The following is a 57,671-nucleotide window of genomic DNA, read 5'->3' as shown; positions in this document are numbered from 1 at the left end:
GCGGCGTGACCGGATCGTTGCCCGGGGCGCCCCTAGTTTCGTCGTGCGTGTCACAGGGCCGGGCTACCTTGGCCCCGTGAGTCGAGCCACCCTCCTTGCCCGCCGGTCCACGGCGCACCGTGGGCTGCTCGCGCTCGTCTGGCTGCTGGTGGCCGTGCTGACCGGCGCCCTGGGCGTGACGGTCGGCTGGACGCAGGCCGCGGCGACGGCGGGAGCACGCGACGGGCTGGCCGCGGCCGAGCCCTCGGGGCGGGCGCTGCAGCTCGCCACCCGTCTCGCGGACGGTGCCGAGGCCGACGCCCAGGACGCGCGCGTGCAGGAGGTGCTCGCGGACCTGCTCGACGGCGTGCCGCACCGGGTCACCTACGACGTGCGGACCGAGGCGCAGTACACGACGGACGCCGACGGGCACGACCTCGGCCGCTGGTCGGTGGCGCTCCTGCCGGCGCCCTCGCGGCAGGAGGCCCTGTCGGGCGCGGGGGCGAGCGGCGTCACCCTGGTCGACGGCGCCTGGCCGGCCGCCGCGGACGAGGCGGCGGTCCAGGCCGACGCCGCGGAGGCCGCCGGGCTGGCGGTCGGCGACCGGGTCCGGATCGGCGTCGACCCCGAGGACCCCGCGGGCACCGGTACGGCGGTCACGATCACCGCGACCTGGCGCGTCACCGCGCCCGACGACGCGGGCTGGCTCGGCGACCCGAGCGTGCTCACCGGGTCGGACGGCGCGTACCCCGGTCCCGTCGTGGTGAGCGAGGAGGTGGTCGCCGGGCTGGACACGGACCCGTTCGCGCGCTGGACGGTGGTGCCCGACGGCGCCGCGCTCACCCCCGAGGACCTGCCCGCCCTGGCGGCGCTGACGTCCGAGGTCGACCGCATCCTCGGCGAGGACACGGACGTCGCGCCCCGCGGGCTGACCGTCACCGGGACGCTCGACGTGATCGCGGCCGACCTGGGGGCCGGGCTGCGTGCCGCGGACGGCGTCGCGCTCGTCCCGTTGTGCCTGCTGGCCCTCGTCGGCCTCGTCGCGCTGGTCCAGGTGGCCCGGCTGCTGGCGGCCACCCGGGAGGGGGAGGTCGCGCTCCTGGTCTCCCGCGGTGCCGCGCCCGGCACCGTGACGGCCGCGGCCGCGGTGGAGGGCGCGCTGCTCGCGCTGACCGCGGCGGCGGCGGGCGGGGTCGCCGCCTGGGCGGCCCTGCGCGCGGTCGTCGGCTCCGAGGCGGGCGCGGCGGTCTCCGTCGGGACGCCCCTGGCCGTGGCCCTCGCGGTAGCGGTGGCGGCGACCGCGACGCTCGTCCTGGTGGCGGCGCTGCAGGTGCAGGCAGCGGTGCGGCGCCAGGTGACCGACCGCTCGGGACGCGTACGTCAGGTCGCGGCGCTCGGCACCGTGGTGCTGACCGTGGCCGCCGCCGCGGTCAGCGTGACCCAGCTGCTGCGCTACGGGTCGCCGCTCGTGTCCACGCCCGGCGGCCTGCGCACCGACCCGGCCGCCGCCGCCGCACCCGCGCTCGCGCTGGCGGCGCTCGCCGTGGCGGCCATGGCGGTGCTCGGCCCGGCCACACGGTTGTGGTCGGGGCTGGCCGGACGGTCGCGCGGCGTCGTCGGGCCGCTGGCCGCGCGGCAGGTGGCGCGCCGGATCGTCGTCTACGTGGTGCCCGTGGTCCTGCTCGTGCTCGCGGGCGGGGCCGCGACCCTGGCCGGCGGCTACACGGGTACCGCGGAGCGCCTGCGCGCCGACGTCGACGTGCTCGCCAACGGCGCCGACGTGCGCGTCACGGCACCCGAGAGCGGGCGCCTCGACCCGGCGCCGTTCCTCCCGGGCATGACGGGTCCGGGCGGCACCGCCCGCGCCGCGGCGCCCGTGCTGTCCGGGACGGCCTACTCCGACGGCCTGCCGGTCGCGATGCTGGCGCTGCCCGCCGCCGCCGTGCCGAACGTGGTGCGCGCGCTGGAGGAGGTGCTCGACACCGCGGCGCTGGCCGACGACCTCGCGAACGACGCCTTCGCCGGCGCCCCCACCCTGGTCGGCGACGCCCGCGACATCGGCGTCACCGTGCGCGGCCGGATCCACGAGACCGTCGAGACGGACCTGGTGGGCTGGGCGCCGCGGCACCAGCTCGATCTGTCGTTCGTGCTCGCCGCCACCGACGGGACCCTGGCCACCGTCGACCTCGGGCGGCTCACGGAGGGTGACGGCGGCGACGGCACCCTCGGCGAGCACGAGGTCGCGCAGGAGCTGAGGGGCGAGGTCCCCGCGCCGCCACCGGGCCAGACGTGGCGGATCGCGGCACTGGACGTGGACACCCGACCCGGGTGGTCGATCGCGGAGGTGACGCTCGCCGTCGACGGCATCACGGCGGGCGGGCTGCGCGTCGACCAGCCGGTGTGGACGCCGTCCGCGACCTTCGACGGCCCGACGGGCCTGGAGCTGACCCAGGGGGAGGCCGCGTTCAGCATGGCCCTCGGCGACGGCGTCTCGGGCGCGAACCGGCTGCGTCTCCTGACCACCCCGGACGCCGGCCCCGTCCCGCTCCTGGCCTCGTCCTCGCTGGTCGAGTCGCTCGGCGTCGCCACGGGCGACGTCTTCGAGCTCACCCTCGGCGCGACGCGCCTCCCCGTGGAGGTCGTGGCGTCGTCCGGCACCGTGCCCGGGGCGCTCGAACCGTACGCCGTCCTGGTGGACCGCGCGGCGCTCGCCGCCGTGCTCGTGCGCGACGTGAACGACCCCGCGCTCACGAACGAGGTGTGGCTCGCGGCCGGGCCGCCCGGCGCCGCCGCGCCGGCAGGGACCGTGGCTTCTCTCGCCCAGCAGGCGACGGACGCCGCGGAGGCCGCCGGCCGCAGCAGCCGGGAACGGCCGACCGTGACGACACCGGGCTACGGCTCCACCGACACGTCGGTGCCGGTGCGCGTCTCGTTCTGGCTCGCCGCGGCCGGGGCGGCCGTGCTCGCGCTGGCGGGCGTGCTGGCCGTCGCGGTGGCCACCCTCCGGGAACGGCGCGGCGAGGTCATCGTCCTGCGCGCCGTGGGGCTCGGCCCGGCGGCACAGGGCCGGACGCGGGCCGCGGAGCTCGTCACCGTCGGGATCGTGGCGCTCGCCGTCGGCGCGGTCGCCGGCTGGGCCGTGGCCCGGCTGGTCGCGGGCGGCCTGGCCGCCGCGACCCTGACCGGGATCGACGCGGCGCCGCCCGCGCGGTTCCTCCTCGCGACCGGGGGCACCGGCCTGGTGCTCGCCGCCACCGTGGCCGGGCTGGTCCTGGTCGCGGTCGGTGTGGGCGGGCGCGTCACCGCGCAGGCCCGCGACACCACCTACCGCGAGGAGGTCCGCTGATGGGCGCACTGTCCGGGCTCGGCCTGCTCGCGCGGCGACAGCTGCGCACCTCCTGGGGTGCGACGGCCGCGCTGGGCGTGGTCGCGTTCCTCGCTGCCGGGGTGCTGTCGACGGCGCCGCGCGCCGTCGCGACCATGCACGCGGACCAGGTCGTCTACGAGACCGCGACGGCCTCGGGCCCGGCCCGGGACGTGATCTCGGTGGCGGGCTCGATCCCCGGCCAGGCGCCGACGGGAGGCTTCTACGACCCGGGCAGCATCGGGAGCGGCGTGCCGGAGGAGCCGGACTGGACGCCGTTCGTCGAGAACCTGGACGCCGTGCGCGCCGAGACCCCCGACCCGCTGCGCTCGGTGATGGGCGCTCCGCTCTTCCACGTGACCTCGACCGAACCCGCGTACACCGCCCCGGAACGCAGCTCCGACCTGGCCGAGGCCAAGGTCTTCCTCCGTACGGCCCCGGACCTGGCCGAGCACGCCGAACTGGTCGAGGGGCGCTGGCCCACCGCGACCGCGGGGCCCGTGTTCGTGGGGGACGAGCAGTCGATCAGCCAGCCCACGGAGCGGGCGCCGGCGTTCGAGGTCGCCGTGTCGCGCGCCGTCGCCGAGACCTACGGGTGGGAGCTCGGCGGCCGGTACGACAACCTGTCCGGCTCCGGCGTGATCGCCCTGGCCGGCCGGTACCCGTCCCTCGTCGTGACCGGGATCTTCGAGACCGGCGACCCCGACGCCGACTACTGGCTGCACCACGCCCTGGGGGCCAGGGCCTCGGTGATCGCCGACCCGAACCGCGGCCTGCTCGGCACCGCGACCGCGTACGTGGACCCGGCCATGATCACGCCGCTGACCCTGGGCGTGGCCGAGACCCGAGTCTGGTACCCGGTGAGCACCGACGGCCTGACCGCCGCCGACGTGCCCGTGCTGCTGGCCCAGATGAACGGCCAGTCGGCGAGGACGTTCCTCGTCCCGGCCGGCCCCGACGACCCCACGCCGCTCCAGCTGCGGCCCACCAGCCGGCTCACCGAGATCCTGGAGAGCCTGCTCGCGCAGCGCACCGGGGTCGACGCGATCGTCGCCGTCCTCGCCGTCGGTCCGCTCGGCGCCACCGTCGCCGTGCTGGCGCTGGGGGCGCGGCTCGTCGTCGACCGGCGGCGGTCCGCGCTCGCCCTGCTGCGCGCGCGTGGCGCGTCCGGCACCCAGGTGCGCCTGCTCATGGGTGGCGAGGGACTCGCCGTCGGGCTCGGCTCGGCGGCCGCCGGGTTCGCGGCGGGTCTCGTGCTCTCGGCCGCCGTCGGCGTCGACGCCCCCGTCACCGTCGCCCAGGTCCTGCTCGCGGTGGCCGCGGGCCTCGCCCCGGCGGTGGCTCTCGCGCTCGCCACGTCTCCCGCCGGCCTGCGTCCCACGCGGGCCGACCTCGCGCCGCGCTCGCGCAGCCGGGTGCGCTGGGTGCTGGAGGTGCTCGTCGTCGCGGGCGCCGCGCTCGCCGCCTGGCTGCTGCTCTCGCGCGGGGTCGTGGCCGGCTCGGGCTCGGGCGCCGGGGCCGGCGTCGACCCGCTCGTCGCCGCGGCGCCCCTGCTGGTCTCCCTGGCGCTCACGCTGCTCGCCGTCCGTGCCTATCCCTGGCTCGCGCTCGCGGCCGAACGGGCGCTCGCACCGCGGCGCGACCTGGTCCCGTTCCTCGGCGCCGCGCGCGCCACGCGCGACCCGGCCGGCGGCCCCGTCCCGGCGGTCGCGCTCGTGCTCGCGGTGGCCGTCGCGGCGACCTCGGCGGTGCTGTACTCCACGGTCTCCGGCGGCGTGGTCCGCGAGGCCTGGCGCGCGACCGGCGCTGACCTGCGTGTTTCCGGGCCGGTCGTCGACGAGCCGGTGGCGGAGCAGCTCGCCGCGTTCGACGGCGTCGCCGCCGTGTCGCCGGTGGGCGACGTCGGCGACGGCCTGCTCCAGGGCGCGGGTTCCTCGCCCCGGGTCGAGGTGTGGACGGTGGACGCGGCGGAGCTGGTGGTGGCGCAGCAGGACGTCGAGGGCGCCCCCGAGACGCTGGACGGGCTGGCCGGGACGGACGGTGCGGACGGCGACGGGGCGCTGCCCGTGCTCCTCACCCCCGGCGCGGCGGGCCCCGGCGTCGGACCGGGCACCACCGGGGTCACCCTCACGACGCAGGAGGGGAACGTGCCCGTCCGGATCGTCGACGTGGTCGACGAGCTGCCGGGCCTGCCGGCGGGCCGCTCGCTCGTGCTGGCGGACGCCGACCGCCTCGCCGAGGCCACGGGCGACGTCAGCTACGCGCGCCTCGCGCTCGTGGGCCTGACCGACGACGCCGACCGCGCCGCCGTGACGGCCGAGATCTCGCGGCTGCTGCCGTCGTCGGTCGTGGAGGACCCGGACCAGGAGGCCGACGCCGTCCTCGCGGCGCCCGTCTCCGGCGGGCTGGCCATCGCGTTCGTGCTGGCCGTGCTCCTCGCGGGGCTGCTCTGCGCGGGGGCCGTGGTGATGACGCTGATGCTCGCCGCCCCCGCGCGGGCCCGGCTGCTGGCCGTGCTGCAGACCCTCGGCCTCTCGCCCCGGCTCGGCCGCGGGCTGGTCGGCTGGGAGATCGGACCCTGGGCGGTGGTAGCGCTCGTGGTGGGCGCCGTGCTCGGCGTGGTGGTGCCGGAGCTGGTGCTGGCCGCCGTGGACGTCACCGCGCTGACCGGCGGCCCCACCCAGCCCGACGCGAGGTACGACCCGCTGCTGCTGGGCGCGGCCGCCGCCGGGTTCGTCGTGGTGGTGCTGGCCGCGGTCGGTGTGGCGGCGGCGCTGAGCCGCCGCGGCGAGGTGGCCGCCCAGCTCCGGATGGGGAGCAACGACTGACATGAGGGAGATCCGATGAGCACGACCATCGAGCTGACGGACGGCGGCGCGCCGCCCGCGGCCGGCCCGGGGGGCGGCGGGGAGATCCGCTGCGCCGACCTGGTGCGCATCTTCGCCACCGACGGCGTGGAGGTGCAGGCGCTGCAGGGCCTCACGCTGACGGTCGAGCCGGGGGAGATCGTCGCCGTCGTGGGCGCGTCCGGGTCGGGCAAGTCCACGCTGCTGACCATCCTGTCGGGCCTGGACACGCCGACCGGCGGGTCCGCGGTGGTGGCGGGCACCGACCTGCTGACGATGAGCCACGCCGAGCGCGTGCGGTACCAGCGCGCCACGGTCGGCTTCGTGTGGCAGCAGACGTCGCGCAACCTGCTGCCCTACCTCACGGCGAGCGAGAACGTGCGCCTCCCGCTCGAGCTGGCCGGCGCGCTCCCGCGGCGGGAGCGCGCGCGTCGCGTCGAGGACCTGCTCGACCTGCTGGAGGTCGGCCACGTGGCCGGGCGGCGGCCCGGCGAGATGTCCGGCGGCGAGCAGCAGCGCACCGCCATCGCGGTGGCCGTGGCGAACAACCCGCGTGTGCTGCTGGCCGACGAGCCCACGGGCGAGCTCGACGAGACCACCTCGGTCGAGGTGCTGGAGGCGCTGCGGGGCGTGAACCGGGAGACGGGGGTGACGACGCTGATCGTGACGCACGACCCGACCGTGTCCGAGCACGTCGCCCGCACCGTCCAGATCCGCGACGGCCGCACGTCGACGGAGACGCTGCGGCGTACGGAGGTCGACGAGCACGGCGCCGAGCGGCACGTCGCGGAGGAGTTCGCCGTGGTCGACCGGGTCGGCCGGCTGCAGCTGCCGCAGGACTTCGTGCACGCGCTCGACCTGCGCGACCGCGTGCGGCTGGCGCTGGAACCGGACCACGTGGGCGTGTGGCCGGCGGCGCCCGGCCAGGCCGCGGAGCCGGGTGGGCCCGGCTCGCCGGCCGACCACGACCCGCTGGCCGAACCCGCCCAGGCCCCCACCGAGGAGGACCGATGACCACCACGACCCCGGCCCGCACCGTGCTGCGCGCCCAGGGCCTCACCCGGGTGTTCGGCACCGGCGCGGGCGAGGTGCACGCGCTGTCGGACGCGACCCTGGAGGTGGCGGCGGGCGAGCTGCTCGTGGTGCGCGGCCCGTCCGGTTCGGGCAAGACGACGCTGCTGAACCTGCTCGGCGGGCTGGACCGGCCGACGTCGGGCAGCGTGTGGCTCGGCGACGCCGAGCTGACCGCGCTGGGGGAGAAGGCCGTGCTCGCGGCCCGGCGCGACCGGATCGGCTACGTGTTCCAGTCGTTCGGCCTGGTGCCCGTGCTGTCCGCGGCCGAGAACGTCGAGGTCCCGCTGCGCCTGCGGCGCACCCCGCAGGGCGAGCGTTCGCGACGGGTGGCGGAGGCGCTGGACGCCGTCGGCCTGACCGGGCACGCGAAGCAGCGGCCGTACGAGCTCTCGGGCGGGCAGCAGCAGCGCGTGGGCATCGCCCGCGCGCTCGTGGCCGACCCGGAGGTGCTGCTCGCGGACGAGCCCACCGGGCAGCTCGACTCGGGCACGGCGGCCGTGGTGATGGACCTGCTGGCCCGGGTGGTGCACGAGCGCGGCGTGGCCGCCGTCGTCTCCACCCACGACCCCGAGCTGATGGCGCGCGCGGACCGCGTGGTGGAGCTGCGTGACGGACAGGTCGCCGCCCAGGCGTCCTAGCGGCCACGTCCGGTCCTCGCCTGGCGGACCAGGTTTCACCCCCTGACACTTGTCGTGCGGTTGCTGGATCCTTTCCACCCACGCAAGGAGAAACGCCATGGCAAGCACTCCTACCGCCCGGCCGAACATGCGACGACACCTGCGAGTGTTCCTGGCGGCAGCCCTCGCGGTGCTCGCCTTCATGGGGGCGGCCCAGCCCGCGTCGGCGGCCTTGGTCGTCCTCAAGAAGGTGGGCAGCCACACGTCGATCTGGACCACCACGAGCTACGTCACGGCCACCGACTACAAGGTGACGGTCTCGGTCATCCCGACCTTCACCCAGCACACGAGGCGCTCGGTGAAGCTGACCACCTTCAAGATCTGCTTCTCGACGACCTACGACCGCGGGCACGCCGGGGCGGCGATCTCCCCGATGATCACCGACAACGGCACGGGCTGGGCCAAGGACTGGCGCTTCCGCTCGTTCCGCAGCGGCGACTGCAGCACCTACACCGTGAACCGCGTGTTCAACAACAACCGCACGGACCACATGTTCCGGATCGAACCGAGGATCAGTCACCCGATCGTGGGCGGCAGCACCACGGCCGGCTACGAGCGCTGACAGACCGAGGCGGTCCTCGGTCGTCTCGCGGACGGCCGAGCACCGCTTCGTCCCGCGTCGGGCCGGTTCGTCCCGTGCCGGCCGCGCGGAGCGCCTCGGGCGCAAGGCCTGGTCGGAGAGGTCATCGCCTCGGGCAACGGGTGAATTTCCTGCTCCGAGCCCTCACGGCACCCGTGTTACGGCCGTGAGAACCACCTGGTCAGAACTGTTACTCGGTGTTACCCGTGTATACCGAGATGGTCACAACTCGGTGGAGTTTCTCGGGTGGTGGTCATCGGCACGTCCAGGGAGCGGTTACGTTATTCCGTGATACCACGGGGCGCAACGAAGCGTCCGCATCGCTCCGGACGGCATCCGCCGTGCCGGGGTGTACTGCTACCCAGGAGGACACGTGACACCTCGTAAGCGACTTGTGGGGCTGGGCGCGTTCGCGCTCGCCTCGTCGCTCGTGCTGACCGCTTGTGGCGGTGGCAACAGCGGCGACGAAGCGACCGGCGACGGCGCCAGCACCGGGATCGTGACGATCAGCAACGGCGAGCCCCAGAACCCGCTCGTCGGGTCGATGACCAACGAGACCGAGGGTGGACTCGTCGTCCAGCAGCTCTACTCGGGCCTCGTCTACTACGACGCCGAGGGCGTCGTGCACAACGAGATCGCCGAGTCGATCGAGTCGGACGACAACCAGACCTGGAACATCACCATCCAGGACGGCTGGGAGTGGTCCGACGGCACGCCGGTCACGGCGGCCAACTTCGTGGACGCGTGGAACTGGGCGGCCTACGGCCCCAACGGCGCCAAGGGCGCCGGGTTCTTCGACCCCATCGAGGGCTTCGCCGAGACGCAGGGCGTTCCTGAGTTCGACGAGGAGGGCAACGTCTCCGGCATGGCCGAGGAGCCGACCGCGGAGACGCTGTCGGGCCTCGAGGTCGTCAGCGACACCGAGTTCACGGTCACGCTGGGCCAGCCGGAGTCCGACTTCCCGATCCGCCTGGGCTACTCGGCGTACTTCCCGCTGCCCGACGCGTACTACGACGACACCGCGGCGTTCGGCGAGAAGCCGGTCACCAACGGTCCGTACGTGCTGGAGAGCTGGGAGCACGAGTCCGAGATCAAGCTGGTCCCGAACGAGGCCTACAACGGCCCGCGCAAGGCCCAGAACGGTGGCCTCGACTTCATCGTCTACACCGACGAGAACACCTCGTACGCCGACCTGCAGGGCGGGAACCTCGACATCCTCGAGAACGTCCCGACCTCGGCGATGAGCACCTTCGAGGAGGACCTGGGTGACGGCGCCATCAGCGAGCCGTCGGCCAGCTTCGCGGCCCTGACCGTGCCCGAGTGGCTCCCCGAGTTCCAGGGCGACGCCGGCCTCAAGCGCCGTCAGGCCCTCTCCATGGCGATCAACCGTGAGCAGATCACGGAGACGATCTTCGCGGGCACCCGCATCCCGGCCACCGACTTCACGTCGCCGGTCATCAACGGCTGGACCGGTGAGATCCCGGGCAACGAGGTCACCACGTACAACGCGGAAGAGGCCAAGAAGCTCTGGGACGAGGCCAACGAGGAAGACCCGCTGCCGGACGACTACGTCCTGACGATCAGCACCAACACGGACTCCGACCACCAGGCGTGGGTCGAGGCCGTGTGCAACGGGTACATCAACGACCTCGACATCAACTGCGAGATGACCGGTTACCCGACGTTCGACGAGGTCCTCAACGAGCGTGACAAGGGCCCGGACGGCAAGGTCGACGGTCTGTTCCGTGCCGGCTGGTCGGCTGACTACCCGTCGCTGCAGAACTACCTCGGCCCGCTCTACAGCAAGGCGGCGCTGGCCGGCTCGAACGACGGCCGGTACGAGAGCGACGAGTTCGACGCGGCGCTCAAGACGGCTGCGGCCGCCACCTCGCTGGACGAGGCCAACGAGCTCTACAACAAGGCGCAGGAGATCCTGTTCAAGGACCTCCCGGGTATCCCGCTGTGGTACTACTCCACGACGGCCGGGCACTCCGAGAACGTGGACAACGTGGAGTTCGGCTGGGACAGCATGCCGCTGCTGTACGAGGTCACCAAGTCGGAGTGACTGTGATCACGTCCGGTCCGCCGGCGTGACTCATCACCCCAGGTGACGGGCGGGGCGCGTGAATCACGCGCCCCGCCCTCCACTGTGCGGAGCCACAACACCGGGTGACGTCCGGGAGAATGTTCCGCAGCCATCAACCAAGGAGACCTACGAATGCTCTGGTACATCGGACGCCGGCTGCTGCAGGTGATCCCCGTGTTCCTCGGCGCCACGCTGTTGCTGTACGGGCTGGTGTTCCTGCGCCCCGGCGATCCCGTGGCCGCGCTGGGCGGCGAACGTGGCCTGTCACCAGCTGCCGAGCTCGCCATCCGCGAGGCGTACCACCTGGATCAGCCGTTCCTCATGCAGTACCTCTACTTCCTCAAGGGTGTCTTCACCTTCGACATGGGCGTCACGTTCACCGGCCGCCCGGTCGTCGAGGTGATCGCCCAGGCCTTCCCGGTGACCTTCCAGCTCGCCCTCATGGCGATCGTCATCGAGACCGTCTTCGGCATCGGCTTCGGGCTCTGGGCCGGCGTCCGCAAGGGCAAGCTGTTCGACTCGACCGTGCTGCTCTGGAGCCTCGTGCTCATCTCGGTGCCGACGTTCGTGATCGGCTTCGTGATGCAGGCCGTCGTGGGCGTGCAGCTCGGCTGGCTGCCGATCACCGCCGGCCGTGACCCTGATTTCATCAGCCTGCTGATGCCCGCGATCGTGCTCGCCACGACATCGTTCGCCTACATCCTGCGACTGACACGGACGTCAGTCGTCGAGAACATCACGGCGGACTTCGTGCGGACCGCTCGGGCCAAGGGCCTGCCGCGCGACAAGGTGATGTCGCGCCACGTGCTGCGCAACTCGCTGATCCCCGTGGTCACGTTCATCGGCATCGACCTGGGCAACCTCATGGCCGGCTCGATCGTGACCGAGGGAATCTTCAACATCAACGGCGTCGGCGGAACCCTCTATCAGGCGATCATCCGCGGCGAGAACGTGACGGTGGTGTCGCTGGCCACGGTGCTCGTCATCGTCTACATCTTCGCCAACCTGCTCGTGGACGTCTTCTACGCCGTCCTGGACCCGAGGATCCGTTATGCCTGAGAACCGCTACGAGAAGACTCCCCGCCCGGGGCAAGAGCACTTCGTCGCGCCTCCGGAAGTAGTCAAGGTCGGCGTGATCGACGCCGTCGACACGTCCGAGACGCCGAGCAGCCTCTGGTCCGACGCCTGGCGTGACATGCGTCACCGGGCGTTGTTCTGGGTGTCCGCGGCGCTGATCGTGTTCGTCATCCTCATGGCGGTGTTCCCGGGGCTGTTCACCTCGACCAGCCCCACGGAGTGCCACCTCGAGGACTCGCTGGGCGGGCCCACCGCGGGCCACATCTTCGGGTTCGACAAGCAGGGCTGTGACATCTATGCCCGAGCGGTCTACGGGGCACGCGCGTCGGTCACGGTGGGCATCCTGTCCACGCTGTTCGTCGTCGTGATCGGTACCCTCATCGGCGCGATCGCCGGCTACTTCGGCGGCCTGCTCGACACGCTCCTGTCCCGGTTCACCGACATCTTCTTCGCCGTGCCGTTCGTGCTCGCCGCGATCGTCATCATGAGCCTGCTGGACGACCGGAACGCGGTCGTCGTCGCTGTCGTGCTGGCGGTGTTCGGGTGGACGTCCATCGCCCGGATCACGCGTGGTGCGGTGCTCGGTGTGAAGAACAACGAGTTCGTCACCGCCGCCAAGGCGCTCGGCATGGGCCGGGGCGCGATCCTCGGCAAGCACGTGCTGCCGAACTCAGCCGCGCCGATCATCGTCTACGCGACGGTCGCGCTCGGTACGTTCATCGTCGCGGAGGCCACGCTGAGCTTCCTCGGCATCGGTCTGCCGACGTCGACCGTCTCGTGGGGCGGCGACCTCGCCAAGGCACAGACGTCGATCCGGGTCGCCCCGGAGATCATGATCTACCCGGCGACCGCGCTCGCGCTGACCGTGCTGAGCTTCATCATGATGGGCGACGTCGTACGCGACGCCCTCGACCCGAAGGCGAGGAAGCGATGACCACCACGATCACCCTCACCGACGGGACCACCGAGGACGCCCCGGTGCCCGTCGAGAAGCACGACGACACCACTCCGCTGCTCGAGATCAAGGACCTGCAGATCTCGTTCACCACGGCGACCGGCACGGTCGAGGCCGTCCGCGGCGTGGACCTCACGGTCTACCCGGGGCAGTCCGTGGCGATCGTGGGCGAGTCGGGTTCCGGCAAGTCCACGACGGCGCACGCGATCATCGACCTGCTGCCGGGTACCGGCAAGGTGACCGGCGGGTCCATCTCGTTCGGCGGGCGCGAGCTCGTCGGACTGGGGCGCAAGCAGTTCGAGGACCTGCGCGGCCGGGAGATCGGCCTGGTGCCCCAGGACCCGATGTCCAACCTGAACCCGGTGTGGCGCATCGGCGCACAGATCGACGAGGCGCTGGTGGCCAACGGCTTCCAGGGCGGCAAGGCGGAGCGCACCGCGCGCGTCGCCGAGCTGCTCAGCGAGGCCGGCCTGCCCGACGCCGACCGGCGTGCCCGCCAGTTCCCGCACGAGTTCTCGGGCGGCATGCGGCAGCGCGCGCTCATCGCGATCGGCCTGGCCTCGCGGCCCAAGCTGCTCATCGCGGACGAGCCGACGTCGGCACTCGACGTGACGGTCCAGAAGAAGATCCTGGACCACCTGGAGGGGCTGACCGCGGAGCTCGGCACGGCCGTCCTGTTCATCACGCACGACCTGGGCCTGGCCGCCGAGCGCGCCGAGCACCTCATCGTGATGTACAAGGGCAGGGTCGTGGAGTCCGGCCCGGCGGCGCAGATCCTCAAGGACCCGCAGCACGAGTACACCAAGCGCCTCGTGTCGTCGGCCCCGTCGCTGGCCTCCCGCCGCATCCAGTCCGCGCACGAGCGCGGGCAGGAGGCGGACGACCTGCTCGCGGAGCACGCCGACGAGGCGGAGACGACGGCGCCCGACGTCGTCGTGGCGAAGGACCTGACCAAGGTGTTCCACATCCGTGGTTCCCGGCCGGGTTCGCACACCGACTTCACCGCGGTGGACGGCATCAACTTCACGCTGCCCAAGGGTCACACCCTGGCGCTCGTGGGCGAGTCGGGCTCCGGCAAGTCCACGGCGGCCAACATGGTGCTGGGACTGCTCGACCCGACGTCGGGCACGGTGATGTACGACGGCAAGGACGTCACGAAGATGTCCGCGAAGGAGCAGTTCTCGCTGCGCCGTCGGGTGCAGCCGGTGTTCCAGAACCCGTACGGGTCGCTCGACCCGACCTATTCGATCTACCGGTCGATCGAGGAGCCGCTCGTCCTGCACAAGGTGGGCGACCGCAGGTCCCGGGAGGCGCGGGTGCGCGAGCTGCTCGACATGGTGTCGCTGCCGCAGGCGACGATGCGCCGGTTCCCGAACGAGCTGTCGGGCGGGCAGCGGCAGCGCATCGCGATCGCGCGTGCGCTGGCGCTCAAGCCCGAGGTGCTCGTGCTCGACGAGGCCGTCTCGGCGCTCGACGTGCTGGTCCAGGCGCAGATCCTGACGCTGCTCAACGACCTGCAGGCCGAGCTCGGGCTGTCCTTCCTCTTCATCACGCACGACCTGGCCGTGGTCCGGCAGATCGCCGACCTCGTGGCCGTGATGAAGGACGGCAGGATCGTGGAGCACGCGACCACCGACGAGGTGTTCGACAACCCGCAGCAGGAGTACACGCGGGACCTCCTGGCCGCGATCCCGGGCGCGAGCCTGGAGATCGGCGGCTGACCCTCCGCGGTCCCGTGAACGCGAAGACCCTCAGGCCGCCCCGGCGACCTGAGGGTCTTTCGCGTCGGGGGTGTTCACCGCACAGTGACACGGTCGACACCTGGGGATTTCGATTCGCGGGTAAGATGGGTGGTGCTGCGAGACCGGTCCCCTTCGGGCCAGAGTCCGCGCCCCTGACCTCCCTTCTGGAAATGAGTGCTTCGTGACCGTGCCTGCAACCGCGCCGACCTCGGCCCGTGCGACCCGTTCCGACCTGCGTAACGTCGCGATCGTGGCCCACGTCGACCACGGCAAGACCACGCTCGTGGACGCCATGCTCAGGCAGGCCGGGGCGTTCGAAGCCCGTCAGCACCTCGAGGACCGGGTGATGGACTCCGGCGACCTCGAGCGCGAGAAGGGCATCACGATCCTCGCCAAGAACACCGCGATCCGGTACTCCGGTCCCGCGGCGGCGGCGAACGGTGAGTCCGAGGGCATCACCATCAACGTCATCGACACCCCGGGCCACGCCGACTTCGGTGGTGAGGTCGAGCGCGGCCTGTCGATGGTCGACGGCGTCGTGCTGCTCGTCGACGCGTCCGAGGGCCCGCTGCCCCAGACCCGCTTCGTGCTGCGCAAGGCCCTGGCGGCCAAGCTGCCCGTCATCGTCGTGGTGAACAAGGTGGACCGCCCGGACGCCCGCATCAGCGAGGTCGTCGCGGAGACCACCGACCTGCTGCTCGGCCTCGCCGGCGACCTGTCTGACGAGGTCGAGGACCTCGACCTGGACGCCATCCTCGACGTGCCCGTCGTCTACGCGTCGGCCAAGGCCGGCCGCGCCTCCACCGACCAGCCCGCCGACGGCGGCCTGCCGGACAACGAGGACCTCGAGCCGCTGTTCGCGACCATCCTCGAGAAGATCCCGGCCCCGACCTACGAGGAGGGCGTGCCGCTGCAGGCGCACGTCACCAACCTCGACGCGTCGCCGTTCCTCGGCCGTCTCGCGCTGCTGCGCATCCACAACGGCACCCTGTCCAAGGGCCAGAGCGTCGCGTGGGCCCGCCACGACGGCACCCTGCAGAGCGTGAAGATCACCGAGCTGCTGGAGACCAAGGCGCTCGACCGCGTGCCGACCGACAAGGCCGGCCCCGGCGAGATCGTCGCCGTCGCGGGCATCGCCGACATCATGATCGGCGAGACCCTCACGGACCTCGACGACCCGCGCCCGCTGCCGCTCATCACGGTGGACGACCCCGCGATCTCGATGACCATCGGTATCAACACCTCCCCGCTCGCGGGCAAGGGCGGCAAGGGCCACAAGGTCACCGCCCGCCAGGTCAAGGACCGCCTCGACTCCGAGCTCATCGGTAACGTCTCCCTGAAGGTCCTCCCGACCGAGCGTCCCGACGCCTGGGAGGTGCAGGGCCGCGGTGAGCTGGCGCTGGCCATCCTGGTGGAGCAGATGCGCCGCGAGGGCTTCGAGCTCACGGTCGGCAAGCCGCAGGTCGTCACCAAGACGATCGACGGCAAGGTCAACGAGCCGATGGAGCGCATGACCATCGACGTGCCCGAGGAGTACCTCGGCTCGGTCACGCAGCTCCTCGCGCAGCGCAAGGGCCGCATGGAGACCATGACGAACCACGGCACCGGCTGGGTCCGCATGGAGTTCATGGTCCCGGCGCGCGGCCTCATCGGCTTCCGCACGCAGTTCCTGACCGACACCCGCGGTACGGGTATCGCGGCGTCGATCTCCGAGGGCTACGAGCCCTGGCACGGCCCGATCGAGTCGCGCAACACCGGCTCGCTCGTCGCCGACCGCTCGGGCAAGGTGACGCCGTTCGCCATGATCAACCTGCAGGAGCGCGGCTCCTTCTTCGTGGACCCCACGCAGGAGGTGTACGAGGGCATGATCGTCGGCGAGAACTCGCGCAACGAGGACATGGACGTCAACATCACCAAGGAGAAGAAGCTGACGAACATGCGGTCCTCGACCGCCGACAACTTCGAGAACCTGATCCCGCCGCGCAAGCTCACGCTCGAGGAGTCGCTGGAGTTCGCGCAGGAGGACGAGTGCGTCGAGGTGACCCCCGAGGTCGTCCGCATCCGCAAGGTGCTCCTGAACGCCACCGACCGCGCCCGCGCGACGGCACGCGCCAAGCGCGGCTGACCTCTCCGCGTCGCTGAGTGCTGGATCTTCGCCCATGAACAGCCGTTCCGGGGGCGAAGATCCAGCACTCAGTGCTTTGCCCGACGTGGCTTTTTCTGCCGGGGCTCTCTCGGGGGGCGTGCTGGCCGTGCACGCCCATCCCGACGACGAGACGCTGTCGACCGGGGGACTGCTGGCGGCCTTCGCGGCCGCCGGGCTGCCTGCCCGCGTGGTGACCTGCACGCGCGGGGAGCGCGGCGAGGTCATCGCCCTCCCCGGGACGACGTCGGAGGGCCGGGCCGGTCTGGAGGGCGACGGTCCCGCGCTGGGCGCCTACCGGGAGACCGAGCTGGCGCGCGCGCTCGTGGCCCTGGGCGGCGGTGCGGACGGCGCGGTCGAGAGGGTCTTCCTCGACTCGCTCTCGCGGGTGGACGCGCAGGTCAGCCGGGTTGTGGGCGTTGGTTCCCGGCCGGACGGCGACGCGGTCCCCGGACTGGTTGCCGGCGCGGTCTCAGAGCCTGCTGACCCGGTGCGGTACGAGGACTCCGGGATGGAGTGGGTGGCGCCCGGTGTCGCCGGTCCGGCGCCGGACTCCCCGCCGACGGCGTTCGCGCGGGTTCCGCTCGACGAGCCGGCGGGACGGCTTGCGGTGCTGATCCGCACGACACGCCCCGCCGTCGTCGCGACGTACGAGCCCGGCGGGGGATACGGGCATCCCGACCACGTGCGGGCCCACGAGGTGACGGTCCGCGCGCTGCGGCTCGCGGCGGACCCGGTCTGGCGGCCGGGCGGCGGTGAGCCGGTGCGGGTGGCCGAGCCAGGCGGCGGCGTCGGACGGCAGGACGAGCCCTGGGCCGGTGCCGAGCTGTGGCAGGCGGTCGCCCCGGCGGACGAGGTGCGTGCGGCGCGGGCGACGCTCGCCGGCCTGCCGGAGGCGACCGCGCTCGCCGCCGCCGAGGGCCTGACCCTGGCGGACCCGCACGAGGACCTCCCGCCGCTCGCGAGGAACGACCTCCCCGGATGGTCGGCAGAACGTCAGGTGATCGGCACCTCGGACCGCCGATCGTCTGACGTTCCACCGATCACGTCGGTGGGCCGCGGGAGCGGCGGGGAGCGGGTCGTGCGGGTGGACGTCGGTGGGGTGCTCGAGCGGGTCGTCGCGGCCATGCGGGCCCACGCCACACAGGTGCAGCACGCGACGGTTCTCGCGCGGCCCGAGGGTTCGGTCGCCGGGTGGTACGCCCTGTCCAACGGGGTGCTGGCGCCGATCCTCACGACCGAGACCTACGTCGTCGTCGATCCCCCCGTCTGACGAGCACGCCATGCGCCCGCCTCGACGGTGATGGCGACGGTGCGGTCGGTTCGCAGCCGCCGCGCGTCCCCGCTCAGCGCTCCTGGAGGGCGTCGAGGCCGATCGCCATGGCGGTCACGAGCCGGCGGTCGAGCCGCGGCTCCTGGATGGTCACGACGTACCGGTCGCGCAGGCCCCACTTCTTCTCCACGGTGAACGCCGGCCGGCCGTCGATCACGAAGTCGAAGTGGTACGGCATCCAGGCGATCTCGACGAGCCGCCGGATCACGGCGACGCCGAGGTTCCGCTCGGTCCCCGTGGCCACACCGAGTCCGGGCTGCTCGACGTGCCAGGTGCTGCGCAGCAGAGACTTGGCGAAGTCCTTGCGGAACGTGCCGATCGGGGTGTCGCCCGCGTCGACGACGTCGTACGTGGCGCCCAGGTCGACCACCTGGCGGGCCTTGAACCCGAGCACCGACTCCTGCTTGGTGTCGTCGGTGTAGAGCGTGACCTGCTCACGGAAGGCCATGCGCTTCTGCTGGGCGAACGCGTAGAGGTCACCCTCGGAGCCGTCCGGCCGGGCTCCGCGTACCTCGTACTGGTTGACCAGCATGCGGATCCGCTGTCGAACGATGAGCTGCGTCTGATCCTGGAGCGTATTCACCCGCGGAGTGTTCCACACATGCAGAGTCCTCCCAGGTGGATGCTGGAGAATGCTCGGGTGAACTCATCCCGACGCCCGCTCGGACGGACGATCGTGCGCACTCTTCTGGCCGTCGCGCTCGGCGTCGTGATGGGCGCTCTCGGGACGGTGGTGCACCGGTACGGGGCCGATTCCCTGTACCTCGGACTGATCCTCGCGTTCGCGCTGACGGCCGCGGCCGGCGTGCTCGCGCGCGCCTGGGCCGGTTATGGCACGCTGCTCGGGTTCGGTGTGGGCTGGGTCGGCATCGTGCAGGCCCTGTCGCTGTCGGGCTCCGGGGGCGACGTGGTGGTCCCGGCCGGCGTGCTCGGCATGGTCTGGTCGTACGCGGGGGTGGCGATCCTCGCCGTCGTCGCGTTCCTGCCGTCCTCGTGGTTCGCCGAGGTTCCGGCCCGCCGGGATCGGTCCGCTGCCTGACCTCTGCGGTTCTTCGCAGGGTGCTTCAGGATGGTGGGCAGGATTGATACGAAACCTCCACCTCGAGGCGTCCGGTACGCGGCCTTGGGCAGGATTCTCGCTGGATAGGATGCCCGGCAGGGCGACTCCGTCCAGCGGAATCGCCGCGGGTCAGGTGCGCCCTGGGGGGACGCGGAGAGCCCGCGTCTCGGGTAGTTGCACGGAGCGTGCCGATGGGTCAGCCGACCGAGCGTGACGAACCGCTCGAGCCGACATCAGACGATAACGCCGGGGCTCAACCTGCCCCGGCCGTACCGCCTCGCTTGTACCAGAAACGCCCTGGCAGCGTGCCGCGACAGTCGTCGCAACCCCCGGCACGTCCGTCGGCCGCCCAGGCCGCGCAGCCCGCAGTACCGGCCGGTCGACCGACCGCTCAGCCGGTTCCCCGATCCGCAGACAAGGTCGAACCTGTGACCGCTCCGGAACAGTCCGAGCCCACCAAGGCCCCGTCCGTCCCCGCCGTACCGCCGGCGGGGGTCCCCGCCGCGCCCGCCGACGCCGCGCCCGACAACGCTCCGGGCGTCGCCTCGGACGTCGAGGCGCGCGCCGTCGGTGCCGCCGAGCCCGCCGGAACGCCGGCCGCGTCGGCCGCGCCGGCGCCGGCCGCATCCGCCGCGGCGAGCGCGTCCGGCGCCGGGAACGCGCAGGCCCCGGCGAGCACGCCGAGCCCTGAGGCAACCGCGGCTGGTCGCCCGGCAGAGGCCGCGGGTGACACCGCGTCCCCGGCGGCCGCCCCGAGCGCGCCCGCGGTCGAGAAGCCCGCCGCGGCCCCGCCCGTGTCCGACGCCGCGAACCGGCCGGCCGCCTCGGCAGCGGCGGTCCCGAGCGCGTCCGCCGCGGGTACGCCCGACGGCGCGGCTCCCGCACCTGCCAGTACGCCGGAAGCGGGGCGCACGCCTGAGGCCTCGCCCGCCTCCGCGGCGGGCCAGTCCGCCGCCGCGCGCCAGCCCGCCACCCCGGGCGCCCCGGGCGCCTCGGACGCCTCGGACGCCGCGACCAAGTCCGCCGCTCCGACGGGCTCTGCCGCAGCAGGCCCGGCCACCGCTCCGACGCAGCCGCCTGCTCAGGCACGGCCGGCTACCCCGACGCAGCCTGCCGCTCAGGCCCAGCCCGCCGCTCAGGCTCAGCCCGCCGCTCAGGCTCAGCCTGCCGCTCAGGGTGCGCCGGACGCTTCCGCCAAGCCCGCGACGCCGGGCACGTCCGACGCCGCGGCCAGGCCCGCCGCTCAGGGCGCACCGGACGCCACGGCCAAGCCCGCACCGGATGCTGCGGCCAAGCCCGCAGCTCCCGGCAACCCCGCCACGGCGGCCGGTGTCGCCGCGGCCAACGCGACTGCGGCCTCGAAGCCCGACGCCACGAAGGCTGGCGCCACGAAGCCCGACGTCGCGACCAAGCCCGACGCACAGACCGAGCCGACCGTCGACGGCGCCGACCAGGTCGCCGTGCTGCAGACCGTCGTCGCGGAGCTCGCGACGCCGCCGACCAAGGCCGCCAAGCCGCGGAGCGGGTACACCCCGCGCGTCTTCGCGTTCGACCGCCCGCCCAAGACCGGCGCCGCTGCTGCGGCCGCCGCGGCGGCGGGCACGGCGGCGGCAGGTACAGCAGCAGCGGGCACGCCGGCCGCCGCACCCGACGCAAGGACGGACGCCACGACCAGCACCGAGTCGGCCACCACGCCGGCGCCCGCGCCGCCGTCGGTCCCGCCGTTCGCCCCGCGCCCCGGCGCGACGCCGTCGGGCCTGGGTGCCGTGCCCACGTCCGACGGCGGCCAGATCCCGTTCCTCAAGCCGCTGACCGGCGCGATCCAGCGCGTGGCGCGCCCCTGGGCGCCCGTGCGCCCCGAGGCGACGCCGCTCGCGGCGTCCGGCCCCGCGGGCCCCGGCGGTCCGGGAGCACCGGGTGGCCCCGGTGGTCCGAACGGTCCGGGTGCCGCGGGCCAGGACGGCTTCTTCGGCCTCGCCGGGGACGGCGCGCCGAGCCGTGGCCCCAAGATCGCCCTGTTCTCGGTGCTCGGCGCCGTCGTGCTGTTCGCGATCTACGCCTTCGCGGCCTGGGGCGTGAGCGACACGGTGCCGAAGGAGACCACGGTGGCCGGCGTGAACGTCGGCGGCATGACGCAGGCGGCGGCGGCGTCCGCGCTCACGGAGCAGCTCGGCCCGCGGCTCAAGGAGCCGATCGACCTCACGGCGGGCGAGGGCAAGGCCCAGCTCTCCCCGGAGCCCAGCGGCCTGGCGATCGACGCCGAGGCGACGACGGCGGAGCTCACGGGCTTCTCGCTGAGCCCGGCGCGCATGTGGGCGCACATGTTCGGCGGCTCCGAGCAGGAGCTGGTCCTGGCCATCGACTCGGAGAAGTTCGACGCCGCGGTCGCGGGCCTGGAGGAGTCGCTCGCCGTGGAGCCCGTGGACGGCACCGTCGGGTTCGTCGACGGGCAGGCGGTCAAGACGGACGCGAAGGACGGCTCGCGCATCGTCGCGAGCGAGACCTCGCGCATCATCAAGGAGCGCTGGCTGCACCAGGACGGGCCGTTCGACCTGCCGGTCGAGCCCGTCGACCCGGTGATCACCCAGGCGCAGACCGACAAGCAGTTCTCGGTCGCGCAGAAGATCGTCTCGGCGCCGGTCACGGTCTCGGTGGGCGGCCAGCAGCCGCAGCTGTCCCCGCAGGTGCTGTCCGGGCTCATCCGCTTCGAGCAGAAGGACGACCAGCTCGTCACCATCGTGGACCGGGAGGCGACCGTCGCGGCGATCGTCGACGCCACCACGAACCTGCTGGAGGTCCCGTCCGACGCCCACTTCGAGTTCGCGGGCGGCAAGCCGACCGTGGTCGCGGGCAAGACCGGCACCACGCTCGACCCGGCCGAGGCGGGCAAGGCGGTGCGGATCGCCGCGACGGGCGACGACCGCGAGACGTCGGTCGAGCTGGTCGAGCAGGACCCCAAGGACACCGTCGAGTCGCTGGAGGCCCTGGGCGTCAAGGAGGTCGTCTCCGAGTTCAGCACGCCGCTGACGAACGAGCCGGTGCGCACCCAGAACCTGGTGCGCGGCGCGCAGATGGTCACGGGCAACCTCATCAAGCCGGGCGAGACGTTCTCCCTGCTGGAGGCGCTGGCCCCGATCACGCTGGAGAACGGGTACTTCGACGCGGGCGTCGTCGAGAACGGCGAGCACGTCGAGGCGGTGGGCGGTGGTCTCTCGCAGATGGCCACGACGTCGTTCAACGCGGGCTTCTTCGCCGGGTTCGAGGACGTCGAGCACCACGCGCACTCCTACTGGTTCCCGCGCTACCCCGCGGGCCGCGAGGCCACGATCTACGTGGGCGCCAAGGACATGAAGTTCACGAACGACACCCCGTACGGCGCGGTCATGCAGGCCTTCGTCTCGGGCAACCAGCTGACGGTCCGGATCTGGAGCACCAAGTACTACACGGTGCAGGAGAACACGAGCGCGAAGCGGAACATCGTCCCCAAGACGACGATCCACGACTCGTCGGCCGACTGCCAGCCCTACCCGGGCGGCGAGGACGGCTTCTCCGTGACCATCTCGCGCAAGGTGCTCCACGACGGCAAGGTCGTCAAGGAGAACTCGTTCAACCACTCCTACAACCCCGACAACCCCGTCGTGTGCGACTGACGGTGCGGCTCTGAGGCCTCCGCGGCGGTAGGTTCGGCACATGCTTGGACGTAGCGAGCGGGAGTCTCCCGCACACGCGGTGCTTGCCGCGCGGATGGCGGGATGGAACGACCCGGTCGAGCTGCTCGACCTCGGGACCACGGCGGACACCCTCGCCACGGTCGCGAGCATCGAGGCCCTGGCGGCCGTGGTGCACCTGGGACACCCGGAGCACCCGGCGCCGGGCCTCGAGCGCGCCCTCCTGGAGGGCGCGTCGTCGCTCATCGTGACGTCGGCGGTGGCCGTGCCCGGCCAGTGGGTCTGGGTCGGGGCGAACGCCACGGTCGGTCAGGTCGTCATCGACGAGGCGGGCATGCGGGACTGCGCGGGCGTGCTGCGCGGCCTCGGCGTGAGCCCGCGGCTGGTGCCGACCCGCACGAGCGTCGAGGAGCGCATCGCCCTCGCCGGGGAGGGCGGGTCCCTGGTGATCGAGCGCTCCCGGGTGCCCTCCGGCTTCGCGGAGCTCCCGGACAGCCCGGCTCTCGCCGAGGGCGGTCCCGTCTGGTACGGGCTGCTGGAGTCCCGCGACGACTGGCCTCCGTTCACCGAGCCGGCCCAGGTGTGGCTCGCGTTCGGCCCGGCCGACGACCACCTCGGCTCGCTGCAGCCCACCCTCGCGGTCATCGCGGACGCCGGGCTCGACCTGGACCACCTGCGCAGCCAGCCGTCGTCGGGCGGGCCGCACGTGTTCTTCGCGTCGTTCTCCTGCCCCACGTCGCGGACGCTGAGCGTGCTGGTCGACTCGCTGACCGAGCGCGGCGTCGCGCACCGCACGCTGGCCGTGCTGCCGGGCGAGGCGTTCGTGCCCGGGCCGGACGCGCTGACCCCCCGATGGGCATGACGGCGCCGGGTGGTCGCCCGGCGGGCGGCACCCGGGTGGCGTACCTGGGCCCGGAGGGCACCTTCACGCACCAGGCGGCCCTGGAGTGGGCCCGCCGGCCCGCGCCCTCGGGCGGCCCGGCGGGGCGTCCCGGCGACGGCGCGCCCGACGACGCCGTGTCTACCGCCGAGCCGCTGGACACCGTCAAGGACGTGCACGACGTCGTGGCGGCGGGCGGTGCGGACGTCGGCGTGGTCGCGATCGAGTCCTCCGTCGAGGGCTACGTGGTGCCGTCGCTGGACGCGCTGCTGTCCAGCGCGGACGTCGTGGCCGTCGACGAGGTGGCGCTCGACGTGTCGTTCGACGCGTTCGTGCGGCCCGGCCACGGCGACCTGACCGAGGTGTCGGCCCACCCACACGGCCTGGCGCAGTGCTCGGGTTTCGTGAACGGCACGGGGCTGGCGACCGCCCCGGCGTCGTCCAACGCGGCGGCCTGCCGCGACGCCGGACCGGGGACGATCGCCCTGGGGCCCACGATCTGCGGCGAGCTGTACGGGCTTCAGACGTACGCGAAGGCGGTCGAGGACTTCCGGGGCGGCCGCACCCGGTTCCTCGTCCTGACCCGGCGCAGCGCGGCCGCCGCGCACCTGGCCCGGTCCCGCGCCGCGGGCGCCACGGACTGGAAGACGATGCTGGCGATCACGCCCTCGGTGACCGGTCCGGGCGTGCTGGCGCGGATCACCGCGGCGTTCGGCGACCGGGGCGTGAACATGTCGAGCCTGATCACCCGGCCGGTCAAGGCCCAGGAGAGCAAGTATGCGTTCGTGGTGACCTTCGACGAGGCGCCGTGGGACCGGGGCGCGCGGGAGATGCTGAGCGACCTGCTGGCCGCCGGCGACTCCCTCAAGACGCTCGGCCTGTTCCCGGCGGGCGCGGGGTTCCGGGCGCTCGACGGCGTGCTCGACCCGGACCACGTGCCGGTCGGCTCCGTGTCGGCGAAGGACTCCGCAGAGGACCGCGAGCGGGGCCTGCTGTGGTGAGCGTCGGCGTCGTCGGCCTGGGTCTGGTCGGGGGCTCGCTCGCCCGCGCCCTGCAGGCGGCGGGCGTGCCCGTGGTCGCGACGGATCCTGTCTCGGGCGGCGAGGCGCGCGCGGCCGGCCTCACGATCGCGGACGACGTCGCGCACCTGGCCGCCAACCGGCCGGACGTCGTGGTGCTCGCCGCGCCCCTGCGCGCGATGCGGTCGGTGGCGGCGGAGCTCGCCGAGGCGCTGGCGGACGAGCCGGGCTGGGACCCGACGGTGACCGACGTGGGGTCGGTCAAAGGCCCGGTCCGGGAGGCGGTCGCCGAGGCGGGGCTGGGGGAGCGGTACGTCGGTGCCCACCCGATGTCGGGGACCGAGCACAGCGGGTTCGCGGCGTCGTCGGCGGAGCTGATGCAGGGTGTCCCGTGGGCGGTGACAGCGACTCCGGCGACCGACCCGGACCGGCTGCTGCAGGTGCTGCGCCTGGTCACGGGACCCCTGGGCGGGACGGCGGCGGTGCTGACCGACGAGCTGCACGACGAGGCCGTCGCGCTCGTGTCCCACGTGCCGCACGTGCTGGCCAACCAGCTCCTCGGCGCCGTGGCCGGCGCGCCCGTGCGCGACGTGGCGCTGCGGCTGGCCGCGGGCTCGTTCCGCGACGGGACCCGGGTCGGGTTCACCGACCCGCGGCGCACCGAGGCGATGGTGACCGAGAACGCCGCGTGGGTGGCCCCCGTGCTGCGGCTGGCGGCCCGGGACCTGGAGCGGCTCGCGGACGAGCTGGACTCCAACGCGCCGACGCACTGGTTCTTCGACCGGCCCGAACCCGTGCGGGACCGGATCGGCCGGGCCGGGACGGCGCGCGTGACGGGCCTGCGCCCGGGCGACGCGACCGGGACCGCCGGGGTTGGGGCCGCCGGGACCGGCCTGGACGTCGAGGCGGTGCCGCTGACGGGCGACTGGCCCGCGGAGCTGCTGTCGCGCTGCACGCGGGGCGCCGTCGTCGTCGCCCTGGAGGACGGGACGGCCCTGCTGCGTTAGCCGGCTGGGGGGTATGTCACCAACCCGCTGACTCGGCCGTCTGAATCTGCCGAGTCAGGAGTGTGGTCGGACCAGCCGGCTGACTCGGCAGGCATGAGCCGCCGAGTCAGCCAGCCGGTCACAACGCCGCCGCCAGGGCGCGGCCCGTCGTGCGGCCCGTGAAGAGACAGCCGCCCAGGAACGTGCCCTCCAGCGCGCGGTGCCCGTGGGCGCCGCCGCCGCCGAAGCCCGCGGCCTCGCCCACGGCCCACAGGCCCTCCAGCACGTCGCCGTCCGGGGTCAGCGCCCGGCCGGTCTCGTCGCACCACAGGCCGCCGAGGGTCTTGCGGGTCATCACCGACAGCCGGACGGCGAGCAGCGGCCCGTCCTGCGGGTCGGTGAGCGCGCGCGGCGGCGACACCCGGATGGCCTTGTCCACGATGAAGTGCCGCGCGGCCGCCGTCGCCACGACCTGCGGGTCCTTCCCGAGACCGGTGGCGACCTGGGCGTCGCGGGCAGCGATCAGCGCGGCCAGGGACTCCCCGTCGACGTGCCCGTGCGACCTGTCGGTGGCCGCCGTCAGCGCGTTCATCTTCGCGGCGAGCTCGGCCGGGGTGTCGGCCCAGAGGAACTCCTCCGACTGCTCCGCGAAGGTGCGCACCGGCACCGACCGGCCGCGCACCCGCTCCAGGAGCAGCGGCACGGACTTGCCGGTCAGGTCGGGGTTCTGCTCGGAGCCCGACAGTGCGAACTCCTTCTCCATGATCGTCTTGTTCAGCACGAACCAGGAGTGGTCGTCGCCGCGGGTGGTCACGTGCTGCAGCGCCCCGAGCGCGTCGAACCCGGGAAAGAGCGGGCCGGGTAGCCGGTTGCCGTCGGCGTCGAGCCACAGCGACGACGGGCCGGGCAGGATGCGGATGCCGTGCCGGGTCCAGACCGGCGAGTGGTTCGCGATGCCCTCCGGGTAGTGCCACATGCGGTCCTCGTGCACCAGCGCCGCGCCGGAGTCGGCGGCGACCCCGAGCATGAGGCCGTCCGTGGAGTCCGGCACGCCCGAGAGCATGCGTTCCGGGAGGCGTCCCGCGTCGGCGGACCAGCGGGCGCGCGCCAGGTCGTGGTTGGCGCCGATGCCGCCGCTCGCGACCACGACGGCCTGGGCGGACAGCTCCACCTCGCCGGTCACCGTGCGGCCGGACGGCTCGCCGCGGCCGGCGTCGTCGTCGGCCAGGATCTCCGCGCGCACCCCGGTGACCCGGCCGTCGGTGACGACCAGGGACGTGACCCGGTGCCGGAAGCGCAGGTCGAGCAGCCCGGCCCGGTTGGCCTCGTGCGCCGCGGCGACGAAGGGCTCGACGACGGCAGGGCCGGTGCCCCACGTGACGTGGAACCTCGGCACCGAGTTGCCGTGCCCGCCGGCGGGGTACCCGCCGCGCTCCGCCCACTGCACCAGCGGGAACCAGCGCACCCCCTTGGCGTGCAGCCAGGGCCGCAGGTCGCCCGCGGCGAACTCGACGAACCCCTTGGCCCAGCGGTACCCGAACCGGTCCGGGCCCTCGCCGCGGTCGGCGCCCGGCGAGAACTGGGCGGAGCCCAGCCAGTCCGCGAACGCGAGGTCGAAGGAGTCCTTCACCTTGAGGCGGCGCTGCTCGGGGGAGTCGACCAGGAACAGCCCGCCGAACGACCACCAGGCCTGCCCGCCCAGCGACGCGGCCGGCTCCTGGTCGAGCAGGACCACCCGCTTGCCCGCGGCGGTCAGCTCGGCGGCGGTGACGAGCCCGGACAGGCCCGCACCGATCACGATGACGTCGGTGTTCCCCGTGGTGGCAACGCCGTTGTTGTGGACGGAGTCAGTCATGTGCGCACCTTAGCCAGGACAGTCCCCCCGCGGTGTCGTCGACCGCGCACAACCCGGGTGAAACAGCCGGTCGGTCAGGTGCCCCGCGACAGCAGCACGTTGATGTTCAGCGCGTCCAGCGTGACCGACGTCCGGGGGCCGGTCTCGTCGTCGGGCACCACGGGTGCGTCCCACGCGGAGTCCCAGACCAGCTCCCACGGCGCGGCGCCGTCGCGGGGCGGCAGGGTCACCTCGACGTCGTCCAGGCCGCCGTTGATCACCAGCAGCACGTCCGCGTCGCCCCCAGCCGGGCCGGGCCGCAGCATCTGCAGCACGCGCCGGCCGGGCTGGTTCCACGTGTCGACCTCCATGACCGCGCCCGTCTCGGAGAACCACAGCAGGTCCGTGTCGGTCTCGTGCGGCCGGGGCGAGCCCAGGAAGAACGAGTCGGCCCGCAGGGCCGGGTGCTCGCGCCGCAGGCGCAACAGGTAACGGGTGGTCTCCAGGAGGTCGGTCGCGGCGTCGTCCAGGGCCCAGCGCAGCCACGACGTCTCGTTGTCCTGGACGTACGCGTTGTTGTTGCCGCCCTGGGTGCGGCCCAGCTCGTCGCCCGCGGTGAGCATGGGCGTGCCGGCGGCCAGGAGCAGGGTGCCCAGCAGGTTGCGCTGCGACTTGCGGCGCGGCGGCACGATCGCCTGCCACGGTTCCGTCGTCGCGTCGTCGCCCGAGGCGGTGTGTCCCTCCAGCCCGTGGTTCCACGACAGGTTGTTGTCCGACCCGTCGCGGTTGTCCTCGCCGTTGGCCTCGTTGTGCTTGTGGTCGTAGGCGACCAGGTCGGCGAGCGTGAAGCCGTCGTGCGCCGTCACGTAGTTGACCGACGCCACCGGGCCGCGCACCAGCGGCGGGTCGCCCGGCCCGAACAGGTCGGCGCTCCCGGCCAGTCGCGTGGCCAGCTCCCGCAGGCCGCGCATCTCCTGCCCGCGCACGCCCTGCTTGGGCGCGTCCAGCCAGAACCCGCGCGCCGCGTCCCGGAAGCGGTCGTTCCACTCCGCCATGGGCGGCGGGAACGAGCCCGTCTGCCAGCCGCCCGGCCCCACGTCCCAGGGCTCCGCCACGAGCTTGAGCCCCGACAGCACGGGGTCCGTCTGCAGCGCCACCAGGAACGGGTGGTCGGGGTCGAACCCCACGGCGCCACGGCCCAGCGTCACCGCGAGGTCGAACCGGTAGCCGTCCACACCCACCGTCTCGGCCCAGTAGCGCAGCGAGTCCAGGGCGAGCTGGATCACGCGCGGCCGCCGGAAGTCCAGCGAGTTGCCCGTGCCCGTGACGTCCGCCAGCGCGGCCGGCGAGGCGCCGTCGTGCAGGTAGTAGACCGGGTTGTCGAGGCCGCGCCAGGCCAGGTGCAGGCTGTCGTCGCCGCCCTCGCCCGTGTGGTTGTAGACCACGTCGAGCAGCACCTCGATGCCCGCCTCGTGCAGCAGGTGCACCATGCCGCGCACCTCGTCGAGCACCGCTTCCGCGCCCTGCTCCTGCGCCGCCCGGGTCGCGTAGGCGGCGTTGGGCGCGAAGAAGCCGAGCGTGTTGTAGCCCCAGTAGTTCGACAGCCCGTGCGCCGCCAGCCGCGGCTCGGCCACGCTCTTGTGGATCGGCAGCAGCTCCAGCGTCGTGACGCCCAGGCTCTTCAGGTGCTCGACGACGGCCGGGTGCGCCGCCCCCGCGTACGTGCCCCGCAGCTCCTGCGGGATGTCCTCGCGCAGCATCGTCAGCCCGCGCACGTGCGCCTCGTAGACCACCGTGTCGGCCCACGGCACCCGGGGCCGGGTCAGCGGCGGGGGCGGCGGCAGCGGCCCGACGACGACGGAGTGCGGCACGTACGCCAGGGAGTCGGTCGCGTCCGGCGGGCCGTACGGGTCGCTGAGCCACCAGCCGTCCTCGCGCTCCGTGCTCACCGCGCCGACCACCTCGGGCCCGTAGCGCAGCCGGCCCGCGAACCCGCGGGCGTACGGGTCGACCAGCAGCTTGGCCGGGTTGTGCCGCAGCCCCGCGCGCGGGTCCCACGAGCCGTACACGCGGAACCCGTAGCGCTGACCGGGCGCGACGTCCGGGACGTGCGTGTGCCACACGCCGTACACCGGCCCCACCATCTCGAACCGGCGCTCGGTGTACCGGCCCGGGTCGTGCTCGTCCAGGGCCGGGTCCGTGACGTCGATGAGGCACAGGTCCACCGCCGTCGCGTGGGACGCCAGCACGGCCGCGTCGATCCCGCCGTCGGGCGTCACGTACACGCCCAGCGGCGGCACGTGGCTGCGGCGGGCCGACGGCCGGATGAGCGGCCGGACGACCGGGCGGGGCACCGGGTCGCCCGGTGCCCGCTGCGGTTCTGCTCGTCGTGACTGCGCCATATGCCCCATCGTCTCAGGCTCGCTCGTGGACCCGATCCGTCCCACGCCGCCCGACGTCGTACGGTTACCCCATGCGCATCGTGGTCACCGCCAAGTACGTCCCGGACATCAACACGGAGCGAGGCTTCTCCGAGGGTCGGGTCGTGCGCACCGCCGGGGAGGGCACCCTCAACGAGCTGGACGAGAACGCGATCGAGGCGGCCCTGCGGATCGTCGAGGCCGAGCGCGCCGCCGGCCGCATCGGGCCGGACGAGGGCGAGGTGGTCGTGGTCACCATGGCCGGGCCCGACGGCGACGTCGCCCTGCGCAAGGCGTTCCAGCTCGGCGTGGACCGCGGCATCCGCGTGTCCGACGACGCCCTGGCCGGCTCCGACTACTTCGGCACCGCCGCGGTGCTCGCGGCCGCCGTCCGCCGGCTCGGCGACGAGGCGCCCGTGGACCTCGTGGTGACCGGCATGGCCGCCCTGGACGGCCTGGGCTCCGTGGTCCCGACGCTGCTCGGCGCCGAGCTCGGCCTGCCCACGCTGAACCTCGCCAAGAAGGTCGAGCTGGCGGAGCCGGCGGACCCGGGGCAGCGCGTGCTGACGATCACCCGCGAGATCGACGACGTCACCGAGTCCCTGACCGCGCCGCTGCCCGCCGTCCTGTCCGTGACGGACGGCGCCAACCAGCCGCGGTTCCCGGGCTTCAAGCTGATCATGGCGGCCCGCAGCAAGGAGATCGAGGTGTGGTCCCCGGCCGACCTCGGCCTCGACCCCGCCGTGGCGGGCAGCGCGGGCGCCCGCACCGAGACGCTGACGGCGGCGCCCCGCCCCGCACGCCCGGAGGTGGAGCTCGTCACCGACAAGGGCGAGGGCGGCGTGGCGCTGGCCGACTTCCTGATCCGCAACGACCTGGTCTGAGCCGGAGGTGAGGCGAAAGGTGGGGGCCGAGGGACGAGGCACGCGCCCGCAGCCGAACCGCAGGCTCGGACCAACAACCACGGAGTCTGAGCCGGAGGTGAGGCGAAGGGTGGGGGCCGAGGGACGAGGCACGCGCCCGCAGCCGAACCGCAGGCGCAGGCCAGCAAAGACAGAGCGTGAGCGCTCCGAGGAGAAATGATGACCAACCGCACCGTCCTGGTCCTGCTCGACCCCGCGACCGAGGTCCGCACCAGCACGCTGGAGCTGCTCACCATCGCCCGCGGCCTCGGCCGGGTCGAGGCAGTCGCCCTGGAGGCGCCCACCGTCGAGGTGCTGGCGCAGCTCGGCGCGTACGGCGTCGAGACCGTGCACCAGGCGGAGCCCGCCCGTGACGGCGCCTGCGTGAGCGGCGACGAGCGGCACCTGCCCGCCGTCGTCGCGGCCGCGCTGGCCGCCGCCGTGCGCCTGACCGACGCCGACGCGGTGCTGCTGCCCACGTCGTTCGCCGCCAAGGAGGCCGCCGCCCTGGCCGCGCACGACCTGGGCGCGGGCCTGGTCATCGACGCCTCCTCGCTGCGCGACGTGCACGGCCGCGTCGTGGCCGGCAAGCGGGTCTTCGCGGGCTCGTGGGACACCGAGTGCGCGGTGACCGCCGACGTCGCCGTGGTGACGGTCCGGGCCAACTCCGCCGTCGCGCAGCCCGTCGAGACCGCCGTCGAGCCCGTGACCGAGGGCTACGCCGTCGAGGTGCCGACGTCGCCGGTGGCGCTGCTGTCCCGCGAGGTCAAGGCCGACACCAGCGGCCGGCCGCCGCTGGACCAGGCGGCCGTGGTGGTCGCCGGGGGCCGCGGCACCGACGGCGACTTCGGCCCGGTGGAGGACCTCGCGGACGCGCTCGGCGCGGCCGTGGGCGCGTCCCGCGACGCCGCGTTCGAGGGCTGGTGGGACTCCTACGTGGGGCAGACCGGCGTGACGATCGCCCCGCGCGTCTACATCGGCGCCGGCATCTCGGGCGCGCCGCACCACCGGGGCGGCATGCAGGCGTCCCAGGTGATCGTCGCCGTGAACAGCGACCCGGAGGCGCCGATCTTCGAGATCTGCGACTTCGCCGTCGTGGGCCGGCTCGCCGACGTGCTCCCGCAGGCCGCGGCGGAGATCCGCAAGCGCAAGAGCTGACGCTCGGCCTGCTCCCCTCGGGGCCCGAACCTCTCCGCTCTCGAGCGTCGCAAGGCGAAGAAACTGACGTCTCGAAGAGGAGTGTGCGCCGAACCCGCCCGAGGTGGTGGAATGACGTGATGGAGCCGTTCGTGAACCCCGCAGGCGGGCTCGGGCCCGCCGAGCGCCGTCGGGCCGCGCGGCACCTCCTGCTCGACGGCTTCGGCCTGGCCGCGCAGGAGCGTCTCGCCGCGTCGCGGGTCGTCGTGGTGGGCGCGGGCGGCCTCGGGTCGCCGGTGCTCCAGTACCTGGCGGCGGCGGGCGTGGGCACGCTCGGCATCATCGACGACGACGTCGTGGAGGCCTCCAACCTGCAGCGCCAGGTGCTGCACTCGGCGGCGGACGTCGGACGCGCCAAGCCGGACTCGGCGGCCGACGCGCTGCGCGGGCTGGCCCCCGAGGTCGAGGTGATCGCGCACCGCGAGCGGCTGACGAGGGCCAACGCCGCCTCGATCCTGGCCGGGTACCACCTGGTGGTCGACGGCTCCGACACGTTCGAGACGCGCTACGCCGTGTCCGACGCCGCGGCGCGCTTGGGGCTGCCGGTCGTCTGGGGCACGGTCCTGGGCTGGGACGGCCAGGTCAGCGTCTTCTGGTCGGCGGCGCCGGACGGGCGCGCGATCACCTACCCGCACGTGTTCGGCCCGCAGCCGCCCGAGGGGGAGTCGTGCGCGACGGTGGGCGTGCTCAGCCCGGCGTGCGGCGTGGTGGGCTCGACCATGGCGGTCGAGGCGGTCAAGGTCCTGACCGGTACGGGCGACCCGGCGCTGGGGCGCCTGCTCGCCTACGACGCGCGCACCTCCGGGTGGGACACGATCGAGCTGGCCGCGCCGGTGACGGGCGAGGCCGACGGCGCGGACGCGGCGGGCGTCGCTGGCACGGCGGACGTCGGGAGCACCGTCGACGGCGTGACGGTTCCCGTGCCGGCGCCGTCCCCGTCGGTGACGCCCGGCGCGGTGGAGGTGCCGCCGTCGTCCGGCCTGCCGAGCGAGCCCGACACGCGGAGCGTCCCCGACGCGCCCGGCGTGCTGCTGCTCGACGTCGGGCTGCGGCCCGGCGGCGTCCCCGGCGCCGTGTTCGCGCGGCTGGAGGACCTGGCCGCCGGGGTCTTCCCGGCCGAGCTGCTGGACCACCCGGTCGACCGTCCGGTGGTCGTCGTGTGCGAGCGGGGACTGCGGTCGCGCGGCGCGGAGCAGCTGCTGCGCGCGGAGGGCTGGCGGGACGTCACCAGCCGCGCGCTCGTCGGCTAGGGCCGGGGCCCACCTGCTGGACACGTCCCGTTCACCTGGGCGTACCGGACCTTTGGTGGCGCAGACATCGCCTGCTCCTAGGTTGACGACGTCCTACCCCCCTTTTCGGACCGGAGAGCCTCCGATGACGATCGCCCCTGAGAACCGCCCGCTGCTGACGGTGCACACGCATGCGCGTGGCAAGCGCAGCCCCGTCACCTGTCGCCTCAAGTGCAATGACGCGTGCCTTCACCCCGCTCCGAACGAGAGCGCCAACGAGTACTTCAAGGACGTCGTGAGCTCGGTGCTGTCGCGCCGCGCGATGCTCGGCACGCTGGCCGCCGCCGCCGGCGCCGTGGTGATCGGCGCGCAGGGCGCGGCCGCGCCGTCGGCTGCCGCCGCCACGCTGCCCGAGGGCCGGTTCCCCGGAGCCGGACACAGCCAGGGTCTCTCCTTCGGCGCCATCGACCCACAGCCCGTCGACGTCGACGCGTTGGTGGTTCCCCAGGGCTACACCTGGGACCCGATCATCCGCTGGGGCGACCCGATCCTGCCGGGCGGCCGCACGTTCGACCCGAACAACCAGTCGCCGGAGCAGCAGGCCAAGCAGTTCGGCTACAACTGCGACTACCTCGACATCCTGCCGATCCGTCCCGGCGAGAAGCACCGCGGGACGCGCGGGATCCTGGTCTCCAACCTGGAGTACACCAACCCCGAGATCATGTTCCCGCCCACCGAGAAGTACTGGGACATCGCCGCGGACGGGAGCCGCACCAAGAACGCCTACTCGCGCGCGATCGAGCGGGCGGCGCACGGCATGGCCGTCGTCGAGGTGCGCCGCCGCGGCACGGGCAAGCCGTGGGACTACCAGCGCATCAGCGTGCTCAACCGCCGCATCCACCTGGACACCGAGTTCGTGCTCGACGGCCCGGCCGCCGGCTCGGACCTGCTCAAGACCGCCGCGGACCGCACGGGCCGGCGCGTGCTGGGCACCATGAACAACTGCGCCGGCGGCACCACGCCGTGGGGCACCGTCCTGTCGGGCGAGGAGAACTTCAACGGCTACTTCGTGGCCGCGGGGGTCAACCCGACCGCCGACGCCCGCTACGGCATCGGTGCCTCCACCAGCTACGGCTGGGAGGCCGACGAGCCGCGCTTCGCGCAGTCCGCGGGCTACGAGAACGAGTCCAACCGCTTCGGCTGGATCGTCGAGCTCGACCCGTACGACCCGACCGCCAAGCCCGTCAAGCACACCGCGATGGGCCGGTTCAAGCACGAGGGCGCCAACGTCACGCTGTCCCGCAAGGGCCACGCCGTCGCGTACATGGGCGACGACCAGGCGTTCGACTACGTCTACAAGTTCGTCTCCAAGGAGCGCGTGGCCAAGGGCGACTCCCGCTGGGCGCGCACCCACAACAAGACGCTCCTGTCGGAGGGCGACCTGTTCGTCGCCAAGTTCACCGGCGACTCGCCGGCCGCCCAGATCGACGGCTCGGGCGCGGTCCCGGCCGACGGCGCGTTCGACGGCACCGGCGAGTGGCTCCCGCTCGTCCAGGACGGCCGCAGCAAGGTTCCGGGCATGTCGGTCGAGGAGGTGCTGATCTACACGCGCCTGGCCGCCGACAAGGTGGGCGCCACCAAGATGGACCGCCCGGAGGACGTCGAGATCAGCCCGGTCACGGGCCGCATCTACGTGGCCTGCACCAACAACTCGGGCCGCACCCCGGGCAACGCGACCGAGGGTGCCACCGAGGCCAACCCGCGCGACCGCAAGGTCGTCAACGGTGTGACCACCAACGGCAACCGCGACGGCCACGTGGTCGAGATCATCCCGTCGGGCGACCAGACCTCGACCCGGTTCACCTGGAACCTGCTGCTCGTGGCCGGCGACCCCGCCGTCGAGGGCACGTACTTCTCGGGCTACCCGAAGGACCGGGTCTCGCCCATCTCGTGCCCCGACAACCTGGCGTTCGACGCCGAGGGCAACCTCTGGATCTCGACGGACGGGCAGCCCAGCTCGTCGGCGATCGCGAAGTGCGACGGCCTGTTCAAGGTGCCGGTCGCCGGTCGCGAGCGCGGACACGTCCAGCAGTTCCTCTCGGTGCCCGCGGGCGCGGAGACCTGCGGGCCGCTGGTCGACTCCCGCGACGGCATGGTCTACGTGAACGTGCAGCACCCGGGCGAGAACGGCAGCTTCGAGGCGCCGGACTCGTTCTTCCCGGACTACGTCGCCGCGGGCGCCACCCCGGAGGCCGGCGACTTCCGCGGCCCGCGCCCCACGGTGGTCCAGGTCTACCGCGACCGCCACTGACCATCCGCTGACCATCCGCTGACCACGACCGCTGAGTGCGGGATGTTTGCCCTTCCGGACCGTCGGAAAGGGCGAATATCCCGCACTCAGCGGTCGGGGGCGCATAACGGTTCGACATCTTGCCGGTCGGTATGTCCCCTGCTCGCGCTAGGTTGCGGTCGTGTCGCACACCGAGCCGTGGCTGAGCATCGTCCAGGACGCCCGCCACTACCCGTCCCCGCACAACTCGCAGCCCATCAAGCTACGGCCCGTCGACGAGGCCACCGCCGAGCTCTACTACGACCTCGACCTCGGGCTGCCCGCCGAGTCGTTCGGCATCCCCTTCGGGCACGTCTGCGCCGGCGTGTTCCTGGAGTCGCTCCGCACGGTGGCCGAGGGGCTCGGGTACGGGGTCGAGGAGACCCTCGACCACGGCGAGATGGACTTCGGCGGCACCGACCGCCTGCACCACCTGGGCACGGTGCGGCTGGTCCCGCGCCCCGTGTCGGACGACGCCCGCGCCCGGCTCGAGCTGTTCCGGTCCCGCCAGACGTCGCGCCGCCCGTACGACGCCCGGCTGGTGCCCGACGACGTCGTGGCTGCCGCGACCGAGGTGGCGAGCGCCGCCGGCCACACGTTCCGCACGACCGCCGACCGCGCCGTCGTGCGGCGGCTGGTGCACATCAACCAGGCCACGCTGTTCTCCGACCTGCGCAACGACGCCGTCTACGAGGAGATCATGACCTGGCTGCGCTTCAGCAAGGACGACGCCCGCGACCGGGCCGACGGCCTGAGCGCCGAGGCCATGCTCATGCCCGGCGGCCTGCTGCGGTTCGCCATGGGCCACCGCGGCCTGTGGGACGCACCGGTCGTCGGCGGGGCGATCCGCGCGATGTACCTGAACACCATGCGCGGGGTGCGGCAGCTCGGCTGGCTGGAGGGCCCGTTCGCGCGGCCGGCCGACCACATCGAGGCGGGCCGCACCTTCATGCGCCTCTGGCTGGAGCTCATCGCGCACGGCGTGCGGCTCCACCCGTTCGGCACGGTGATCACCAACCCCGGCTCGCACGAGGCCTTCGCGCGGGAGGTGGCCGCCGACGAGAGCGGCGACCGGATGGCCTGGATGCTGTTCCGGTTCGGCTACAGCAAGACCCCGCCGGTGGCGCACCGCCGTCCGGCCACCTCGATGCTGATCGGAGCCACCGCATGAGGCGCCTGCTCGCGTTCTCGCTCGTCGGCCTGGTGGACGCCGTCGTGCGCCCGCTCACCTACAGCGTGCACACGCACAAGCTGCTGCTCGGGCCCGGCATCGAGCCGCTGCGCTGGTGGCTCGGCCGGCTGCGCGCCTGGCGCACGTTCGACCTGGCGGCGCGGCAGGTGCCCGCCTACCGCGCGTTCCTCGCGGAGCACGGCCGCGACGGCCGCCTGCGCTTCACGGGCTCGCTGGCCGAGACGTTCCGGGGCATCCCGGAGATGGACAAGGAGTCCTACGTCAAGCGGTGGAGCATCCCCGAGCGGTGCATCGGGGGAGCGCTGCCGCGCCGCCGCGGCGTCGTCGTCGACGAGTCGTCCGGGAGCTCCGGGACGCCCACGAGCTGGGTGCGCGGCAGCGAGGAGCGCGCGGCCACCCGCCAGCTCCTCCAGGTCGGCTTCGCGCGGACGGCGTCGACCCTGCGCAAGAAGCCGTTCGTGCTGAACGCGTTCTCGCTCGGGGCCTGGGCCACGGGCATGAACGTCACGGCCTCGCTCACCGAGGTCACGATGATCAAGTCCTGCGGCCCCGACAAGGACAAGATCATCGCCACGATGCAGGAGTTCGGGACCGACTACACCTACATCATCACCAGCTACCCGCCGTTCCTGAAGTCCCTGTTCGAGGACGACCGGCTGGACTGGGCCGAGTACGACATCGTGGCCGCGTTCGGCGGCGAGGGCATCAGCGAGAACATGCGCTCGCACATCCTGAGGTACGCCCACAGCGTCTTCGGCTCCTACGGGGCGAGCGACCTGGAGATCAACCTCAGCATCGAGACCGACTTCACCGTCGCCCTGCGCCGCGCCATCAGCGCGGACCCCCGCCTGTCCGCGCGGCTGACCAGGACCGGCGAGTACGGCGTGCTCCCGATGATCTTCCAGTTCAACCCGTTCGACTACCTCCTGGAGACCAACGACGACGGCGAGCTCGTCGTCACCATCGCGCGCGACCGCAACATCAACCCCCGCGTCCGGTACAACATCCACGACCGCGGCCACGTCATGCGCGTGCGCGACGTGCTGCCGGTGCTCAAGGAGCTCGGCCACCACGAGGTCGTGGCCGAGAAGTTCCTGGACCTGCCGCTGCTGTTCCACTACGGGCGCTCCGACCTGTCCGTCGACTACAACGGCGCCGTGATCGGGCCGGACGCGCTGCGCGACGTGGTGCACAGCGACCCCGAGCTCCTGGAGGCGGTCGAGAACCACCGCCTGATCAGCTACGAGGACGCCCGCGGCGACCGGCAGCTCCACATCGCGCTCCAGCTCACCGCGAGCGCGACCGAGGCGGCCGCCCTGGACCAGGACCGGCTGCGGGTCTTCGTCGTCGACGAGCTGCGGCGCCGCAACGGGGACTTCCACAACGGCGTCCGCACCGCCCCGGAGGGCACGCTGCCCACCATCGCGTTCTACGCCCACCGCGCCGGACCGTTCGCCACGGACAGCGGCAAGCTCAAGAACGAGTACGTCTGGCAGCTCCCCGCCGGTGCCCTGGAGCGCTGGGAGACGGACCTCTCGCACGTGTTCCCCAGGGAATGAGGCCGGCGTGGGACCCGCGTGAGCCCGGTCCCGCGGGGAGCAGACCCGGCGTGAGCATCGCGCGGCTCACACCCCGGGAAGCGTTCCCGGCCCGGATGCGTTCGTAGACTTGATGATCGTGACCACTCCGCCCCCTGGCCCGGTGCGCACGCCCCTGACGGCGAGCGGCGCCCACGGTGAGCCCACCCGCGAGCCCGACGCGGCGTACCTCGACCATGCCGCGACCACGCCGATGTCGGCCGCGGCGCTCGCGGCGTACGTCGCCGAGGCGCAGCGCACGGGCAACGCGTCGTCGCTGCACTCGGCGGGCCGCACGTCCCGGCGCGCGGTCGAGGAGGCGCGGGAGACGCTGGCGAAGGCCCTGGGCGCGCGGCCCAGCGAGGTCATCTTCACGTCGGGCGGCACCGAGTCGGACAACCTGGCGATCAAGGGCATCTTCTGGGGGCGCCGGGCGCAGGACACGCGCCGCACCCGCGTGCTGGTCTCCGCCGTCGAGCACCACGCCGTGCTCGACCCCGCGTTCTGGCTCGCGGGCCACGCGGGCGCGGAGATCGTGCTGCTGCCCGTCGACGCCGAGGGCCGGCTCGACCTCGACGCCCTGCGCGCCGAGCTCGCCGCCCACGCCGCCGAGACGGCGCTGATCAGCGTCATGTGGGCCAACAACGAGGTGGGCACGCTCCAGCCGGTCCGCGACGTGGTGCGCGCCGCGCGCCCCTACGGCATCCCGGTGCACACCGACGCGGTACAGGCGGTCGGCCAGACGGAGGTGGACTTCGCGGAGTCCGGCGTGGACGCCATGACGGTCTCGGCCCACAAGCTGGGCGGCCCCGTCGGCGTGGGCGCCCTGCTGGCGCGGCGTGACCTCGCGCTCGACGCCGTGCTGCACGGCGGCGGCCAGGAGCGCGGCGTGCGCTCCGGCACGCTCGACGCCGCCTCGATCGCGGCCTTCGGCGTCGCCGCGCGCCACGCCGTCGAGTGCCTGCCCCAGCGTGCCGCGCGCCTGCGCGCGCTGCGGGACGCGCTCGTCGCCCGGGTGAGCGTCGCCGCGCCGTCCGCGGTGCTGCGCGGCCCGGAACCGGCGTCGGGCGACCGGCTGCCCGGGAACGCGCACTTCACGTTCCCCGGCGCGGAGGGCGACTCGCTGCTCTACCTGCTGGACTCCGCGGGCGTGCAGGCGTCCACCGGCTCGGCCTGCCAGGCGGGCGTGCCGCAGCCGTCCCACGTGCTGCTCGCGATGGGCGTGCCCGAGGCCGAGGCCCGCGGCGCGCTGCGCTTCACGCTCGGGGCGACGTCCACCGAGGCCGACGTCGACCGGCTCGTGACCGCGCTGCCGCAGGTCGTCGCCCGGGCGCAGGCCGCGGGCCTGGTGTCGGGCCGCGCGCTGGGCGGCGCGTCGTGAGGGTGCTGGCCGCCATGTCGGGCGGCGTGGACTCCGCGGTCGCTGCCGCGCTCGCCGTCGAGGCGGGGCACGACGTCGTGGGCGTGCACATGGCGCTGTCCCGCAACCGGGACCAGTTCCGCACGGGCTCGCGCGGCTGCTGCTCCATCGAGGACGCGGGCGACGCCCGTCGCGCCGCCGACGTGCTCGGCATCCCGTACTACGTGTGGGACCTGTCCGAGCGGTTCGAGGACACGGTCGTGGCCGACTTCCTCTCGGAGTACGAGGCGGGCCGCACCCCCAACCCGTGCGTGCGCTGCAACGAGCACATCAAGTTCGAGGCCCTCCTGGACAAGGCGACGGCCCTCGGGTTCGACGCCGTCGCCACGGGCCACTACGCGCAGATCGTCACCCAGGAGGTCCCGGGCGCGCACGGCCCGCGCACCGTGCGCGAGCTGCACCGCTCGCCGAACGACGCCAAGGACCAGTCGTACGTGCTGGCCGTCGCCGGCCCCGAGCGGCTGGCGCGGGCCATGTTCCCGCTCGGCGGCTTCGCGTCCAAGGACGAGGTGCGGGCCGAGGCCGCCCGGCGCGGCCTGTCGGTCTCCGCCAAGCCCGACTCCTACGACATCTGCTTCGTGGCCGACGGCGACACCCGCGGCTTCCTGCAGTCCCGCTTGGGGTCGCGCCCGGGCGAGGTGGTGGACGTCGACGGCGAGGTGGTGGGCGAGCACGACGGCGCCTACGCGTTCACGGTGGGCCAGCGCAAGGGTCTCGGGCTGGGCCGTCCGGCGGCCGACGGCAAGGCGCGGTACGTCGTGGACGTGCAGCCCGCGACGAACACCGTGGTCGTGGGTCCGGCGGAGCTGTTGAGCGTGGACCGCATCGCGGGGGAGAAGGCCCTGTGGTTCGACGGCGTGCTGGAGCACGAGCCGGACGGGTGGTTCGACGCCGAGGTGCAGGTCCGCGCCCACGGGGCGCCGGTACCGGCGCGGGTGCGCGCGGCCGGGGACCTGCCGGACGTGCCCGGCCCGGCGCTGGAGATCGAGCTGACCGGCGCCCCGCTGCGCGGGGTCGCGGCGGGGCAGTCGGTGGTGGTGTACCGCGGCTCGCGGGTGCTGGGTCAGGCGACCGTCTCGCGCGCCTGGCGCGCGGCCGCGGCGAGGTAGCAGCCGGGTCTCCGCCCGGGGGCCGCGCCCTGGTGGTACCGCCCACGTCGCCTCGTCCGGGAGAATCAGAACCACGGCGGGACGGCGGCGCGGCGACGCGCCCCCGGCCGCGGCCCGGCGTCGGACGACGCGGGGACCACCCCTGAACGAGGAGAGCCGATGACTGCGGTGAGCGGGCACGGGCCCTGGCCCGGCGGCGAGCGCGATGTGCTCGAGGCGCAGCAGACGGCACTGGGCGAGCTCGCGGAGCTCCCGACGGGCGTCGACGCGGTGCCGTTCCTGACGCAGCTGACGCAGCGCGGACCGGGTGCGGACTCCCTGGGGCGCACGGCGGCGCTGCTGACCGAGATGCCCGTCGAGCTCGGCCCGCACGGGTGGAAGCTCACGGAGCGCCCCGGCGCGGACGCCCGGCGGTCGGAGGCGTTCTGGCGCGAGGACCTCGGCGCGCTCGCGATCGCGGCGCACGGCCACACGGGCGCGCTCACGGTCGAGGTGCTGGGGCCGTGGACCCTGGCGGCCCAGCTCTGGTCGGCCCGCGGGGACCGCGTCCTGGCGGACAGCGGGGCCCGCGCCGACCTGGCTCTCGCCCTCGCCGACGGCGTGCGTGCGCTGGTGGCCGACGTCGTGGCCCAGGTGCCCGGCGCCGAGGTGACCGTGCAGGTCGCGGAACCGCTGCTCGGCCAGGTGCATGCGGGCGTGCTGCCCACGTTCTCCGGGTTCTCCCGGCTGCGGGCGGTGGACGGCCCGGGGATCGTCGGCGGGCTGGAGCCGGTGCTCGCAGCCGTGCGCGACGCCGGCGCGCGCTCCGTGGTGCACCTCGGCAGCACCTGGGTGGGGGTGCCGCCCGTGGTGCTCGCCGGGGCGGACGCGCTGGGGCTCGACCTGGCCGAGGTGGGTCCGGGCGGCTGGAACGAGAAGGCCTGGGAGCTGATCGCCCGTGCCGTGGAGCGCGGCACCGGGCTGTGGGCGGGGCTGCCGCCCGCGCAGGTCTCGCAGTGCGCAGGGCCGGCGCTCGGCGAGCTCGCCGACGTGGTGGGGGTGCCGTGGCGCCGGATCGGGCTGCCCGCCGCGCAGCTCGCCGACGTCACGCTGCTGGCCGCGCCGCGTCGTCAGCTCGGCTCGACGGACGCGCACCGCACGGAGCTGGCCAACCTGGGCCGGGTAGCGGAGGCCCTGGCGGAGAAGGCGGAGGCCTGACCGCCGGCTGTCGACCCCGGCCGACTGACTCGACACCCCGCGGATGCCGAGTCAGCCAGTTGGTCGGACCACCCCGCTGACTCGACACCCCGCGGATGCCGAGTCAGCCAGTTGGTCGGACCACCCCGCTGACTCGGCACCCCGCGGATGCCGAGTCAGTAGTGGGGTAGACCTGTTCGCCGACGTGGTCGAGTGACTGTCCACAGGTTGATGATCGATGATCAGCATTGCTGGTGAAAGCTGGCGATGATGGGCCGGTGAAGCTTTCTGCTGACCTGACCCGCGCCCTGGAGCGCATCGCCGACTGGCAGCGAGCCCAGCGGGACGGGACCGATCCGACCTCGCGGTTGTTCTCGGCGGATCGCGAGAAGGCCCCGGCGGTTCCTGACGCGCTCCTCTACCGACGCGAGGAGCGCAGGGTGCTGGCCGAGGACGCCCGGGCGGGGCGGATCGAGCGGCTCCGACGCGGCGTCTACATGCTTCCGCACGCCCCGACCGGGCTGACCGCCCCTGACCGCGAGGCCAGGGCCCTGCGCCGGGTGCGCGGGGTGGTCGGGGCCTCGGGCACGAACCTGTGCTTCAGCCACACGACGGCTGCGCTGCTGCACGGGTGCTGGCTCTTCGACGTCCCCGACACGGTTCACGTCACCTACGCCGGCAAGCCTCATATCGCTCGTGCGAAGGCCGACGACGTGCGCAAGCACTGGTCCAGGCTGGATCGCCGCTACCGGACCGCCGTCGGGCAGGTACCCGTGACCACGCTGGAGCGGACGGCCGTGGACTGCGCCCGCCTGCTGCGGTTCGACAGCGGGGTCGTGCTGGTGACCTCCGCGTTCCGCCTCGGGGCCGACCCGGCCGTGGTCGGCGAGATCCTCCGCACGTCGGGCGGAGCGCGGGGCATCGTGACGGCGCGAGCCGTCGTCGAGGCCGTCGACCCCGGGTGCGCCTCGCCCGGTGAGGTGCTGGTCCACCAGGCGGCACGGCGCCTCCGGCCCCAGGGGTTGGCGACACAGATCCCTGTCACGACGCGGCGCGGCGTCTGCTGGGTGGACGCCGGCTGGACCGATCTCAAGATCGGCTTCGAGTTCAGTGGTGCGGTGAAGTTCTCCGGCGGGGAGTTCGGCGACCCGGATACCCGCAGGACGGAGCAGTCGGCGCGAACACAGTCGCTCACGGAGGCCGGGTGGTGGATCGTCGACCTCTCGTGGACCGACGTGCTCGACCAGGAGGCACTTGATGTCACCCTGCGTCAGTCGCTGGTCGACCGACGACGACACCCAGCCGGACCACCCCGCTGACTCGACATGGCCGGTCTGCCGAGTCAGCGGGGTGGACCGACCACCACGCTGACTCGGCGAAGGCCGACGGGTGAGTCAGCCGGCCAGGCGGTTCCACAGGAACGTCCAGTGCGTCGCCGCCATGTACGCCGCCTGCGCGTTGTTCGCCGCGCCGCCGTGGCCGCCCTCGATGTTCTCGTAGTACGTCACGTCCTTGCCCGCGGCCAGCATGAGCGCCGCCATCTTGCGGGCGTGGCCCGGGTGCACCCGGTCGTCCTTGGTCGACGTCGTGAACAGCACCGGCGGGTACTCCCGCGCGGCGTCGAACAGGTGGTAGGGCGAGAACGTCCGCACGAACTCCCAGTCGGCGGTGTCCGGGTCGCCGTACTCGGCCATCCAGGAGGCGCCCGCCAGCAGGTGCGAGTACCGCTTCATGTCCAGCAGCGGGACGCCCACGATGATCGCGCCGAACAGCTCCGGGTACTGCGTGAGCATGTTGCCCGCCAGCAGCCCGCCGTTGGAGCGGCCCTCCATGCCCAGTCGCCCCGGCACGGTGACGCCCCGCGCGACGAGGTCGCGCGCCACGGCCGCGAAGTCCTCGTAGGCCCGGTGCCGGTCGGCCTTCAACGCCGCCTGGTGCCAGGCCGGGCCGTACTCGCCGCCGCCGCGGATGTTCGCCACGGCGTACACCCCGCCGCGGTCCAGCCACGCCCGCCCGATCGTGCCCGAGTACCCCGGCAGGATCGCGTGCTCGAACCCGCCGTAGCCCCACAGCAGCGTGGGCGCGGGACCGGCCTGCCCGGACACGAGGTCCGCCCGGCCGACGACGAAGTACGGGACGCGCGTGCCGTCGTCCGACACCGTGAACTCCTGGCGCACCTCCAGGCCCGCCGCCTCGAAGTACGACGGCGCGGACTTCAGCACCTCCGGCGCGTCCTGCGCCGCGCCCACGGTGGTCAGGCCCAGCGTCGACGGCGTCAGGTAGCCCGTGGTCACCACCCAGACGTCGTCGGAGTCGACGACGTCCACCGCGCCGACGCCCACCGTGAGCAGCTCGCCGCCCACGGGCAGGTCGGAGCGCACCCAGGCGGTCCCGGCGGCCGGGTCCTCGGGCGGCGTCAGCACGTGCAGCAGGTTCTTCACGTCGTCGAGCACGTTGACCACGAGGTGGTGGCGCGTCCAGGTGGTCCCGGCGAGCGACGTCGTCGGCGTCGGCTCGAAGAGGACCGTCAGGTCGCGGGACCCGGCCATGAAGGCGTCGAACGGCGCGGCGAGCAGGGAGCCGGCGCGGTACGTCGTGCCGCCCGGCGTCCAGTCGTCGCGCAGCCGCACCAGCATCCACTCACGGTGCAGGCCCACGTTCGCCGAGTCCGGGACGTCGATCTTCGTGAGGGTCTGCTCGTCCGTGCCGACGCCGGTGGCCAGGTACGTCTCGTTGGCGTAGAAGCGCAGCGCGCGGTGCACCAGGTCGCGCTCGAAGCCCGGCGTGTGCGAGCGGGACGCGCTGATGTACATGTCCTGCTCGGTGCCCTCGTACACGAGGGTCGCCTCGGCCAGCGGGGTGCCGCGCCGCCACCGCTTCACCTGCCGCGGGTAGCCCGACGGCGTCATGGTGCCGGCGCCGAAGTCGGTGAACACGTAGACCGTGTCCGCGTCGACCCAGGACAGCCCGCCCTTGGCCTGGTCGCGCACGAACCCGCCCTCGTCCTGCGGCACGAACCGCTTGTCGACCAGGTCGAACTCGCGCGTGACGTCCGAGTCGGAGCCGCCGGGCGACAGGTCGACGAGCGCGTGCCGGCGGGGCTCGCCCGCCGCGAGCTGCTCCGGCGTCGGCCGCAGGACGCTCGCGCCGTGCCAGACCCAGCTCTCGCCCTCCTGCTCGCCGAGCGCGTCGAGGTCGAGCACGACCTCCCACTCCGGGTCGTCGGTGCGGTAGGAGTCGAGGGTGGTGCGGCGCCACAGGCCGCGCTGGTGCTCGGCGTCCTGCCAGAAGTTGTAGTAGTGCTCGCCCACCTTCGAGACGTGTGGGATCTTGTCGTCCGAGTCGAGGACCTCGCGGACCTCGCCCTCGACCGTCGTGAACAGGTCGCCGCCGAGCACGGCGGCGCTGTGCGCGTTGCGCTCGCGGACCCAGTCCAGGGCGGTGTCGCCCTCGACGTCCTCGAGCCAGGCGAACGGGTCGGTCGCGGGGTCGAGGGGGGTCGTCGGGAGAGCGGTTCGGGGGGCGGTCTGGGTGGGCTCGGCGCTCATGGTGAGCACCCTACGCGGCCGGTCGCGGCCGCCGCCGACGTCGGGCCCCCTTGCCGTCCGCCTGAACCCTCCGCGCCCGTTTTTTGCTGATTTGGGGGGCTACCCGGCCACGGGCTCTCCCCATTCCTCACTGGCACATATTTTCGCACTTCGCACCACGGCCGTGCCCTTCCACGGGTGGGACGCCCTGTGGTAGAAACTGCACTCCAGGGGGTTGTTCGCCCCCTTCAGCCGAGTTCGAGGTCCAGGTCGCGGTATCCGCCCTGTCCGGACCACCCGAACTCTGACGACACAACTACTAGGGGGATCGGCTCGGTGAGCTCGATGTCTTCTTCTCCTCCGCCCAGCAGGCTGCGCCAGGTCGCGCCCTGGGTGTGCGTCGCCGGTGTGCTCGCCTACGTCCTCGTGGCACCCGTCCTGTTCACCGCCACCGGCGCCAGCTCCACGTGGCCCGCCTGGCTCGTCGGCATCGCTGCCGTCGGGCTCGCCGTGGCCGCCGCGCTGATCGCCGCGCGGTCCTCCCGTGACGACCTCGCCTCGCACGAGGACCTGCTCCTCGCGTACCGCCGGGCCGAGGAGCGCGCCGACGCCGCCTCCGCGGCCCTCGACGCCCTGGCGAAGGAGCAGCTGCCCGCGTTCCTCGACAGCGAGCCCGCTCCGCCGCTCCCGCACCTCCCGGGCGACGCCCGGGCCCAGGCGCGCCTGGACGAGGCGGCCGGCATGCTCGCCCGCGTCCAGGAGGAGCGGGTCGCCCGCCGCGACGCGGTCCAGGTCGCCGTCGTGGCACTGAGCCGCAAGGTCCAGGCCGCCGCGCACCGCATCCAGGAGGAGGCGGCGCGCATGGTGCAGCGCCACCCCACCGACGCGGACATCCTGCAGACCTCCATGCGCGTCGACCACGCGGCGGCCCAGCAGGCCCGCCAGGCCCAGAGCCTCGCGGCCCTGTGCGGCGAGTGGCCGGGCCAGCAGTGGAGCGAGCCGCTCCCGCTGCCCGACGTTGTCAAGGGTGCTGCCAGCCGCATCACCGCGTTCCATCGGGTCGAGGTGTCGGGCGACCCCGGCGTCGCCGTCTCGGCGCGCATCGTCGAACCGCTCATCCACCTCGTGGCCGAGCTGCTGTCCAACGCCACGCAGTCCTCGCCGCCCACCACGCAGGTGCTCGTCGCCCTGCGCCAGGTGCAGCGCGGCGCGGTCGTCGAGATCGACGACTGCGGTGTGGGCCTCGACCTCAAGCAGCTCGAGCAGGCGCGCGACATCGCCTCCGGCAAGCGCGAGATCAGCATCACCGAGCTGGGCGAGATCCCGCAGACGGGCCTCGCGGTGGTCGGCACCTACGCCCGCCGTCACGGCTTCCGGGTGGACGTCACCGAGTCCGTCTACGGCGGCCTCCGCGCGATCGTCATGATCCCGGCCGAGCTCACCGAGGCCGTGGTGCCGTCGGGCATGCTCACGCCCGCCGCCACGCTGCCGAGCGCCAACGTCCCGTCCACCGGCGTCGCGGCGCTCGCGTCGAGCCGAGCTGCCACCGCCGTCGTGGAGGCACCGCTCCCGCGCGAGCTGCCCACGGCGAAGCCCGCCGAGGACGACGAGTGGCCAGCCCCTGCGGCGCCCGACGCCGCGACCGTGCTACCCGTCGAGCCGCTGAGCGTGCCCGGCGACGTGGTCGAGGACGAGGAGGAGACGCCCGTGGCCGGTGCTCACGTGAAGGCCCCCGGTGAGCTTCCCCTACGCCCTGGGCGAGCCCGCCCTGAGGATGACGAGTTCCCCGAGCCGGCTGCGCTCCCGCAGCGGCGGTCACGCCGTGGAGAGGCTGACGTGCCCACCGACCGGGCCGAGCCCAGGCCGGAGCCTCGTACCGAGGACGCCGGTCCCGCCCAGACGGCCGAGGAGGCCGGTGAGTGGATGGGCGCCTTCTTCAGCTCGAGCGAGGCGCGGTTCGGGGACTCACCAGACAGCAGCGAACCGCCGGCTGGTGCCGGCGGAACTTCGGAGGACCGATGACTACGCAGGCCGACGGCATGACGAGCACCGACGGCAACAGCTGGATGCTCGAGCTCATCAGTGGTGTACGGGGGGTCAAGCATGTAGTGGTGCTCACCTCCGACGGGCTGATGAAGGTTCGGACCGACCAGACCCCGCTCGACGTGGCCGACAAGGTCTCGGCGGCTTGCGCCGGACTGGCGGCGCTGGGTATCGGGATGGCGAGGGAGTTCGGGAACAGCGACACCATTCGCCAGGTGATGGTGGAGTACGACGGCGGCTTCCTGTTCGTCCGGGGGGCCGGCGACGGCTCCCGCCTGGCGGTCGTCACGGACACGGTGATCGACCCGGCGCTGATTGCCCAGCAGATGCAGGCCCAGGTGCTCATGATCGGGGAGCGCACGCTGGGCACGGAGCGGATCAACAGCTGATCCCGCCTCCGGCGTCGTCATGGAAAGCAGTACCCGGGCCCACCGCGGCCCGGTCGTTCCAAGCACCACCAGCTCGACCGATACCTGATCGACCAACAGGGGGCGAGGGGATGGACTCCGAGGAGTACCGCGATCACCCGGTGCGCTCGTACGTGCTCACCTCGGGACGTGCACACCCGTCGCGCAACACGCTGCGACCGGAGACGCTCGTGCGCGCCGTCGAGAGCCGGCCTGTGCTCTCGACGGCGGGCCGGCTGGAGCGTGAGCTGGTGCAGCTGTGCCACGGCACGCTCGCGCTGGCCGAGGTGGCGGCGTACCTGCAGCTACCGGTGAGCCTCGTGGCGGTCATGGTCTCCGACCTGGTCGACGCGGGGAACCTGACGATTCGTTCCAACCATCAAGCGCACGTCCTGCCCGGCAAGGACATCCTGGAGAAGATTCTCGATGGACTCCGCAAGCTCTGACCGCACCGTGCCCGGACAGCACCTTGCGCCGACCGTGGCACGGTCGGTCAAGATCCTTGTCGTGGGTGCCTTCGGGGTGGGCAAGACGACGCTGATCGGTGCGGTCAGCGAGATCGAACCGCTGCGTACCGAGGAACGCATCACGACGGCGAGCGTGGGTATCGACCCGGGGCAGCCGAACAAGGAGACGACGACGGTCGCGATGGACTTCGGTCGCATCACCGTGACCGAGGACATCGCGCTCTACCTGTTCGGCACCCCGGGCCAGCGCCGCTTCTGGGACCTGTGGTCCGGTCTGGCGGACGGCGCCGTCGGCGCCCTCGTCATGATCGACACCCGGCACCTCGAGGACAGCTTCGAGGTCCTGGACCAGCTGGAGCTGCGCACCAAGATCCCGTTCGCGGTGGTCGTCAACCAGTTCCCGGACTCGCCGGACTACCCGCTGGAGCGGGTCCGCGCGGCGCTGGACCTGCTGCCGGAGACGCCCATCGTCGAGTGCGACGCGCGGGACCGGCAGTCGGCCGTGCTGACCCTCATCACCCTGGTCGAGCACGCGATGACCTTCCCGGTCTTCCAGAAGGTCAACGCGTGACGTTGGCCAACAGACTGCATCGGCGGCTGGAAGACATTCCGGACCGGATGCAGCTGTCGGACATCACGACCGCGCGCGACCCGCACAAGCTCTACGAGCGGCTGCGGGACGAATGGGGCCCGGTGGCTCCCATGGACCTGGAACCGGGTGTGCCCGCCTGGCTCGTCCTCGGGTACGACGAGGCGAGCAGCGTGATGCGCAACGAGCTGCTGTTCTCGCGCAACTCGCGCAACTGGCGGTACGTCCAGGAGCGCTCCCTGCCCGCGGACTCGGGCGTGTTCGCCGCGCTCGCCCCCCGCGAGAACGCGTACTTCCTGGACGGGATGCAGCAGCGCCGGCTGCGCGCCCCGCTCGACGACGCCCTCGGCGGCGTCGACGAGAAGCGCCTGGCCCGTACGGTCGCGGTGACGTGCGAGGCGATCATCGACCGCCTCATGCCGCGCGGCGAGGCGGACCTGGTGAAGGACTACGCGGTGGCGGTCCCCGTCATGGTCATGACCGAGATGTTCGGCATGAGCCTGTCCGACGGGAACAAGATGCACGAGCTCACCGAGGCCCTCTACGCCGGCAAGGAGAAGGCGCGGGCCGCGGCGATGGAGCAGGAGTCGCTGCTCGCGGTGCTCGTGGCGACGCACCGGGCCGAGCCCGGCGAGGACCTCACCACGGCCCTGGTGAACCACCCGAACCACGCGAACGACGTCGAGGTCATGGCCTCGATCGGCGTGATGTTCAGCCTGGGCCACGACGCCGAGATCGCCTGGATCGCGAGCACCCTGCACATGATCCTGACCGACCCGGCGTTCGCGGCCCGCGTGCGCCGCGGCCGGCTCGACCTCGACGACGCGCTGGACGAGGTGTCCCGGCGTCATCCGCCGGCGCCGCACGTGCTGCCCCGGTTCGCCCGGCAGGACTGCGAGCTGGGCGGACGCCGGATCGCGCTCGGCGACGCCCTCGTCCCCGCAGTGGCGGCGGCGAACGCCGACCGGGCCATCCGCACGGACGACCCGTGGGAGGAGCTGGGCAGCCGGTTCCACCTCACGTGGGGTGCGGGCGCGCACTCCTGCCCGGCCCACCGCATCGGCCCGCTCATCGGCCGGATCGCCGTGGACACCCTGCTGCGCCGCATCCTCGACATGGAGCTGACGGTGGCGTACGACTCGATCAAGATGTCGGTCTCACCGTGGTCGCGCTACCCGCGCAGCCTGCCGGTGCGGTTCACGTCCCCGCTGACCGTCTGACGGCGCCGGGCCGGGCGTCCGACGCCGCCTGACCACTGCCGGACACACCTCGGGCCCGGCCGGATCTCCCGGCCGGGCCCGCGGTGCGTCCTGACTGTGTCGCAGAAGGACGGCCTGAGGGTGGAGGTGGTCGTCAGCTCACGGACGAGTCCGAGCCGACGCGGTCCTTGGGTGCCTGGGCGCGGATCCGCTCCTTCAGGCGCGGCACCACGTTCTTGTAGACGGACGGGTCGATCGGCAGGAGCCACTGGATCGCCTGGGCGCGCGGGCTGATGTTCACGCCGGCCTCGTCCAGGGTCTCGTCGATCTGGTGCATCGAGAACGGGATGACGTTGGTGCCGCGGGCGTGCTTGCCGCCCGTGCGCTGCTCCATCCACGCCACGCGCTCGGCGACGTGCTTGCGCCGCTCCTCGATCGGGGGCAGGTTCACGACGCCGCCCAGGTACGCGGCGATCCAGATCGCGCCCGCCTCGGCGGACAGGGGCGAGAACAGCGACGAGTTGTAGCCGGCGAAGGTCAGGTTCGGCACGCCGTCGGGCAGGATCTGGCGGTAGAGCTTGTAGTTGCCGTCCTCGTCCAGCAGACGGGCGGCCACGCTGTCGTCCAGGAACGGCACGCGCTGGTGGAAGCCCGTGCCGCAGACGACGAGGTCGGCGGGGATCCGGGAGCCGTCGCTGAGGACCGCGACCGGCCGGTCGCCGTCCGCCTCGAAGCGCTGGATCTCGGTGTCGCGGTGCACCTTGATCGCGCCGCTCGCGACCTGCTCGTAGAACCCGTCCGTGGACAGCGACACGGTGCTGTTGGCGATGTCGGCGAACTCGCCCTTGGGCACGAGCCCGAGCTTCTTGAGCTTGAACTGCCAGGTCGCGACCGACCCGATGCTGGAGAGCATGCTCGCGCGCACCTTGTCGCCGGGGCCGTGCAGGAACCGCTCCATGCCGTTGTCCAGCTCCTGGTACTTGAACAGGGCCTCGCCGAGGCGGGACAGCAGCAGGTACTTCATGTTCAGGGAGTTGGCGATGCGCTTGGGCATCTTCCACAGCAGGCGCCGGGCGACGACGGTGGTGGACTCGGCGACCACCCCGATCTCGGCGGCGACGTCGCACGCCGACTTGCCGTAGCCGACCACCACGACGTTCTTGCCGCGGGCGTCCTCCAGGTTGTTGAGCTGGCTGGACGCCACGAGCTTGCCGCCGGCGCGGACCAGGTCGGCGTAGCCCTCGTACTGCGGGAAGACCGGGTCGGAGAAGATGCCGTTGGCCACGACCAGGTGGTCGAACCGCTCGGGCGCCGAGACGGGGGCGCCGATGCGGCGCGCCGTCACCATCCAGCCGTCCTCGGCGTCGGTGAGCTCGGCGCGCACGACCTCGGTCGCGAGCCGGAGGTAGGGGCGCAGCTCGAACTTCGCGACGTACCGCTCCAGGTAGGCCTGGACCTGCTCGCCGGTGGGCCACTCCGGGTAGTCGCGCGGCATCGGCAGGTCCGAGAACGCGTACGAATCCTTGTTGTTCTGCGTCCGGAGACCGGAGTACCGGCGGGTCGCGCTCCACACCCCGCCGACGTCCGGCGCCTTTTCGAAGACGGTGACCTCGTGGTCGAACTCGCGGAGGGTTTTCGCGGTGGCGAGACCTGCGAACCCGGCACCGACGACGGCGATCTTCAAGGGACCCCTGCTCTCAGTAGATTTGCGGCATTTTGCTCGAATGGTAGCGGGACCCGCTCGTGCGCGATAGGGGGCGGATCCTGGCGAATGGCCAGGTCGGCAGCCTCTTCGGCGCAGGCGCCCACGGGTCACCGCTCGGATGTCAGTGGTTCAAGCCATGATTGTGTCCGTGAGCGATACGACAGGCATCCCGGGACCGGCCGACGCAGGCGACGAGGCGGCGGCGCAGCGCCGATGGGCGGAGCTGGTCGCCCAGATCGAGGAGGACCGGCGGGCATACTTCGAGGACGACGCGCCCGTGTCGTCGGACGCCGAGTACGACGTGCGGATGCGCGAGCTGCAGGCCCTCGAGGCCGCGCACCCCGCGCTGGTGACGCCGGAGTCACCCACGCAGAGCGTCGGCGGCGCCGCGACGGCAGGGTTCGCCACCGTGGAGCACATCGAGCGCATGCTGTCGCTCGACAACGCCTTCAGCACCGAGGAGCTCGGGGTGTGGGCCGACAAGGTGCACCGTGACCTCGGCACGGACACCCCCGGCCTGCTGTGCGAGGTCAAGATCGACGGGCTGGCCATCTCCCTGGTGTACGAGAAGGGGCGGCTGATCCGCGGCGTGACCCGAGGTGACGGCCGCGCGGGCGAGGACGTCACCGCGAACGTGCGCACCATCGCATCGATCCCGCAGCAGCTCGCGGGCGACCCGGCCGACCACCCGGACCTCATCGAGGTGCGCGGCGAGGTCTTCATGGCCACCGCCGACTTCGCGGTGCTCAACGAGAAGCTCGTCGCGGCGGGCCTGGACCCGTACGCCAACCCGCGCAACACGGCCGCCGGCTCGCTGCGTCAGAAGGACCCGTCGGTCACCGCGAGCCGCAACCTGCGCATGTACGCGCACGGGGTGGGCGCCCTGCAGTGGCAGGCCGGTGAGCACACGGAGCTGGAGCGGCAGTCCGACGCGTACACGCTGTTCGACCGGTGGGGCATCGCCGTGTCCCCGCACAACCGGGTGATCCCCGGCCTGGACGGCGCGCTCGAGATGATCGAGTACTTCCGCGAGCACCGGCACGACATCGAGCACGAGCTCGACGGCATCGTCCTCAAGGTCGACGCCCTGGAGCAGCAGCGCAAGCTGGGCTCGACCAGCCGCGCGCCGCGCTGGGCGATCGCCTTCAAGTACCCGCCGGAGGAGGTCAACACCCGGCTGCTCGCCATCCAGATCGGCGTGGGCCGCACCGGCCGCGCCACCCCGTACGCCGTGATGGAGCCGGTCAAGGTCGCCGGTTCCACGGTGCGCCAGGCCACGCTGCACAACCAGGACGTGGTGAAGGCCAAGGGCGTGCGCATCGGCGACGTCGTGGTGCTGCGCAAGGCCGGCGACGTCATCCCCGAGATCCTCGGGCCCGTGACGGCGCTGGCGGGCGACGGCTACCCGCGCGAGGACTTCGTCATGCCGGCGAACTGCCCCGAGTGCGGCACGCCCCTGCGCCCCATGAAGGAGGCCGACGTCGACCTGCGCTGCCCCAACGCGGAGTCCTGCCCCGCACAGGTGCGCGGACGGGTCGAGCACATCGGGTCACGCGGCGGCCTCGACATCGAGGCCCTCGGCGAGGTGACCGCCGCGGCGCTCACCCACCCCGACGTGCCCGAGACGCCGCCGCTGGTCACCGAGGCCGAGCTGTTCTCGCTCACGCTCGACCAGCTCCTGCCCATCGAGGCCGTGGTGCGGGACGCCGAGACGGGCCTGCCCAAGATGGACGACGACGGCGTGGTGCGCCGTCGTGCGCCGTTTCGCCGCCGCCTGTCCTACGGCAAGGCACAGCGCGCCGCGGCCGAGGAGGCGGGCGAGACCCTGCCGGAGTGGGCGCCGTCGGCGAACGCCACCAAGCTCCTCGACGAGCTCGAGCGCGCCAAGACCAAGGACCTGTGGCGCATGCTCGTCTCGCTGAACATCCGGCACGTCGGGCCGGTCGCGGCCCGGGCCCTCGCGGGCTGGTTCGGTTCCGTGGACGCGATCGAGGCGGCCTCGGAGGAGGAGCTCGCGGCCGTCGAGGGCGTGGGCCCCGTCATCGCCGCCGAGATCAAGGCCTGGCTCGCGGTGGACTGGCACCAGGGGATCCTCGCGGCCTGGCGCGCGGCCGGGGTCCAGCTCGCCACCCCGGGCCACCCGGGCCCGGCGGCGATGGCCGAGGCCGACACCGAGCCCACGGGCCCGCTGGCGGGCCTCACGGTCGTGGTGACCGGCTCGCTGCTGGACTTCACGCGCGACGGCGCCAAGGAGGCCATCATCGCCGCGGGTGGCAAGGCCTCCGGGTCGGTCTCGAAGAAGACCGACTACGTGGTGCTGGGGGAGAACGCCGGCTCCAAGGCGGCCAAGGCCGAGGCCCTGGAGATCCCGACCCTGGACGAGGACGGGTTCAAGGCCCTGCTGGAGGGCGGCCCGGAGGCGCTGTAGGTCGGTGGCCTCCTGGCCTCCACACCGGCCGGGTCGACGACGCCCCGGCCGGCGCGGAGGCCGGCAGCCATGCCCGCGCCCGTCGTCCCGTGCCGCGCCCGCCTGCATGCCGCGCCCGCCCCCATGTCGTGCACCTACCCGTGCCCGTGCACATACCCGGGAGAAGGCGACATCCCGGTAACGCTGAACATCTGACAACTTTTGCTTGACGCCCGACAGAAGTCCTCGTAGGTTCTAGCCGCAAGGTCAACGCCGACCGAGGAGAACTCATGCGTCAACGTGGAACCAGAACCCGCACGAGACAGGCAGCCGCGGCCGCGACTGCCGTGGCACTGACAGCGGTAACGCTCGCGGGGACGGTCCCCGCCGCGACGGCGGCGGTCGACGACCTCCCGCCCCAGGAGCCGGGCGTCACCCTGAGGACCTACGACCTGGCCCGCGACCTCAGCGAGCTGTGCACGCTCCGCTCGGGCCAGACGCCGAACGTCGACCAGCTCAAGCCCACCATCGACTACTCGACCGAGGCCGACTTCGGGATGGGCGAGCGCTTCATCGCGCACGCGCTGGCCAACCTGAACGTGCCGGCGGAGGGCAACTACGAGTTCCGCCTCACGAGCGACGACGGGTCGCGCCTGGTGATCGACGACGCCGTCGTCGTCGACCACGACGGCCTGCACGGGGAGTCCTCGAAGGAGGGCACCGTCGCGCTCGGCGCCGGGTACCACGACCTGCGCGTGGAGTACTTCGACAACACGAACGACAACATCCTCAGGCTGGAGTGGCGCACGCCGGGCACCAGCGACTTCGTCGTCGTGCCGTCCAGCGTGCTGAGCACCGAGGCCGGCGTCGTGCGCGTGACGGCCCCCGGCACCAAGTACTGCGAGGGCCAGGACGACTCGGCGGGCGACGGCATGCGCCTCGACTCCGTGTACCCGGGCTACACGCTGACCGACCTGCGTCCCGAGGGCTTCGAGCCCATGGTCTCGGGGCTCGACTGGACCGACGACGACCGCCTCGCGGTGGTCACCTCCGGCTCCGTGAGCCCCGGCGGCTGGGTCGAGGACCCGGAGCCGGGCGAGGTCTTCCTGCTCGACAACGTGACCGGCGCGACCTCGAGGGACCAGGTCACGTACGAGAAGGTCGCCACCGACCTGTTCAACCCGATGGGCGTGGCCGTGATCGGCGAGTCGATCTACGTCTCGGAGCGGGACAAGCTCACCGAGCTCACCGACCCGGACGGCGACGGCTTCTACGACGACCACCGCACCGTGGCCGAGTGGCCGTTCGGCGGCAACTTCCACGAGTTCGCCTTCGGCCTGCTGTACGACGACGAGAGCTTCTACGTGAACCTCTCGGTGGCCATCAACAACGGCGGTGCCACCACGGACCCGCAGCCCGCCGAGAACCGCGGCACCGCCATCAAGGTGGACCGCGAGACCGGTGAGGTCGAGTACGTGGCGGGCGGCCTGCGCACGCCGAACGGCATGGTCAAGGGTCCGGACGGTGAGCTGTTCGTGATGGACAACCAGGGCGCCTGGCTGCCCAGCTCCAAGCTGGTGCACGTCGAGCAGGGCAAGTTCTTCAACCACTTCACCAACCCGTCCGGGCCGTACGACGCCCAGCCCGTCTCCGCCCCGGCGCTGTGGGTACCGCAGAACGAGATCGGCAACTCGCCGAGCGCCCCGGTGCAGCTCACCGAGGGCCCGTACGCGGGTCAGCTCGTGTTCGGCGACGTCACCTACGGCGGGCTGCAGCGCGGCTTCCTGGAGAAGGTCGACGGCGAGTACCAGGGCGCCGTCTTCCGGCACTCGGCGGGTCTGGAGGCGGGCGTCAACCGCACCGTCGTCGGGCCCGACGGCGCCCTGTACGTGGGCGGCATCGGCGAGGGCGGCAACTGGAGCGAGCCGGGCAAGCTGCGCTACGGCCTGCAGAAGCTCACGCCGAACGGCGAGGACGCCTTCGACATGACCGAGATGCGGGTGACCAAGAAGGGCTTCGAGATCGAGTACACCCAGCCGCTGTCGGCGGAGACGGTGGCCAAGATCGCGGAGGACCCGAACGCGGCGTTCCGCATGGACCACTGGCGCTACGTGCCCACCCGCGCCTACGGCGGGCCGAAGGTCGACGAGCGGCCGCTGTTCGTGGCGGGTGCCAAGGTCTCGCGCGACCGCACCAAGGTCACGCTCACCGTGGACGGGCTCGAGCCCGGCCGCGTGGTGCACCTGCGCAGCCCGCGCCCGTTCGCGGACGCCGAGGGTCGCGAGCTGTGGAACACCGAGGCCTGGTACACGCTCAACTCGATCCCCGGCTACAAGACGCCCGCCGAGCGGGGCTACCACGAGGCCGAGGAGGCGACGCTGCGCGGCAGCGCGAACGTGGCGACCGAGCACAGCGGTTACTCCGGCTCCGGCTTCGCGGCCGGCTTCGGCCAGGTCGGCGCGTCCGCGACCTTCACCACCACCGTCAAGCGCGCGGGCACCCAGCCCGTGAGCCTGCGCTACTCGAACGGCCCCAACCCGTTCCAGGGCACCAAGGAGGTGTCGGTGCTGGTCAACGGCCAGGAGGTCGAGCCGTGGGCGCTGGAGTCCACGGGCGACTGGAAGACGTGGGCCACGGCCACACGCGACCTGCCGCTGAAGAAGGGCGTCAACACGATCACCCTGCGCTACGACGAGGACGACGACGGCAACGTCAACCTCGACGCCCTCAAGGTCGGGGCCGGCGCCGCGGACATCTGCACCCCGGAGCGCTACGAGCGGGGCTACCAGGCCCTGTTCGACGGCACCCTGGACTCCCTGGACGGGTGGCGCCTGGCCGGTGCCGGCTCGTTCGGCCGCCAGGCCGACTGCTCGATCCGCAGCACCGGGGGCATGGGACTGCTCTGGTACACGGGCCAGGAGCTGGAGGAGTACAGCCTCAAGCTGGACTGGAAGCTCGTGAAGGACGACAACGGTGGCATCTTCGTCGGCTTCCCGAACCCGGGCAACGACCCGTGGGTCGCCGTCAACCAGGGCTACGAGATCCAGGTCGACGCGAGCGACGAGCCCGACCGCACCACCGGGGCGATCTACACCTTCCAGGGTGCGGACCCGGCGGCCGTCGAGCGGGCGCTCAAGCCCGTGGGCTCGTGGAACTCCTACGAGATCCGGGTCGTCGGGCAGACCATCAAGGTGCTGCTCAACGGCGTGCTGGTGAACGACTTCGTCAGCACCGACCCCGCACGTGACCTCGCCCAGGGGTACGTGGGCCTCCAGAACCACGGGGGCGGGGAGACGATCTACTACCGGGACGTCCGGGTGAAGACCCTGGGCTGACCGGCCCGAACGTGTCGGACGCTCAGGTCCCCCGGGGGACCTGAGCCCGAGAGCAACATCGAGCTCGGCAGGCTGTCCCGCGAGAGCGCCCTGGCGCCGGTGCTGAACGACATCGGCGTCCCGGTGCGCTACGTGGTG

Annotated in this window: 38 protein-coding genes; 33 read left to right on the top strand and 5 right to left on the bottom strand. The window is 73.0% G+C overall.

Going from position 1 to position 57,671, the window contains the following annotated elements:
• The first annotated feature begins 76 nt into the window (after positions 1-76).
• The 11 genes from AB0I29_RS15165 to AB0I29_RS15115 all read left to right on the top strand — a co-directional run bounded on the left by AB0I29_RS15165 (position 77) and on the right by AB0I29_RS15115 (position 17,796).
• Entirely contained in the window at positions 77-3,325 is a 3,249-nt protein-coding gene (locus AB0I29_RS15165) for an FtsX-like permease family protein (RefSeq protein WP_357482675.1), read from the top strand.
• Positions 3,325-6,171 (top strand): FtsX-like permease family protein, encoded by a 2,847-nt coding sequence (locus tag AB0I29_RS15160; protein WP_357482672.1) that lies wholly within the window; start codon positions 3,325-3,327, stop codon positions 6,169-6,171. Before AB0I29_RS15165 ends, AB0I29_RS15160 begins: the two co-directional genes overlap by 1 nt.
• 15 nt (positions 6,172-6,186) lie before the next feature.
• A complete protein-coding gene (locus tag AB0I29_RS15155) occupies positions 6,187-7,203 on the top strand; it encodes an ABC transporter ATP-binding protein (RefSeq protein ID WP_357482669.1) in 1,017 nt (338 codons plus the stop codon).
• Complete coding sequence (locus tag AB0I29_RS15150; RefSeq protein WP_357482666.1) at positions 7,200-7,901, top strand: ABC transporter ATP-binding protein; 702 nt, start codon at positions 7,200-7,202, stop codon at positions 7,899-7,901. The genes AB0I29_RS15155 and AB0I29_RS15150 overlap by 4 nt, the downstream gene beginning before the upstream one ends.
• A 97-nt stretch (positions 7,902-7,998) precedes the next feature.
• The gene (locus AB0I29_RS15145) at positions 7,999-8,502 is read left to right on the top strand and encodes a hypothetical protein (RefSeq protein WP_285108417.1); all 504 of its coding nucleotides are present in this window, start codon (positions 7,999-8,001) and stop codon (positions 8,500-8,502) included.
• Positions 8,503-8,893: 391 nt separating this feature from the next.
• Positions 8,894-10,585 (top strand): ABC transporter substrate-binding protein, encoded by a 1,692-nt coding sequence (locus AB0I29_RS15140; protein ID WP_285108419.1) that lies wholly within the window; start codon positions 8,894-8,896, stop codon positions 10,583-10,585.
• Positions 10,586-10,738: 153 nt separating this feature from the next.
• A complete protein-coding gene (locus AB0I29_RS15135) occupies positions 10,739-11,665 on the top strand; it encodes an ABC transporter permease (protein ID WP_285108421.1) in 927 nt (308 codons plus the stop codon).
• On the top strand, positions 11,658-12,617 hold the full coding sequence (locus AB0I29_RS15130; protein ID WP_285108422.1) for an ABC transporter permease: 960 nt from the start codon (positions 11,658-11,660) through the stop codon (positions 12,615-12,617). Before AB0I29_RS15135 ends, AB0I29_RS15130 begins: the two co-directional genes overlap by 8 nt.
• The gene (locus AB0I29_RS15125) at positions 12,614-14,359 is read left to right on the top strand and encodes an ABC transporter ATP-binding protein (RefSeq protein ID WP_285108423.1); all 1,746 of its coding nucleotides are present in this window, start codon (positions 12,614-12,616) and stop codon (positions 14,357-14,359) included. Before AB0I29_RS15130 ends, AB0I29_RS15125 begins: the two co-directional genes overlap by 4 nt.
• A 208-nt stretch (positions 14,360-14,567) precedes the next feature.
• Positions 14,568-16,505: a translational GTPase TypA gene (typA, locus tag AB0I29_RS15120; protein WP_357483022.1), complete on the top strand. Its 1,938-nt coding sequence runs from the start codon at positions 14,568-14,570 to the stop codon at positions 16,503-16,505.
• 85 nt (positions 16,506-16,590) lie between these two features.
• Positions 16,591-17,796, top strand: coding sequence for a PIG-L family deacetylase (locus tag AB0I29_RS15115; protein WP_357482659.1), 1,206 nt, complete (start codon positions 16,591-16,593; stop codon positions 17,794-17,796).
• A 73-nt stretch (positions 17,797-17,869) separates the two neighbouring features.
• Here AB0I29_RS15115 and AB0I29_RS15110 read toward each other — a convergent pair whose 3' ends face one another.
• Positions 17,870-18,439 (bottom strand): hypothetical protein, encoded by a 570-nt coding sequence (locus AB0I29_RS15110; RefSeq protein ID WP_357482655.1) that lies wholly within the window; start codon positions 18,437-18,439, stop codon positions 17,870-17,872.
• Positions 18,440-18,496: 57 nt separating this feature from the next.
• Between AB0I29_RS15110 and AB0I29_RS15105 the strand changes: the two genes are divergently transcribed.
• The 5 genes from AB0I29_RS15105 (at position 18,497) to AB0I29_RS15085 (ending at position 25,490) form a co-directional block, all read left to right on the top strand.
• A complete protein-coding gene (locus tag AB0I29_RS15105) occupies positions 18,497-18,895 on the top strand; it encodes a hypothetical protein (RefSeq protein ID WP_357482652.1) in 399 nt (132 codons plus the stop codon).
• A 449-nt stretch (positions 18,896-19,344) separates the two neighbouring features.
• Positions 19,345-22,566: a VanW family protein gene (locus AB0I29_RS15100; protein WP_357482649.1), complete on the top strand. Its 3,222-nt coding sequence runs from the start codon at positions 19,345-19,347 to the stop codon at positions 22,564-22,566.
• A 40-nt stretch (positions 22,567-22,606) separates the two neighbouring features.
• A complete protein-coding gene (locus AB0I29_RS15095) occupies positions 22,607-23,446 on the top strand; it encodes a hypothetical protein (protein WP_285107711.1) in 840 nt (279 codons plus the stop codon).
• Positions 23,437-24,465: a prephenate dehydratase domain-containing protein gene (locus AB0I29_RS15090; protein ID WP_357482645.1), complete on the top strand. Its 1,029-nt coding sequence runs from the start codon at positions 23,437-23,439 to the stop codon at positions 24,463-24,465. The genes AB0I29_RS15095 and AB0I29_RS15090 overlap by 10 nt, the downstream gene beginning before the upstream one ends.
• The gene (locus AB0I29_RS15085; RefSeq protein WP_357482642.1) at positions 24,462-25,490 is read left to right on the top strand and encodes a prephenate dehydrogenase/arogenate dehydrogenase family protein; all 1,029 of its coding nucleotides are present in this window, start codon (positions 24,462-24,464) and stop codon (positions 25,488-25,490) included. The genes AB0I29_RS15090 and AB0I29_RS15085 overlap by 4 nt, the downstream gene beginning before the upstream one ends.
• Positions 25,491-25,608: 118 nt before the next feature.
• Here AB0I29_RS15085 and AB0I29_RS15080 read toward each other — a convergent pair whose 3' ends face one another.
• Positions 25,609-27,324 (bottom strand): FAD-binding dehydrogenase, encoded by a 1,716-nt coding sequence (locus AB0I29_RS15080; protein ID WP_357482639.1) that lies wholly within the window; start codon positions 27,322-27,324, stop codon positions 25,609-25,611.
• Between the two features lie 74 nt (positions 27,325-27,398).
• Entirely contained in the window at positions 27,399-29,705 is a 2,307-nt protein-coding gene (glgX, locus tag AB0I29_RS15075) for a glycogen debranching protein GlgX (RefSeq protein WP_357482636.1), read from the bottom strand.
• A gap of 71 nt (positions 29,706-29,776) precedes the next feature.
• On the opposite strand from glgX, the gene AB0I29_RS15070 reads away from it, so the two are divergent.
• The 10 genes from AB0I29_RS15070 to AB0I29_RS15025 all read left to right on the top strand — a co-directional run bounded on the left by AB0I29_RS15070 (position 29,777) and on the right by AB0I29_RS15025 (position 43,173).
• Positions 29,777-30,607, top strand: coding sequence for an electron transfer flavoprotein subunit beta/FixA family protein (locus AB0I29_RS15070; protein ID WP_285107721.1), 831 nt, complete (start codon positions 29,777-29,779; stop codon positions 30,605-30,607).
• A 198-nt stretch (positions 30,608-30,805) separates the two neighbouring features.
• Entirely contained in the window at positions 30,806-31,783 is a 978-nt protein-coding gene (locus AB0I29_RS15065) for an electron transfer flavoprotein subunit alpha/FixB family protein (RefSeq protein ID WP_357482632.1), read from the top strand.
• Positions 31,784-31,914: 131 nt separating this feature from the next.
• Positions 31,915-33,072 (top strand): HesA/MoeB/ThiF family protein, encoded by a 1,158-nt coding sequence (locus tag AB0I29_RS15060; RefSeq protein WP_357482629.1) that lies wholly within the window; start codon positions 31,915-31,917, stop codon positions 33,070-33,072.
• 124 nt (positions 33,073-33,196) lie between these two features.
• A complete protein-coding gene (locus AB0I29_RS15055; RefSeq protein ID WP_357482626.1) occupies positions 33,197-35,362 on the top strand; it encodes a PhoX family phosphatase in 2,166 nt (721 codons plus the stop codon).
• Positions 35,363-35,522: 160 nt separating this feature from the next.
• A complete protein-coding gene (locus AB0I29_RS15050) occupies positions 35,523-36,551 on the top strand; it encodes a hypothetical protein (protein WP_357482623.1) in 1,029 nt (342 codons plus the stop codon).
• A complete protein-coding gene (locus tag AB0I29_RS15045; protein WP_357482620.1) occupies positions 36,548-38,131 on the top strand; it encodes a CoF synthetase in 1,584 nt (527 codons plus the stop codon). The genes AB0I29_RS15050 and AB0I29_RS15045 overlap by 4 nt, the downstream gene beginning before the upstream one ends.
• A 112-nt stretch (positions 38,132-38,243) precedes the next feature.
• Positions 38,244-39,530: a cysteine desulfurase family protein gene (locus tag AB0I29_RS15040; RefSeq protein WP_285107728.1), complete on the top strand. Its 1,287-nt coding sequence runs from the start codon at positions 38,244-38,246 to the stop codon at positions 39,528-39,530.
• Positions 39,527-40,678 (top strand): tRNA 2-thiouridine(34) synthase MnmA, encoded by a 1,152-nt coding sequence (mnmA, locus tag AB0I29_RS15035; protein WP_357482616.1) that lies wholly within the window; start codon positions 39,527-39,529, stop codon positions 40,676-40,678. Before AB0I29_RS15040 ends, mnmA begins: the two co-directional genes overlap by 4 nt.
• Before the next feature lie 159 nt (positions 40,679-40,837).
• Positions 40,838-41,875 (top strand): hypothetical protein, encoded by a 1,038-nt coding sequence (locus AB0I29_RS15030; RefSeq protein ID WP_357482613.1) that lies wholly within the window; start codon positions 40,838-40,840, stop codon positions 41,873-41,875.
• 257 nt (positions 41,876-42,132) lie between these two features.
• A complete protein-coding gene (locus tag AB0I29_RS15025; protein ID WP_357482610.1) occupies positions 42,133-43,173 on the top strand; it encodes a hypothetical protein in 1,041 nt (346 codons plus the stop codon).
• A 75-nt stretch (positions 43,174-43,248) separates the two neighbouring features.
• On the opposite strand, the gene AB0I29_RS15020 is transcribed toward AB0I29_RS15025, so the two are convergent.
• On the bottom strand, positions 43,249-45,402 hold the full coding sequence (locus AB0I29_RS15020) for a prolyl oligopeptidase family serine peptidase (RefSeq protein ID WP_357482607.1): 2,154 nt from the start codon (positions 45,400-45,402) through the stop codon (positions 43,249-43,251).
• Positions 45,403-45,726: 324 nt separating this feature from the next.
• On the opposite strand from AB0I29_RS15020, the gene AB0I29_RS15015 reads away from it, so the two are divergent.
• The 5 genes from AB0I29_RS15015 to AB0I29_RS14995 all read left to right on the top strand — a co-directional run bounded on the left by AB0I29_RS15015 (position 45,727) and on the right by AB0I29_RS14995 (position 50,107).
• Positions 45,727-47,403, top strand: a complete 1,677-nt coding sequence (locus AB0I29_RS15015; protein WP_285107735.1) for an ATP-binding protein — start codon at positions 45,727-45,729, stop codon at positions 47,401-47,403.
• Positions 47,400-47,813: a roadblock/LC7 domain-containing protein gene (locus AB0I29_RS15010; RefSeq protein WP_285107737.1), complete on the top strand. Its 414-nt coding sequence runs from the start codon at positions 47,400-47,402 to the stop codon at positions 47,811-47,813. The genes AB0I29_RS15015 and AB0I29_RS15010 overlap by 4 nt, the downstream gene beginning before the upstream one ends.
• 110 nt (positions 47,814-47,923) lie before the next feature.
• Positions 47,924-48,277: a DUF742 domain-containing protein gene (locus tag AB0I29_RS15005; RefSeq protein ID WP_285107739.1), complete on the top strand. Its 354-nt coding sequence runs from the start codon at positions 47,924-47,926 to the stop codon at positions 48,275-48,277.
• The gene (locus AB0I29_RS15000) at positions 48,258-48,869 is read left to right on the top strand and encodes an ATP/GTP-binding protein (protein ID WP_350224608.1); all 612 of its coding nucleotides are present in this window, start codon (positions 48,258-48,260) and stop codon (positions 48,867-48,869) included. The genes AB0I29_RS15005 and AB0I29_RS15000 overlap by 20 nt, the downstream gene beginning before the upstream one ends.
• Positions 48,870-48,916: 47 nt before the next feature.
• Entirely contained in the window at positions 48,917-50,107 is a 1,191-nt protein-coding gene (locus AB0I29_RS14995) for a cytochrome P450 (protein ID WP_285107740.1), read from the top strand.
• Between the two features lie 133 nt (positions 50,108-50,240).
• Here AB0I29_RS14995 and AB0I29_RS14990 read toward each other — a convergent pair whose 3' ends face one another.
• Positions 50,241-51,770, bottom strand: coding sequence for an NAD(P)/FAD-dependent oxidoreductase (locus AB0I29_RS14990; protein WP_357482600.1), 1,530 nt, complete (start codon positions 51,768-51,770; stop codon positions 50,241-50,243).
• A 157-nt stretch (positions 51,771-51,927) separates the two neighbouring features.
• Between AB0I29_RS14990 and ligA the strand changes: the two genes are divergently transcribed.
• Positions 51,928-54,219, top strand: a complete 2,292-nt coding sequence (gene ligA / locus AB0I29_RS14985) for an NAD-dependent DNA ligase LigA (protein WP_357482597.1) — start codon at positions 51,928-51,930, stop codon at positions 54,217-54,219.
• A gap of 326 nt (positions 54,220-54,545) precedes the next feature.
• Positions 54,546-57,533: a family 16 glycoside hydrolase gene (locus AB0I29_RS14980; RefSeq protein ID WP_357482594.1), complete on the top strand. Its 2,988-nt coding sequence runs from the start codon at positions 54,546-54,548 to the stop codon at positions 57,531-57,533.
• Positions 57,534-57,671: the final 138 nt, after the last annotated feature.

The sequence above is a fragment of the Promicromonospora sp. NPDC050262 genome (genome assembly GCF_040655935.1).
Classification (GTDB): Bacteria; Actinomycetota; Actinomycetes; order Actinomycetales; family Cellulomonadaceae; genus Promicromonospora.
Note: the sequence above shows the minus strand (reverse complement) of the source record. Positions and strands in the feature narration are given on the sequence as shown.

Excerpts from the sequence above, each read along its gene's own strand:
- AB0I29_RS15135 (WP_285108421.1), top strand. The coding sequence starts at position 10,739 with ATGCTCTGGTACATCGGACGCCGGCTGCTGCAGGTGATCCCCGTGTTC.
- AB0I29_RS15055 (WP_357482626.1), top strand. The coding sequence starts at position 33,197 with ATGACGATCGCCCCTGAGAACCGCCCGCTGCTGACGGTGCACACGCAT.
- glgX (WP_357482636.1), bottom strand. The coding sequence starts at position 29,705 with ATGGCGCAGTCACGACGAGCAGAACCGCAGCGGGCACCGGGCGACCCG.
- AB0I29_RS15150 (WP_357482666.1), top strand. The coding sequence starts at position 7,200 with ATGACCACCACGACCCCGGCCCGCACCGTGCTGCGCGCCCAGGGCCTC.
- AB0I29_RS15080 (WP_357482639.1), bottom strand. The coding sequence starts at position 27,324 with ATGACTGACTCCGTCCACAACAACGGCGTTGCCACCACGGGGAACACC.
- AB0I29_RS15065 (WP_357482632.1), top strand. The coding sequence starts at position 30,806 with ATGACCAACCGCACCGTCCTGGTCCTGCTCGACCCCGCGACCGAGGTC.
- AB0I29_RS15020 (WP_357482607.1), bottom strand. The coding sequence starts at position 45,402 with ATGAGCGCCGAGCCCACCCAGACCGCCCCCCGAACCGCTCTCCCGACG.
- AB0I29_RS15070 (WP_285107721.1), top strand. The coding sequence starts at position 29,777 with ATGCGCATCGTGGTCACCGCCAAGTACGTCCCGGACATCAACACGGAG.
- AB0I29_RS15095 (WP_285107711.1), top strand. The coding sequence starts at position 22,607 with ATGCTTGGACGTAGCGAGCGGGAGTCTCCCGCACACGCGGTGCTTGCC.
- AB0I29_RS15030 (WP_357482613.1), top strand. The coding sequence starts at position 40,838 with ATGACTGCGGTGAGCGGGCACGGGCCCTGGCCCGGCGGCGAGCGCGAT.
- AB0I29_RS15005 (WP_285107739.1), top strand. The coding sequence starts at position 47,924 with ATGGACTCCGAGGAGTACCGCGATCACCCGGTGCGCTCGTACGTGCTC.
- AB0I29_RS15090 (WP_357482645.1), top strand. The coding sequence starts at position 23,437 with ATGGGCATGACGGCGCCGGGTGGTCGCCCGGCGGGCGGCACCCGGGTG.
- AB0I29_RS15130 (WP_285108422.1), top strand. The coding sequence starts at position 11,658 with ATGCCTGAGAACCGCTACGAGAAGACTCCCCGCCCGGGGCAAGAGCAC.
- AB0I29_RS15160 (WP_357482672.1), top strand. The coding sequence starts at position 3,325 with ATGGGCGCACTGTCCGGGCTCGGCCTGCTCGCGCGGCGACAGCTGCGC.
- AB0I29_RS15045 (WP_357482620.1), top strand. The coding sequence starts at position 36,548 with ATGAGGCGCCTGCTCGCGTTCTCGCTCGTCGGCCTGGTGGACGCCGTC.
- ligA (WP_357482597.1), top strand. The coding sequence starts at position 51,928 with ATGATTGTGTCCGTGAGCGATACGACAGGCATCCCGGGACCGGCCGAC.
- AB0I29_RS15010 (WP_285107737.1), top strand. The coding sequence starts at position 47,400 with ATGACTACGCAGGCCGACGGCATGACGAGCACCGACGGCAACAGCTGG.
- AB0I29_RS15040 (WP_285107728.1), top strand. The coding sequence starts at position 38,244 with ATGATCGTGACCACTCCGCCCCCTGGCCCGGTGCGCACGCCCCTGACG.
- AB0I29_RS15000 (WP_350224608.1), top strand. The coding sequence starts at position 48,258 with ATGGACTCCGCAAGCTCTGACCGCACCGTGCCCGGACAGCACCTTGCG.
- AB0I29_RS15125 (WP_285108423.1), top strand. The coding sequence starts at position 12,614 with ATGACCACCACGATCACCCTCACCGACGGGACCACCGAGGACGCCCCG.
- AB0I29_RS15145 (WP_285108417.1), top strand. The coding sequence starts at position 7,999 with ATGGCAAGCACTCCTACCGCCCGGCCGAACATGCGACGACACCTGCGA.
- AB0I29_RS15015 (WP_285107735.1), top strand. The coding sequence starts at position 45,727 with ATGTCTTCTTCTCCTCCGCCCAGCAGGCTGCGCCAGGTCGCGCCCTGG.
- AB0I29_RS15155 (WP_357482669.1), top strand. The coding sequence starts at position 6,187 with ATGAGCACGACCATCGAGCTGACGGACGGCGGCGCGCCGCCCGCGGCC.
- AB0I29_RS14995 (WP_285107740.1), top strand. The coding sequence starts at position 48,917 with ATGCAGCTGTCGGACATCACGACCGCGCGCGACCCGCACAAGCTCTAC.